Source organism: Vallitalea sediminicola (genome assembly GCF_054408565.1).
In genome coordinates, this window is the sequence record NZ_BTPT01000005.1 from 1 (window position 1) to 50,159 (window position 50,159).

Annotated in this window: 36 protein-coding genes and 1 other annotated feature; of the genes, 12 read left to right on the forward strand and 24 right to left on the reverse strand. The window is 31.1% G+C overall.

Annotation, left to right across the window (positions count from 1 at the left end; all coding sequences use genetic code 11):
• Positions 1–44 precede the first annotated feature (44 nt).
• Positions 45–301: a binding site (T-box leader), on the reverse strand.
• 114 nt (positions 302–415) lie between these two features.
• From ACX6CF_RS02250 to cysK, 3 genes are read right to left on the reverse strand one after another with little or no spacing between them, the layout of a single operon-like run.
• On the reverse strand, positions 416–874 hold the full coding sequence (locus ACX6CF_RS02250; protein ID WP_458783672.1) for an NUDIX hydrolase: 459 nt from the start codon (positions 872–874) through the stop codon (positions 416–418).
• A gap of 41 nt (positions 875–915) precedes the next feature.
• The gene (locus ACX6CF_RS02255) at positions 916–1,347 is read right to left on the reverse strand and encodes an RrF2 family transcriptional regulator (RefSeq protein ID WP_458783673.1); all 432 of its coding nucleotides are present in this window, start codon (positions 1,345–1,347) and stop codon (positions 916–918) included.
• A 53-nt stretch (positions 1,348–1,400) separates the two neighbouring features.
• Positions 1,401–2,318 (reverse strand): cysteine synthase A, encoded by a 918-nt coding sequence (gene cysK, locus ACX6CF_RS02260; protein ID WP_458783674.1) that lies wholly within the window; start codon positions 2,316–2,318, stop codon positions 1,401–1,403.
• A gap of 387 nt (positions 2,319–2,705) precedes the next feature.
• Here cysK and ACX6CF_RS02265 point away from each other — a divergent pair, with 387 nt between their 5' ends.
• Complete coding sequence (locus tag ACX6CF_RS02265; protein WP_458783675.1) at positions 2,706–3,659, forward strand: hypothetical protein; 954 nt, start codon at positions 2,706–2,708, stop codon at positions 3,657–3,659.
• Positions 3,660–3,665: 6 nt separating this feature from the next.
• The gene (locus ACX6CF_RS02270) at positions 3,666–4,172 is read left to right on the forward strand and encodes a hypothetical protein (protein WP_458783676.1); all 507 of its coding nucleotides are present in this window, start codon (positions 3,666–3,668) and stop codon (positions 4,170–4,172) included.
• Positions 4,173–4,268: 96 nt separating this feature from the next.
• On the opposite strand, the gene ACX6CF_RS02275 is transcribed toward ACX6CF_RS02270, so the two are convergent.
• The 6 genes from ACX6CF_RS02275 to ACX6CF_RS02300 all read right to left on the reverse strand — a co-directional run bounded on the left by ACX6CF_RS02275 (position 4,269) and on the right by ACX6CF_RS02300 (position 13,314).
• Positions 4,269–6,059 carry a glycoside hydrolase family 30 protein gene (locus ACX6CF_RS02275; RefSeq protein ID WP_458783677.1) on the reverse strand — a complete coding sequence of 597 codons (1,791 nt, stop codon included), beginning with the start codon at positions 6,057–6,059 and terminating at the stop codon, positions 4,269–4,271.
• 113 nt (positions 6,060–6,172) lie between these two features.
• A complete protein-coding gene (locus tag ACX6CF_RS02280; protein ID WP_458783678.1) occupies positions 6,173–8,344 on the reverse strand; it encodes a glycoside hydrolase family 3 C-terminal domain-containing protein in 2,172 nt (723 codons plus the stop codon).
• A gap of 142 nt (positions 8,345–8,486) precedes the next feature.
• On the reverse strand, positions 8,487–10,013 hold the full coding sequence (locus ACX6CF_RS02285) for an ABC transporter substrate-binding protein (protein ID WP_458783679.1): 1,527 nt from the start codon (positions 10,011–10,013) through the stop codon (positions 8,487–8,489).
• 70 nt (positions 10,014–10,083) lie between these two features.
• Positions 10,084–10,989, reverse strand: coding sequence for a carbohydrate ABC transporter permease (locus ACX6CF_RS02290; protein ID WP_458783680.1), 906 nt, complete (start codon positions 10,987–10,989; stop codon positions 10,084–10,086).
• Between the two features lie 12 nt (positions 10,990–11,001).
• Positions 11,002–11,916, reverse strand: a complete 915-nt coding sequence (locus ACX6CF_RS02295) for an ABC transporter permease (protein ID WP_458783681.1) — start codon at positions 11,914–11,916, stop codon at positions 11,002–11,004.
• Positions 11,917–12,066: 150 nt separating this feature from the next.
• A complete protein-coding gene (locus tag ACX6CF_RS02300) occupies positions 12,067–13,314 on the reverse strand; it encodes an ABC transporter substrate-binding protein (RefSeq protein ID WP_458783682.1) in 1,248 nt (415 codons plus the stop codon).
• Positions 13,315–13,548: 234 nt separating this feature from the next.
• On the opposite strand from ACX6CF_RS02300, the gene ACX6CF_RS02305 reads away from it, so the two are divergent.
• The 4 genes from ACX6CF_RS02305 to ACX6CF_RS02320 all read left to right on the forward strand — a co-directional run bounded on the left by ACX6CF_RS02305 (position 13,549) and on the right by ACX6CF_RS02320 (position 19,271).
• Positions 13,549–15,408, forward strand: a complete 1,860-nt coding sequence (locus ACX6CF_RS02305; RefSeq protein WP_458783683.1) for a sensor histidine kinase — start codon at positions 13,549–13,551, stop codon at positions 15,406–15,408.
• Positions 15,386–16,981, forward strand: coding sequence for a response regulator (locus ACX6CF_RS02310; protein ID WP_458783684.1), 1,596 nt, complete (start codon positions 15,386–15,388; stop codon positions 16,979–16,981). Before ACX6CF_RS02305 ends, ACX6CF_RS02310 begins: the two co-directional genes overlap by 23 nt.
• A 252-nt stretch (positions 16,982–17,233) precedes the next feature.
• A complete protein-coding gene (locus ACX6CF_RS02315) occupies positions 17,234–18,052 on the forward strand; it encodes a YihY/virulence factor BrkB family protein (RefSeq protein ID WP_458783685.1) in 819 nt (272 codons plus the stop codon).
• Between the two features lie 211 nt (positions 18,053–18,263).
• Complete coding sequence (locus ACX6CF_RS02320; protein ID WP_458783686.1) at positions 18,264–19,271, forward strand: ketoacyl-ACP synthase III; 1,008 nt, start codon at positions 18,264–18,266, stop codon at positions 19,269–19,271.
• A 187-nt stretch (positions 19,272–19,458) separates the two neighbouring features.
• On the opposite strand, the gene ACX6CF_RS02325 is transcribed toward ACX6CF_RS02320, so the two are convergent.
• The 10 genes from ACX6CF_RS02325 to ACX6CF_RS02370 all read right to left on the reverse strand — a co-directional run bounded on the left by ACX6CF_RS02325 (position 19,459) and on the right by ACX6CF_RS02370 (position 34,321).
• Positions 19,459–19,854, reverse strand: coding sequence for a hypothetical protein (locus ACX6CF_RS02325; RefSeq protein WP_458783687.1), 396 nt, complete (start codon positions 19,852–19,854; stop codon positions 19,459–19,461).
• Positions 19,855–20,307: 453 nt separating this feature from the next.
• Complete coding sequence (gene xylB, locus ACX6CF_RS02330; protein WP_458783688.1) at positions 20,308–21,783, reverse strand: xylulokinase; 1,476 nt, start codon at positions 21,781–21,783, stop codon at positions 20,308–20,310.
• Positions 21,784–21,808: 25 nt separating this feature from the next.
• Positions 21,809–22,849: an NAD(P)-dependent alcohol dehydrogenase gene (locus ACX6CF_RS02335; protein WP_458783689.1), complete on the reverse strand. Its 1,041-nt coding sequence runs from the start codon at positions 22,847–22,849 to the stop codon at positions 21,809–21,811.
• 73 nt (positions 22,850–22,922) lie between these two features.
• The gene (locus ACX6CF_RS02340; protein ID WP_458783690.1) at positions 22,923–23,933 is read right to left on the reverse strand and encodes a sugar ABC transporter substrate-binding protein; all 1,011 of its coding nucleotides are present in this window, start codon (positions 23,931–23,933) and stop codon (positions 22,923–22,925) included.
• Between the two features lie 106 nt (positions 23,934–24,039).
• Positions 24,040–25,017 carry an ABC transporter permease gene (locus ACX6CF_RS02345; RefSeq protein WP_458783691.1) on the reverse strand — a complete coding sequence of 326 codons (978 nt, stop codon included), beginning with the start codon at positions 25,015–25,017 and terminating at the stop codon, positions 24,040–24,042.
• Between the two features lie 18 nt (positions 25,018–25,035).
• On the reverse strand, positions 25,036–26,529 hold the full coding sequence (locus ACX6CF_RS02350) for a sugar ABC transporter ATP-binding protein (RefSeq protein WP_458783692.1): 1,494 nt from the start codon (positions 26,527–26,529) through the stop codon (positions 25,036–25,038).
• A 338-nt stretch (positions 26,530–26,867) separates the two neighbouring features.
• Positions 26,868–28,466: a response regulator transcription factor gene (locus ACX6CF_RS02355; protein ID WP_458783693.1), complete on the reverse strand. Its 1,599-nt coding sequence runs from the start codon at positions 28,464–28,466 to the stop codon at positions 26,868–26,870.
• Positions 28,467–28,501: 35 nt separating this feature from the next.
• Positions 28,502–30,250 (reverse strand): sensor histidine kinase, encoded by a 1,749-nt coding sequence (locus ACX6CF_RS02360; RefSeq protein WP_458783694.1) that lies wholly within the window; start codon positions 30,248–30,250, stop codon positions 28,502–28,504.
• 20 nt (positions 30,251–30,270) lie between these two features.
• Positions 30,271–31,764, reverse strand: coding sequence for an extracellular solute-binding protein (locus ACX6CF_RS02365; RefSeq protein ID WP_458783695.1), 1,494 nt, complete (start codon positions 31,762–31,764; stop codon positions 30,271–30,273).
• Between the two features lie 82 nt (positions 31,765–31,846).
• A complete protein-coding gene (locus ACX6CF_RS02370; protein WP_458783696.1) occupies positions 31,847–34,321 on the reverse strand; it encodes a SpoIID/LytB domain-containing protein in 2,475 nt (824 codons plus the stop codon).
• A gap of 465 nt (positions 34,322–34,786) precedes the next feature.
• Between ACX6CF_RS02370 and gltB the strand changes: the two genes are divergently transcribed.
• The 3 genes from gltB to ACX6CF_RS02385 all read left to right on the forward strand — a co-directional run bounded on the left by gltB (position 34,787) and on the right by ACX6CF_RS02385 (position 41,307).
• Complete coding sequence (gene gltB, locus ACX6CF_RS02375; protein ID WP_458783697.1) at positions 34,787–39,319, forward strand: glutamate synthase large subunit; 4,533 nt, start codon at positions 34,787–34,789, stop codon at positions 39,317–39,319.
• On the forward strand, positions 39,319–40,782 hold the full coding sequence (locus tag ACX6CF_RS02380; protein ID WP_458783698.1) for a glutamate synthase subunit beta: 1,464 nt from the start codon (positions 39,319–39,321) through the stop codon (positions 40,780–40,782). The genes gltB and ACX6CF_RS02380 overlap by 1 nt, the downstream gene beginning before the upstream one ends.
• A 324-nt stretch (positions 40,783–41,106) precedes the next feature.
• Positions 41,107–41,307 (forward strand): cold-shock protein, encoded by a 201-nt coding sequence (locus ACX6CF_RS02385; RefSeq protein ID WP_458783699.1) that lies wholly within the window; start codon positions 41,107–41,109, stop codon positions 41,305–41,307.
• Positions 41,308–41,368: 61 nt separating this feature from the next.
• Here ACX6CF_RS02385 and ACX6CF_RS02390 read toward each other — a convergent pair whose 3' ends face one another.
• From ACX6CF_RS02390 to hcp, 5 genes are all read right to left on the reverse strand, one after another.
• Complete coding sequence (locus ACX6CF_RS02390) at positions 41,369–42,802, reverse strand: arylsulfatase (protein WP_458783700.1); 1,434 nt, start codon at positions 42,800–42,802, stop codon at positions 41,369–41,371.
• Between the two features lie 234 nt (positions 42,803–43,036).
• Positions 43,037–43,399 (reverse strand): DUF1667 domain-containing protein, encoded by a 363-nt coding sequence (locus tag ACX6CF_RS02395; protein WP_458783701.1) that lies wholly within the window; start codon positions 43,397–43,399, stop codon positions 43,037–43,039.
• A 3-nt stretch (positions 43,400–43,402) separates the two neighbouring features.
• On the reverse strand, positions 43,403–44,665 hold the full coding sequence (locus ACX6CF_RS02400) for an NAD(P)/FAD-dependent oxidoreductase (protein WP_458783702.1): 1,263 nt from the start codon (positions 44,663–44,665) through the stop codon (positions 43,403–43,405).
• Between the two features lie 18 nt (positions 44,666–44,683).
• Entirely contained in the window at positions 44,684–46,432 is a 1,749-nt protein-coding gene (locus ACX6CF_RS02405; RefSeq protein ID WP_458783703.1) for an FAD-dependent oxidoreductase, read from the reverse strand.
• A 302-nt stretch (positions 46,433–46,734) separates the two neighbouring features.
• Entirely contained in the window at positions 46,735–48,375 is a 1,641-nt protein-coding gene (gene hcp / locus ACX6CF_RS02410) for a hydroxylamine reductase (RefSeq protein WP_458783704.1), read from the reverse strand.
• Positions 48,376–48,901: 526 nt separating this feature from the next.
• On the opposite strand from hcp, the gene ACX6CF_RS02415 reads away from it, so the two are divergent.
• From ACX6CF_RS02415 to ACX6CF_RS02425, 3 genes are read left to right on the forward strand one after another with little or no spacing between them, the layout of a single operon-like run.
• Entirely contained in the window at positions 48,902–49,165 is a 264-nt protein-coding gene (locus ACX6CF_RS02415; protein ID WP_458783705.1) for a hypothetical protein, read from the forward strand.
• 13 nt (positions 49,166–49,178) lie between these two features.
• Positions 49,179–49,658, forward strand: a complete 480-nt coding sequence (locus tag ACX6CF_RS02420; RefSeq protein WP_458783706.1) for a toxin-antitoxin system HicB family antitoxin — start codon at positions 49,179–49,181, stop codon at positions 49,656–49,658.
• Positions 49,659–49,680: 22 nt separating this feature from the next.
• A complete protein-coding gene (locus ACX6CF_RS02425; RefSeq protein WP_458783707.1) occupies positions 49,681–50,094 on the forward strand; it encodes a hypothetical protein in 414 nt (137 codons plus the stop codon).
• Positions 50,095–50,159: the final 65 nt, after the last annotated feature.

Genomic DNA, 50,159 nt, shown 5'->3' on the forward strand with positions numbered 1-50,159 from the left:
TGTGGTATTCATTAATACAAATTAAAAAACCTTCGTCCTTATATTAAAAGGACGAAGGTATTATCTCCGTGGTACCACCTATTTTGCATATTATGCCACTTAGTCTAATACGAGACAAATTATTTTTATTTATCTGATATCAGCTCCCTGATAACGGTGGGATTCCGTTGAAGTCTACTCTCTTACGATTTCGGTTCACAGCTCCAAGGCTACCTTCCATTATCTCTTCATGGAGAATTTTCACCAGCATCTCCTCTCTATATTTCTAAAATAATGTACTCTTCCTTTTCTCTGCTTTTATACTTTATCACTTTTCTACGTTAAATTATTTTTATTATTATATCAATATAATATTGTTTTGTCAATGGCATTTTTTTATTTTCTATTCTTTTCCATTCATTTAAAAATTTCATATCTAGTAATTAACTACCAAATCATAATCTATTAATTTTTTACCTTCATAAGTAAATTTAGCTGAAAACATTTTGTATTTTGTTAGCCATTTCAAAAAGAGATTATCCCCTTCTGACATTTTCAGTTTTAGTACATCTTCATTATCAATCCACTGTAAGTCACCTTCGTTACATTCAATCAATTCACCGTTGAATTCAGTAGCTGTATAGAGAAAAACATACCAATTATCTTTACCAAATTCAGGGAAAGTCAATATCCCTCTTAGATCAGGATTTTTTATGGTAAGACCACTTTCTTCTTTAACTTCCCTAATAATACATTCTTCTGGTGATTCACCTTTTTCTATTTTTCCACCTAGACCAATCCAGTTACCTTCATGGATATCATTTTCTTTTTTTACCCTATGGAGCATAAGAGTCCTACCGTCTTTTTCTATATAACACAATGTACCTAATTTCATTTTTATTCTCCTATTTTATCATTTGTAACATAAAAATTTATTTATATATAAAACATGTTTCTGCTAAGTGAATTATAGTCATTTATTATATCTTCTATAGTAATACAATCAACTACATCAATTAATGCCTGAGACATTTTGTTCCATACTTTATTGACTATAGTATATTCTAAGTCTTCTATATTATAAGTGTCTATTTCTTGAATAACATTCAAGTTACCTTCAAGTAGTTTAATAATACTGCTTACTGTAATTTCAGAAGGCTTCGTTGTTAAAAAATAGCCTCCTTTTGTTCCTTTGGTACTATTAATAATTCCACCTTTTTTAAGTTCAGCAAATATTTGTTCCAAGTATCTTTTTGATATACCTTCCTTATCAGATATTTCCTTGATGGAGATATTTTCTTTTTCGTAATTTATTCCTAGATATACTACTGATCTTAATCCATATCTGGTTTTATTGGATATATTCATTTTCACACCTCAAAATATAACAGATTATTTGTATATTAATATTTTATCTTTATTTAGAATATGTTCATTGATAAGTATCTTTCACCATTGTCTGGTAATATTACAACAATGTTTTTATCTTTATTTTCTTCTCTTTCTGCTATCTGTATTGCTGCAAAAACTGCTGCCGATGATGATATACCTACAAGCATTCCTTCTTCTCTGGCTAATCTTCTCATTGTAGCAAAAGCATCTTCATCTTTAACTTTTATTATCTCATCTATCACATCTTTATTCAATACATTAGGGACAAATCCCGCTCCTATCCCTTGTAATTTATGTGGACCTGGATTTCCACCTGATAAAATTGCTGAATTCTCTGGTTCTACTGCAACAATTTTAACCCCTTCAATCTTATCCTTCAGAATTTCACCTATACCTGTAATTGTTCCTCCTGTTCCAACACCGGCTATAAAAATATCTACCTTGCCATCTATATCATTTATTATCTCAAGAGCTGTAGTTTTTTTATGAATTTCTGGATTAGATATGTTATTGAATTGTTGTGGAACAAAGTGATTAGGGTATTTTTCTTTCAATTCTTCTATTTTATCAATAGTACCTTTCATTCCTTTAATACCTGGTGTTAAAACCAATTCAGCTCCATAGGCTTTCAATAGATTTTGTCTTTCTTGGCTCATAGTATCAGGCATTGTTAATATAACACGATACCCTTTTACAGCACCAGTCATAGCTATGCCGATTCCAGTATTTCCACTTGTTGGTTCTAAAATAACTGTATCCTTATTTATTAGACCTTTTTTCTCACCATCTTCAATCATGGCTAAACCGATTCTGTCTTTTATACTACCACCCGGATTAAAATATTCTACTTTCCCAAATATATTTGCATGTGTATCATTTAATTTATTGATTTTCACTAGTGGTGTTTTACCTACTAATTTTAGTATATTTTCGTATACTTTACTCATAATTAAACTCTCCTTTCAAATACCGAATAATCCTATCGGTTATTGTGTATATATTGTTAGTTTACCTAATTATAATATATATGTCAATACCAATCGTATATATTTATTAAATTTAGTAAGACGATTAATATTCCCTCGTTTGTACTATCACCTTTAAACCAGCATGTCGTCACTATATACAACCAAATAACTGAATTATTATAATTATATTGTTCCAATATAAAATTTTTACTGATGTAACACAATAAATATATTACAATGAAAAATTGTTTTTTTTGCGACAATTAGTTTATTGTTTTTGATATTACTCAATAGATTATTTAATTTGACACATAAATGTTTTTATTGTATTATGTATCTAAAACAAACGAAAGAAGATGGATTTAAATGAAAAAAATATTATGTATTGGGCTAATTATTTGTATAACACTTAGTAATTCAGTGGTATATGCTAATGAAAATATTACTAATTACGCTAATGTTAGTTCTATAATAATTAAAGCAACAAAAGAAGATGCACTCGTAGAAATAATAAAAGTTGGAAATTCATATGTATATAGTCATGTTAGTAATGATGAGATTCTAAGCATTACTATTAAAAATGATTGTGTAGTTGAATTTGCTTATAATAACTATAAAGATGATTTGATTTATTCAACTGATGAAGTACCACTAAATCAAATAGGAATTGAGAGCATAAAAAATACAACCAAAAAAGATTTAACTAATGTATTTTATAAAATATCGAATTGTATAAAAAATTATAATATGCCTGCTAAAAGAACACTAATTCCAAGAAGTAATGTTGAAGCAATTACAAGTAATAATTTACTGCGTTCAGTAAGTTCACCATTTACTGCAGCTACCTTTACTAAAGTCATGCAAGATAAAGGTTTTTCAACTTTCGATGCAAAAGTTGTATCAATAAATCATCCTTATGGAATACAAGCTACAGTAAAAGAACGAGGAACTTTAGATGTAGCTAAAGAATCGTCACATTTGGTTGAAGCATCGACAGCAATTGGATTAATAACAGCAATTACTGGATTATCAGCAGGAACTCTCACTGCTATAGGAATATTTGCCATAACTGTTGCAGGTGTACTTCAAACAGCTTGTAAACAACAGTTTATTATGTATAAATGTCAATGGATAGGTGCAAAATGGGTAGAATTATACGGTAGTGGAAATTACTATCAAGCTGAAAAATGCGTTAGATATCAAGGCATTGCCGGTTCTAAAGATTATAGTTTGCTTTATATATCAGATATGGCAGATAATTATTACAATAGCAATATAAAACTATGCGAACTTGCTGCTGAACCTTACAGGCCACAATAGATGAACATGAAGAAGATATATATAATACATAGACTAATTATTATTCTTGTTATATCAATTGTTTTTTGTTCATTAATCAATTACGCAGATAATAATGATGCATCAAACATTACTGCAAATATATATTTTAAACTAAGTGAAAGTACTAAAATAGAAATAATGAAAAATAATACACTAATTAAAACTATTCAAAAAGATGAGATTAAAGATTTTAAAAATCTAATAGATAATACTTTGACGTCAGTTAGATCAATTAAAAATTTCACAAGTGATACAGAACCAGAATTTAATATTATTTTTCTAAATGAAGATAAAGTAATAAATAATGCAAATATATATTTTGTGAGTCGAAAAATTGCAAATAAAAAAAATAAGGCACCAGAAAATTGGATTTCAAAAATAAATGATGAAAAATATATAATTACCGTCATAGAATATAACCGTTTTTTTCATAAGGAATTTTTGATAATTAAACTATCAGATAAAGTAGTGGAAATATTAAATAATCAATAAGGCAGATATATAAAAAGTCTGTATAAATTTCTCCCTGAGAAATTATACAGACTTTTATTTGTACTTTCCAATAATTGGATATCAGCAAATTTATCTTTATTCACTCACAATAAATTTAATCTTAGATATCTGTTTTTCCCAAGTACTATTATCAGTTAATTTTACCTTTACATATTTAGTCCCTTCTGGTATATATCTTGGAATGTGCACCATCTTATACCACCTACTACCTTGCCATTCCTTAGGATATGAACTATGTGGAATTTCATTCCAATTGATATTATCCTTTGATGCGTAGAATGAAAGAGCATCAAAATACCAATACTGGAACAATTTCACTTCAAAGAAATTAATATCTTTTCCATCAAAATAATAAACTAATTCTTCATTCTTACCCGAATTCCTAGAAGCTCTTGACAAATCTCCTTCAAAATACTCTGAATTGGACGAATCCAAGAACCAACCGTCAGATTTTGAATTAACCTTAGTCCAATCATCTAGACTATCTTCAACAACCTCTACATTTGATATTGTATTACTATTTTCCTTACCTACATAAGTTACTATGCTGTTTGGAGGTAATGCAATATAATATGTGCCATTATTATAAGGTACCTGACTACCCTTTTGCATATCTAGAGTATCGTCTGTAATATATGGTGTTAGCTTATCAGCACTGAATCCATCAGCTAATAGGTCAAATTGCTGTATTTTATCTGTATCATTTATTGCAACTATTGCAAAATCTCCTGTTTCCTTATTCTTATACGCTGATAAATAAGTATCAGAGATTCCTGTATCCGATGTGTTAATACGTACATACCCCGGTCTAATAAACTTGCTGTAATGTCCAAAAGTATAATATCTCTTAGTCATAACATAATCTGTAAAATCCGAATTAGTACAAATTAATCCTTCACTACCTTCTCTCATTACTCCCTGCCAATAAAGATATGCACTTGCTTCTGCATCTACCATGAATTCATGAATATTTTTAGCCCATCTAAGCCCTTCACCGATATAAGCATCAAAATGTCCTGGATCGCATACTTCTGTTTGCCATACTTTTTTACCTTTTGAAAAAGCTGTAGTGAACTTAGAAGGTGATAGTTGATATTGATGTGATCCAACTATATCAATCATATCACAAGTTACAGGATCATTTAACGCAGGTTCCATCAATGATTCTGACCACCAAGATGGTTCTGCTATAATGAACTTGGTATCATCTATTCCTTTTGCAACGAATGCTGGTTTCATATAATCTTTAATGAAAGTTTTGATTTGTTCACCTTTCCATGAACATGAATTCCAATCTAGAAAAATACTAGCATTAGGTTCATTACACATTGATACTGCATAAAAATCAATACCATGAAGCTGTTTAAATTGTACTACGAATTCGCTTAATAGGTCCGCAAAATCATCATAATATTCTTCTAGCAAATATCCTCCATGTGTTTGACTATTATTAGTTTTCATGAATGCTGGTGGTGTCCAAGCAGTTGCTATTTGTTTATCCACTCCTCTAGCCTCAGCTTCTTTTATGTACCATAATTGTTCAGGTTTAATATTCACAAAATCGTATTCTCCTAATGTAGGTGAATACTCAGGATGTATTTCACTTCTGCATATTGAAGCCCCGATACCACCGTCAATATTAAATAATAAATCCATTACCTCTGTTCTTTTAGGTTCTTGTAATTGATATGGTATATGTGACCAATCAGCTCCAGAAAAACCGAACCCGTCAATTTCCTGTTTTTCATCTTCCCAACATATTGTAATAAAATTTGCTGCAAGTGAATTAGTGCAGGGTTTTGTAATAGTAAGCATCAAGCCAAAAACAAGGAATAAAACCAGAAACCTTCTCTTTTTAAGTCCCATTTTATTTTCCTCCTTCAATAATAACTATTATTTATATTATATTAAGCTTGATAACCCACTCTTATACGTTTACCTGCACCCTCACTCTCATCATATATTAGTTAATCAAAGCTTTAATATTTTAAGGTCGTTACATTACCTACAACCTCAAATGTTGCATCTAATACTTTTTGTTTTGTTAATTCTATGCTTCTACCATCTGGTTGACATCCACCTACAAATACTTGAAAACTGCCTGGTTCTATCTTACATTCTCCACCATTATCTATTAAAGCTAATTGTCTAGGTTTCAATGTAAATTCAAGTGTCTCTGTTTCTTCCGGCTTCAATAATACCTTTTTAAATCCTTTTAACTCATACCTAGGGATATCTACTGATGCATCCAAGTCTTTAACATATAACTGAACAGTTTCATATCCTGATAATTCCCCTATGTTAGTCACGTCAACATTGATTAATAATTCTTCTCCCATTTCTAATATATCTTTTGAAAGTACTAAATCAGAGAATTCAAAGGATGTGTAACTAAGACCATATCCAAAAGGATACAATGGCTCTTTTTCAAAATATCTATATGTCCTATTCTTCATACTATAGTCATCAAATGATGGTATATCTTCAAGTGATCTATAAAAAGTTATTGGCAACTTACCTGAAGGACTATCATCACCAAAAATAATGTCGGCTATAGCATTACCACCTTCTCCACCTGGATACCATCCCTCTAGTATTGCATCCACATTATCATCAGCCCAGTTAATAGCAACCGCACTTCCATTTAATAGAATCAGAATGATTGGCTTTCCTGTCTTATATACTTCTTCCATAAGTTTTTGTTGTTGTCCAGGTAGATCCAGATGAATTTTATCTCCTGATGCATCTGAATTACCTGCATCTCCTTGTTCACCTTCAATTATAGGCGATAATCCAAGACACATAATAATTACATCTGACATCTTCGCTATGGATATAGCTTCAGAAAATCCACTATCTCTCTCCTGACACATACTTACTTCTGGTTCAATTAATTTACAGCCTTCTGCATAATAAACACGTGTATCATCGTTGACTGCATTTTGTATCCCTTCAAGTACAGTTACATATCTAATGGGTGTTCCATTATAGTTACCAACCAATACTCTTCTATCATTGGCATTAGGACCTATTACAGCTATGGATTTAATTTCATTTTTATCTATTGGTAAAATATTATTCTTGTTCTTTAATAAAACTGTTGATTTTTTCGTTACTTCTAGAGCTAACTCTCTATGTTTATCACAAGCAACTATATCATAAGGGATAGATGAATATGGAATATCTTCATTACCTTCAAACATCCCTAGTCTGAATCTAACATCCAGTAATCTTTTTACAGCAGCATCAATAGTCTCTTCTGATATTAAACCTTTATCATGAGCAAGCATTAAATATTCAAATGTATCTCCACAATTTAATTCGCATCCATTATTTAGAGCTAAAGCTGCTGATTGGATAGGATTCTTAGTAATATGATGATATGCATGAAAATCCATCAATGCACCACAATCTGATACTACATGTCCTTTGAATCCCCATTCTTCACGTAAAATATCTTGAAGCAGAAATTTACTTCCACAACATGGTTCACCATTAACTCTATTATATGCTCCCATAATTGCTTCTGCTTTACCTTCAGTAACACATGCTTTGAAAGCAGGTAAATACGTTTCTCTAATATCCTTTATTGAAACCTCAGCATCAAAACTATGGCGGTCTTTCTCTGGTCCACTATGAACAGCATAGTGCTTTGGTGTCGCAACACTTTTTAGATATTTATCATCACTACCCTGTAGCCCTTCAACGAAGTTAACACCTAACCTACTTGTTAGATATGGATCTTCTCCAAATGTCTCATGACCTCGACCCCAACGTGGATCTCTAAATATATTAATATTGGGACTCCAAAAAGTTAAACCTTTGTATAAACCACAGTCACCTTGACGTTGGAATTCATGATATTTCGCTCTTCCTTCATCTGATATAACAGTAGCCACATTATTGATTAATTCTTCATCAAAAGTTGCACCTAGAGCTATTGCTTGTGGAAAAACCGTTGCCACTCCTGCTCTCGCTACTCCATGAAGTGCCTCATTCCACCAATTATAGGCAGGTATACCTAGTCTTTCTACAGGTGAAGCATTATGCACCAGCTGAGAGACCTTTTCAATTAATGACATACGTGAAACTAAATCGTTGACTCTTTCATCAAAAGATAATGATGTATCCATATAAGGAAACTCTTTCATAATATTAATATCTTCCTTTCGTATGTTAGTGTTTACATGGAATAAGCTTACATGATAATGTTATAATCTCGTAAGGATTCATTGTAACAAAACTAATGTTACCATTACAAGCCAACTTTTTCAATTTACTTTCACGTAGATATTATTTATTCTTAGCTTTGAATTCATCTATCTGATCTTGTTTTTCAGCTACAATCTTTTCTGAACCATTAGCTTTTAATTTTTCTAGATATTCTGGAACAGCAACAGCTGGATCTAAAACACCGCTTACCAACGCCTTTTCAAATTCTTCACGAATATTCTTACAAGCAGCAATTTCAGATTTTACAGGTGTAGCGTCAAATGCAAAACCTAATAGTGGACTTACTACTGCACTCTTATTGAATGTATCATATTGTTCCCATTTGTCCTCTGCTTCCCCCACTCTTAGATAGTTCAAAAATTGATTTTGGAACATCCATTGTGATGAAGGATAGTACGTACTTGAAGAAGCTGTTATACCCTCTGGGAAATTAATCACATTATCTTTGACTTTTTCATAATGTATATCTTCAATACCATAATTTAATAAATTATTTAATTTCTTATCAGTATTTAATAGTTCTAAAAACATCATACATCTTTCTGGGTTTTTACTATTTCTTGAAATAGCAATCATGGAACCCGTTACTTCACATGTAGTTGTATATGGCGCTCCTATAACTTCTCCTACAAGTTCTACACCTAATTGAGCTGACATCTCTGCATCTTTACCAGGTTTATATGGCATCCAAGTACAGAACATATTAGGAATCCATTCCTCTGCAGTAACTGCATCTTCATTGATATATCCCATGTTAGCCCATTTATAAGCTAAATCATATAATATTAGTTTTGGTTTACTTTCTTGTGTATATTCAATTTTACCTGAATCAGGATTATAATACCCTGGAGTATCTCCTCCACCTATGGATAATGGTTGATAAAAACTTACCAAACTATTGTATCCATTAGAATAATAAGGATAAATTCCTGGTTCATTCTTCTTAATAGTTTCTAACATAGGTTCTAGAACAGCTTCAAAATCATCAATAGATTTTATCTTAGAAATATCAAACTTATATTTTTCCACCAAGTCTTTCCTAAAAAATAGTCCTGTAGCTCCTGCTGTTTCTTTGTTGGTTGATAACCCATAGATAACCCCATCTACTTTTGGACCTTCAAACAATGCAGGATTCAATAATTCCTTTGTTTTAGGTGCGTATTTATCAATCAAATCATTTAATGGCACATATGCCTTTTTAGCAACATCCGTATAATAAGTCATCCAAGATGCAGTAAAAATCATATCAAGATCATCACCTGTTGCCATCATTAAGCTAGTTTTTTCTTCAAATGCTGACCACTCAATAGGTTCAATATCAATAGATACATTGATTTTTTCTTTTAAATACTCGTTAATGGCTTTTTCAACTTTTTCTTCATCTTTTTGATGAGAACCAGGATATGTGAATTTCAAAGTAACATGTTCCAGTTCATCTTTTTCTTCTGTTTTTTCATCAATAGTCCCAGAATTTTCTTTTACATCAGCCTTATCCCCTTTTGTTTCCTCAACTTCCTTTTTAACACCACATGCAGCCAATGATAGTGTTAAAACTATTATTAGCATTACTGAAATAAGTTTTTTCATAAATAAACTACCTCCTAGAATATTTTTAATATTAACTTTTATTTATAAAAATAATTACAAAGTAATTATTCTAACCTTTTAAAGCACCTATAGTTAATCCTTTTACAAAGTGTTTCTGGAAATAAGGATAAGCAAGTATTATAGGTCCTATAGCTATCAATACCATTGCAAATCGCACTGTTTGGGTTGGTACTGTACCCAGACTGTTCAATGCATCAGATGATGTTTCACCAAATTTAAGTAAATACTTAATATTCATAAGTGCTGTGTACATGGTATATTGCAATGAATATAATTTAACATCTGAGATGTATAATAAACTGGAAAACCAATCATTCCAATAGCATAAAGTATCAAATAATGCTATTGTAGCTATAGCTGGTTTTGATAAAGGTAATACCATTTGAACAAAAATGCGAAACTCACTTGCACCATCAATCTTCGATGATTCTATTATTGATTTTGGTACACTCTGCTTATAGAATGTCCTTACAATCAATACATTAAATGGATTCATCATTAAGGGTAATAGTAGAGCGAATAGTCTATTTTTGAAATGGAATAATTGAGTATTAATATAAAAGCTGGCAACTAAACCACCATTAAATAGCATTGTGAAAAATATAAAAAACGTGAAAAATTTAGCTGCGGGAAAATCTTTTCTTGATATTGGATAAGCATATAATGCAGTTAACAATACACTAAGCAACGTACCTATGATTGTCACAAATATTGATACACCATAAGCCCTGAGAACATGTGATCCATCTTGAAATAAAAACCTATAAGCTTCTATACTAAATTTTCTAGGAATAAAATTGAATCCATGTAAAATAACTTCCTTTTCATCAGTCAAAGATACACCTAATGAAAGTAATAAGGGCGCAATACACAAAATCGCATATATTAGAAAAAATATATTTATTATAGAATTTGCTTTATTAGAAATTTGATTTATTCCTGCTTTCTTTTTCATTCTGATCCCCCCCTAGAACAATGCATTATCTGAATCAATTTTTCTTATTATCCAATTAGCTGTTATAACTAATACAAACCCAACAAAAGATTGATATAACGCAGCTGCAGCAGCCATTCCCAAGTCTCCTAATTTTGTCATCGCACGATAGACATATGTATCAATTACTTGAGTAGTGGAGAATAGAGCTCCTGAGTTCATTGGAACATTATAAAACAAACCAAAGTCAGCATAGAATATTCTACCAATAGCCATTATGGCTAATATTATTATTATAGGTTTGATTGATGGTAGAGTTATATATATTATCTGTTGCCATTTGCTTGCACCGTCAATAATTGCAGCTTCATATAATTCTGGAGCTATTCCTAATATAGCCGCCAAATATATTACTGTAGAATAGCCAACATTTTTCCATAGATTCACGAATACCAAGATAAATGGCCAATGCTTAGGCTCTGCATAAAATCTTATTTTTTCAATATTTAATAATGAAAATATATTTTTATTTAACAGTCCATTCTCCATTCCTAAAAAAGCAAATACCATGTATGCTACAACAACCATTGATAAGAAATAAGGAAAGAAAAAGATGCTTTGATATACTTTAGCTGCAAATCTGTTACGGATTTCACATAATGCTATAGCAAAAGCAATTGAAACGATCATACCTAAAACTATAAAAGCAAGATTGTATAATAGAGTATTCCTAGTTGCTATTAGAACATCTTTGGTCTTAAATAGAAACTCGAAATTATCAAAACCGCACCAAGGACTTCTCAAAATACCATCAGCATAATTTATATTTTTAAAGGCAATCATAATACCACCCATAGGTAAATATCTCATGCAAAGTATTAATAAAAATCCTGGTAGAAGCATTAAATAAAGTGGATAATATTTAAAGTGCTTTTTTAGTGTTTTCATTATTGTCACCTCTGTTTTATTTGGTATATTCATTATATAATCTACTGAAAATATGTAAATTCAAAAAACTATGATTCTATAAAAATAACTACAAAAAAGCATCAAAATGAATTGATGCTTTTTATAATATTAAATATACCCTTTTAAAAATCAATTACTATCATTAATTTCATTCATTATATCAGTTAAGGTATCTAATCCATCTTTTATCGGTCTTTCACCCGATATTATGTCAAAATAAATATCAAATCTTTGACGTTCATATTCTTTGTTATCTTTGTTACTCTCATAAATATACATTTCTCTATCAGGTAAAAATTCTATGGATGTGTTCATATCTATCATTTCATTCAACTCTTCTAAATCTATATTGTAGGAAGGTATAATATAACCTTTTTCATACATATAGATTCCCCACTCTCTTGATGTTAACTGCTTGCAAAATTCAACTATCTCATCAACTGAATCCGTCTTACTGTTAACTCCAATTAATATACCGGGTATACTTATATCATTATCTTTTATATCTGCTTCATTCCAAATAGGCACATTACTTATTCCTATATTATTATTTTCTTGACTATCAAGCCAATAGTAGTCTTCATTTGATATAATCATCATACCTATATTACTCTCATCGAATTGTTTTAGAACATTATCTTTTTTCAGTTCAGTAGCATATTGCAATATACCACTTTGTTGGTTGATTTTCGTCATTACTTGAAACCATTCTTTATATATACTAAAATCATATTTATCATTTTCTTTATCATAATAATAAAGCCCATTCATCTTATTGGCATTTTCTAAAAGACTTAGAAATCCACTTTCCCTATCTTTTAAATAAAGTGCAAATCCATAACTTTCACCAATTTTCATCTCACTAATTTTAATTGCATCTTTATATAAATCTTCTAATGTTCTAGGTGGTTTATCGCTATCTAAACCAACTTCATCAAAAATATCTTTATTATATATTAATCGATAAGTACGCATACTCAAAAGAATAACATTATCATATAATTCATTTACTTTTTCACCTAGATATTTATTTATAGCTAGAAGCCAATTCTTGCTATTATAAGTTTCCAACCAATCTTCATCAAGCATAAATATATCTGGTTTATCCTTGGACATCATTCTCATATTTAATATGTATTGATATTTATCATATGAAACTTTTTCAAGAATTATTTTAGTACTTCTTGTCCGATTATATTCTTTTATCAGTTTTTCAAGTGGTGTAACAGTCTTATCATCTATTACCTTAATCATAAATGTTATGGTATTTTCATGGTAATCATTAGTTTCTGCCATCTTGCTATTAGTACTTTGGTTATCACATGCAACGATTAAAATACATATTAGTATAATAATCAGCACAACTTTTATCTTCATTATGTTCTCCTTTGCATACATATTGTTTTCAAACACATTCTATAATATTAATCTTTTATTTTCAAGTAATATTTATTCAAATCATTATATATCATAAAATATAATAGAAATGTTTAGTAAAATATTGATATTTATATGGACGTAGAATGTATTCTGTTGTATTATTATTATCTACATAATTATTTTACTCAATATATGTTATTAAATATAAATTTATTAATATGGTGATAATTAATGATTAAAATACTAGTATCTTGTAAAAGATTTTTATCAAAAAGAATATCCACAATAAAAAACCAACTAATTATAACTTTCTTAATAATTATCATAATTCCAACTGCAATAATTTCTTCCATCATATACACTAAATCTACCGAAAGCCTTACTAACAAAACGGAAAATGTATTGGAAATGAATTTCAATCTATTAGAAAATAATATCTTAAAAGAGATAACTTTAATAGATAAAGTAGTTACTCAGATATACCTAGATGATAAAATGTTAGATTTATTATCTTATTCACCATCCAAACATTATTATTATCTATACTCTAGACATAAAGTCATCAAGGATCCTATAACTCAATCTTCTGCTTTTGAAAATGTTCTTAATACATATACCTCAACATTAAACTTTTTTAATAATTCCAAGACCAAACTGTATGTATATCAATTTGGAGACTATAAATTTCATACTAATATATTCAATTTGGAAGAAGTCCAAATGACATCATGGTATCCAAGCATTGCCCCTGATTCAAGCCCTAGAATAATGTTTTTTCCAAGAAGTAAAAACAAAAATTTACCTCAAGGAGTTAATTATGTCCGTAAATTATTTGGTCTAAAAAATTATAATCTATCTTTTTCAAGCTTAATAACAATTCAATTACCGATGGATGAAATAAGTAGAATGTTAATTAATCTTAAACCTACTGATGGAAGTACCATATTTGTACTTAATGAAAATAATAGAATTATTGCGAGTACAGAAAATAAATTGGTCAATGCTAATTTCAAGTCTTTCTTTTCATCATATATGCCAATAAATGAAAGTATATCTTTCAACACCCAAATTATTGATTATGAAAATACCAAAACTCTTTTATCAACTAAAACCATCAATAATATTCATTGGAAGATTATCGGGATAACACCTCTTAATGAGTTGAATATAGATCTATATAAAACACAGCATTTCATAAAAATAGTTATCCTTATAATACTGATCATCAGTCTTATCTTTGCATTATTATTAGCCAATAGAATATCTAGTCCTATAAAAAAACTTGTAGAATCCATGACTTCTCTTGATACGGACAATTTATATTTAGAAATTGATGATTACCATTTTAATGATGAATTCAGTTATCTGATTGACCACTATAATGCAGCAAACAAAAAGATAAGTAATTCCATCACTAAAATAAAAGAAATTGAAAATGAAAAAAAAGAAGCTGAATTCAAAGCTCTTCAAGCTCAGATTAATCCTCATTTTCTATATAATACTCTCGATGCAGTTAACTGGCTATCATTAAAATATGAAGCCGAGGATATAAGTATAATGGTGACTTCATTGTCCGATTTCTTTAGATACAGCTTAAGTAAAGGCAAAACGGTAATACCATTAAAAAATGAATTAATACAAACCGAAAGCTATCTAACCATACAGAAGATTAGATATCCAGATATAATTGATTATTCTATATACTGCGATGAAGAAATAAAAGAGTGTTCTATTGTAAAACTAACTCTTCAACCTTTAGTTGAAAACTGCATTATACACGGTATAGAACCAACGGATGAACCAGGTTTTATTGAAATTGTCTGTCTAAAAGAAAAGAATGAAATAATTATAAAAGTTAGTGATAATGGTATAGGTGCTGATATTGATACGTTAAACAATATAATCAATGACACATCTAACAGTTGCAGTTCTTATGGTCTAAGAAATGTCAATCAGAGAATTAAAAATTATTTTGGTGAAACATATGGCATAGTCTTTTCAGAAAATGATACTGTAGGAATAACAGCAACTATTACCTTACCTTTTGTGATTTATGAGGAGGAAAATTATGTTAAAGATGATAATTGCTGATGATGAAATACTTGTAAGGGAAGGTCTAAAAAGCATTCTTTCCTGGGAGTCTTATAATATTGAAGTAGTAGGAGTAGCAAAGAACGGATTTGAAACTCTTACTTTATGCGAAGAACTAAAACCTGATATCCTATTTACTGATATCAGAATGCCTCATCTGACCGGAATAGAAGTAGCTCAGAAGCTGAAAATACAGAATTATAAAACTCGAATTATCATAGTAAGCGGAATTGAAGATTTTTCTTATGCTCAGCAAGCAATAGCATTAAATACAGAAGGTTACATATTGAAACCCATAAAGAAAAAAAAATTAATTGAAATTGTTGAAAAAGTAGTTGCTTCTATTAATGATGAAAAAGAACATGCTGTTAAATTCAAACAACTAAAAAAACAATTATATGACAATATACCAGCCATTAAAGACAGGTTTCTATGTAATATAATTTTCAGAAAATATTCTAATGAGAAAACCATATATGACAAATGTAAATTTCTAGATATTCCATTTGCAAATTCTAAGCCATTCGTTGCCTGTAAAATGGTTATTGATGAAATTAATGGCAGTTTTTCCAAGAATTTTGAAGAGAATTATGAGCTAATTTTAATGTCTATATTAAATATATGTAATGAATTATTAACAACATACAACTATAGTATCTGTTTCAACATTAACGAAAATGAGTTTATCATCATCTTCAATTATGATCAAATGATTACCATCAGTGATATATGCGAAGAGATATTAACAGCTCTAAATAAATATATTGAAATCAAAGTCTCTATTGGTATTGGTGAAAAAGTAAATTCAATATTATTACTATCCAATTCATATAAATCTGCTGAAACTTGCCTTGAATACAAGTTTTATTCTGGAATCAATACTGTGATCAACTCAAGAGACTTAACTTATAGAACTGATTCACTAAAATATGTCAAATTACATATCATAGAAGAAAAACTATTAAGCGGTATTAAGATTGGAAATCTGACAACGGTTAATGATGTACTCTGTGAGATTTTTGGTCATATTGAAAGTTCTTCATATACTCCTGAAGAATATACTAAGAACATCTTTACAGAGCTTATTTTTATAACTACCCGCTCATTATATGAAATACAAGAAAATCTTAGTGATATTGTTGAAGAACCTATCAAACTATGCAATACCATCTATAAATTGAATACTTATGAAGAATTAAAAAATTATATATTAGGTTTGTTTGCCACAATAACTACATACTTCAACAATAAACTGAATCAAAAAAATAGATATGTAGTTAATGAGGTAAATGATATAATTAACCATCAATATACTAAGAACATAACTGTAAAATTAATATCAGATCAAGTAGGTTTAACACCAAATTATATAAGTCAGATATTTAAAAAGGAAACTGGAATTACTATAACTAAAAAAATTACAGAAGTAAGGATTGAAGCTGCCAAAGAACTTCTAAAAGACAGTAACTTCAAAGTTTTTGAAGTAGCTGAAATGGTAGGATTTGATAATCCTTATTACTTTAGTACGGTTTTTAAGAAAAATACAGGAATACATCCTTCAAAATTCAGATAGGCAACTTATTCATCATATTAAAGATATGTCTCCTAGTAAATTTAAACAGGCTAATTTACCGTTGAAATGTTAAGAATAAATATGATTACATTTTACTTTATGATATTGTAACGAACTACTACAATATTAACCAAAACATTGCAATTATTAACCAATTAACTTAATTGTCACTTGCTATACGTAAAATTTTTGATTATAATAAAATTACTATAATTATCCACACCCATAGTATTTGATTAGGAGGAAGCTTACATGAATTTCAAAAAAGCCATTGTATTCGTTAATTTATTTAAGAGAGTACAATCAGACGATATTACAGCTTGGGCTTCAAAACTAACTTTCTATATATTGTTGTCCATTTTTCCTTTTATACTATTCCTTATGCAGATACTTAGTTATACATCTCTATCAGATGTTGATGTCCTTTATCAGTTTAAAGATATTTTTCCTGATGAAATTTTTGGTGTTATAGGATTTATTACTACAGATATAGAAAAAAACCAAAGTGATACACTATTGTCCATTGCACTTATTGCAACTATATGGGCTGCATCAAAAGGTATAATGGCAATTATAACAAGCCTTAATAAAGCATATAGAGAAAAAGAGACTCGTTCATATATCTTTTTAAGATTGATGTCATTTATATATACTATAGCTTTTGCAATCGTATTAATTATAACTTTCTTATTAATAATCTTTTGGAATAAGCTACTTAACCTAGCATTTTCATATATATACCTTCCCACAGGGTTAGAAGGAATAATTGACTTCATTAGAATACTTTTTGCCATGGTACTACTGTTCTTCTTTTTTATACTGCTATATAATGCATCACCAAATAAAAAAATAACGTTCAAAGAAGTAGTTCCGGGTGCTATACTTTCAACCATTGGTTGGTTAGCTATGTCATTCATATTTTCATTCTATATTGATAAAATAGGTAACTTTTCTTATATGTATGGAAGTCTAGCAAGTATAATCATACTATTAATATGGCTATACCTATGTAGTATAATTATATTAGTGGGTGGCGAACTCAACGCCATTTACTTTGAGAAAAACAAATAATAGAAAGAGGCAAGTCTATAGGGCACTTCACTTAGGCCAAGCCTCTTTTTTAGTTCTATCCTTGACAAAGGGTCCATTTTCATTAGCTATTTTTTTAATTAGAATAATTAGAATATTAAAGCAATAACAATATAAAGACGAAGAAATATATACAGCAAAATCTTAAACACTACTATATTGCATTGGAATTTACACAAAAGGAGTAATGTATATGAAAAATACAAATATCAATATTATTGGAATCGGGACATATCATCCAACAAATAAAGTCAGTAATAATGAACTTATAGCTCATTTTAATAAATTAGGTGTTGAAATAGAAGGTCTACTGACTCATCTGGAAAGAGAATACAGATATCTTTCAGATGATAAAGACGAAACAGTCATTTCTATGGCATACGAAGCTAGCATTAATGCATTGGCAAAAGCAGAAATCAAACCTGAAGATGTTGACATAATAGTATTCGCAACAGATACACCAGAATACACTTCCCCATCAAATGCTATCAAGCTTACGGATTTCCTAAAAGCAGATAACGCTAAAATGGTATATGATACCAACAGCAACTGTATAGGTATGTTGACTGCGCTTGACCAAGTAAGTAGGATATTACAAACTAATAAAAGATTTAAAAGAGCATTAGTCGTGGGTGGTTTATTGATTAGCTCTGTAGTTAATACTAATGACCCAGTAACTTATGGGAATTTTGGGGATTCAGCAGCAGCAGTAATACTTGAGAAAGTAGAAGAAGACATTAAAAGAGGATTCATTGATTCCACTCATTATACCAAAACCAGTGAAGTGGATAATATTCTTATGCCTAAAATTGGATATTCAAAAATAACAAAAGGTGAAAAGGTAACAGAAGAAGATAAAAAATGGACATTCGTTCCATTTGAAAGTGATTTCATAAGTGATTATTGGGTAGAACTCATAAAAGATCTTGCAAGAGAAAATGGTATGCAACCTACAGACGTAGACCATTTTCTTTTTTCACAATTCACAAATCCAGCAGCAAAAGCTACTTTGGAAAAATTGGGAATATCAAATGATAAATTAACCTATGTTGGCAATGAATATGGATATACCGGGGTAACAAGTCCTATCATGGCATTGGAAAGAGCACTAGAAAAAGGTAGAATTACAAAAGGTTCAAAAGTAATCCTTATCTCCGTAGGCTCAGGGTCAACTGCGACCGCAATCTTATTTGAATTTTAGCTAATACATAACTATAGTAATACATTATTTATTTTCTTATTATACAAATGGACCCTTTGTCAAGGATATTTAGCTGTGCACGCTAAGAAGAAAAAGTGTTTTGTAACGGGCAATTGAATAAGCTGTCTAATACTCTTTTAATAATATCAGACAGCCCAAGTTTTAATAATATATATTTTGTTTTATACTATGCTAATTTACTCTTAACTTCTTGCATATTATCTGCATATTCAATTCCTTCATCCCATCCAGGAATTAGTTTTCCTAACCTCTTGAATTGTGATAATGTAATAATATTACCTTCAGTAAGTAAAAATCTTCTTTTAAATGGAACTTCTATGTATCTTTTCATTAAATCTGTTAATTTGTCTGCAACAGGTGGGCTTGAAGGCTTTAGATCATTGCTTAAATTAATAATCAGAACATAATTTTTAGCATCTAAAGAACCAACTACTTTGTTGTAAGCGTTAATAAAAGAATTTCCATCCTCTTCTTTGTAGAAACCAGATGCGCTTAAATGAACAAATTTATCCATTTCATTTACTTCCATAGTATATTTTGCACTTCCATTTTCATATGTCATTTAATGTCCTCCTTAAGTATATTATCTTCAACATTAATAATTATACTAAATAAAAGTCATATTATCAAGTAAATTTTTTGACAATTATGTGTCAAACCCGCACATTTAAACAAAATATAGTGTTAAGTTAAGTATAATAAGTAAGTCAGCATGTTTTAATGATTAGAGTATCTGTGGTTTATGTAAGTTATGTTATGCTATGCTATGTGTTTCCGCTACTATGGTATAGGGTAATATTACGTCAGCAGATTAAACGTCCATGTTTAAAACTGCTGAGCTCGCCGTCCGTGGCTCGCTGCTCCATATTACCCTATACCATATCCGCTGGGCTAGTATTAGTTATTATAGTATAGAAAAATACCTACATATAAGACATTATCTGAATATCTTATCTGTAGGTATAATTTTAAGTACAATCTTAAAAGTAATAATTTACTTGAATAAGCTATGAACCTATTCTATCAATTCTTTAAATAGTTCTTTTGTTGCAGGATATATCTTTTTGAATTTATTATATTTCTTATTATATAGATCTACACTATCCTTATTAGGTTCTATGCTACTAGTTATTTTAATGAACTCTTTACAGGCTTGTTCAACGGATTCAAATAGTCCATAACCCACTGATGCTAATATGGAGGCTCCATATGCTGGACCTTCATTAGTATTAAGTTTATTTACCTTGACATCTAATACATCAGCTATTATCTGACACCAGAGTTTGCTCTTGGCTCCACCACCATTGATACTTATATTATTAATTTTGATACCCATATTCTTCATTATTTCAAATGTATCGCGTAATGAAAAAGCGACTCCCTCTAATACTGCTCTTGTCATATGCTTTCTTTCATGGGTCATATTCATTCCTATAAATAAGCCTCTGCAATTAGGATCATTATGAGGTGTTCTTTCTCCCATTAGATACGGTAGGTAGAATAAACTGTCATCAATCTGTGCTTCTTGTGCTTCATCTAGTAATTTATCAAAGTCATTAGTCTTGTTTATCTCTTCGACCCACCATTTCAAGGATGATGCTGCTGCTAATGTTACGCCCATGAGATGATATTTACCATTTGCATGACAGAATGAATGAAGACTATTATTATTATCAACAAAGAATTTTTCGTTTGATGTAAATACTACTCCAGATGTTCCAAGTGATAATGAACATGAACCTGATTCAACGACACCGCCACCAACCGCAGCGACGGCTTGGTCTCCACCGCCAACTACGATTTTCACATCTTTGTTTAATCCTAGTTCAATGGCTAGTTCACCACTTATATTACCCATCGACTCATAGGATTCATATAGCTTGGGTAATTGACTTTCAGTTATCTCTAATAGTTCCAACATATCTTTTGACCATTTTCTGTTTTTAACATCCATGTATAGAGTTCCTGAACCATCTGACATATCTGTTGCAAAAACACCTGACATTTTATAAGCTAAATAATCCTTTGGCAACATTATCTTTTTGATTCTATTAAAGTTCTCTGGTTCATTTTTTCTTAGCCATAGGAGTTTAGGTGCTGTAAATCCAGTAAGTGCTAGATTACCGGTCCACTTGGATATTATTTTTTGACCTATTTCCTTATTAAGATACTGGCACTGTTCATCAGTTCTTTGATCATTCCATAGTATTGCAGGTCTTATTACATTATCATTCTCATCAAGCGTAACCAATCCGTGCATCTGTCCACTGAAGCTAATGGCCTTTACTTCATTTTTATCTAATCCATCTAATAAGTCTATTAATCCAAGTTTAGATTGTTTCCACCAGTCTTCTGGATTCTGCTCTGACCATAATGGCTTAGGAAAATAGATAGGATATTCTCTGCTTATAGTTTTTATTACATTTCCATTTTCATCTGTTGCAATTATTTTTACAGATGTAGTTCCTATATCAATACCTATAAAATACATTTCTACCCTTCTTTCTCCTGTTGGATTAATCTATCTTAATTACAGCTTTAACAACCTCACTTGCATTATTTACAACAAAGTCAAAAGCTTCTTTTGTATGTTCAAAATCAAATTCATGACTTACTATTTGTTTAACATTGATAGAACCACTAGCTATTGCATTGATTGCTACAGGATATAGATTCCTATATCTGAAAATAGTTCTAACTTCCCCTTCTTTGCCCATTAATTTCATGAAATTAAAACTTACCTCATCATTAGGAGTCATACCTACTAGAACAATAATTCCACCACTTTTTACTACATCTACAGTTTGTTTAACTGTGATCTCAGCTCCTGCTGTATCTATTACAACGTCAGCTCCTTTACCATCAGTTAATGATTCTATTTCCTTAATTACATCAGTTTCTTTTGCATTAATAACTGAAGTTGCACCAAGTTTTTCAGCCATTTTCAATCTGTTTTCTAATACATCTACTACGATAACATTGGAAGCTCCTCTTGCTTTACAGGATAACAGGGTAACAAGACCGATACAACCTGTTCCAAAAATGACAACAGTATCACCAAGCTTTACATTACCAACACTTGACGCATGTAATCCGACAGCTAGAGGTTCAACTAATGCACCTTCCATATTGCTGACATTATCAGGTAGTTTAAAACACATATCTTCTGGATGTTTGACATAATTTTGAAGAACACCATGATATGGTGGTGTAGCAAAAAACTCTACATCCGGACACAAGTTATATTTTCCTTCTTTACAGAATTCGCATTTACCACAAGTCTTACCAGGCTCTAAACAAACTCTGTCACCTACAACTAGATTCTCAACATCACTTCCTACCTGAACTACTTCTCCAGCACATTCATGTCCTAATATAAAATCTCCATCTACAATAAAATCGCCAATTTTTCCATGTTGATAATAATGAACATCTGAACCACAAACACCTACAGAGTCTACTTTAATCAAAACATCTTTTGATGATATCTCTGGCACTTCCACATCTTTGAATACCATATTATTAGTTCCTTGCATATATACCGCTCTATTTTTCATTACAATTAACCTCCTTATTTTGAAATTGGTACGTGCACTAAGTCACGTACCAATAAATTAGTTATGAATACTTTTATAATGCTCCTGCTTTTTTGTGCATTTCAATTGTATCATCAACATTTTCACTATTGATTAATGGACAATCAATATCAATATCAATTTGCTTTTCTTCACCAGTCAATAATTTATTTGCAGTATCTAATAAAGATTCTGCTAAATCATAAGCACTTTGTAGACATGTTGAAGTCATTAATCCATCTTTTATTAATAATGCTGCTTCTGCTGTTCCATCAACACCATATGCTAAGATATCTTCGAATTTTGGATCATCTTTAATTACTTCTATAGCTCCAGCAGCCATGTTGTCATTCATTGCGATTATTGCATCGATTTTATCATTAGCTTGAACCCAAGTTTCCATATAGTTCATTGCTTCATCTTTATTCCAGTTAGCTATTTCTTCTCCAACTACTTTTACATCTGGACGTTTTTCAAAAAACTCTTTTTGCCAGCTTTCATATCTTTTATCAGCGTGGAAGTTTCCTGGAGGTCCTTTTAATACTACTACATTAGCGTTCTCTGGAATCTGATCTATTGCAGCTTGTGCATTTACTGCGGCTTGTAGATATGGGTCAGCATCTACTGATGATGCTCCATCAATTCCATCAATACGTGCATTAGTAGTGATTGTTATTATACCTGCTTTTACTGCCTTTTCAGCATAAGGTCTTTGAGCTTCCCCATTATTTGGCTGAATTATTACTGCATCGTATTTATTAGTTATTGCATTTTCAATTAATGAGTTTTCAGTATCATCAGATGCTTGTCCATCAAATACATCTACTTTAATGTTATCATATTTATCAGCTTCTTCCATAACTGCATTTGCAAGCCAAGCCGCAAAAGAATCCGCTTGTGCTCTGGCTATGTATGCAACTCTGTATGGCTTTTCTTCATCGTCTGTTTTTTCATTTGATACCCCTGTATTATCCCCTGATTTTGTATCTTTGTCAGAAGACTGGCAACCTGCAAACGTGAAAGTAATCATTGCCAAAATTAATGTAACCAACAAAATCTTTTTCATTTAAATTCCTCCTTAAATTTTTTGAATAGATTAATATTCTACTCTTTATCTAAATACAAGTTTGCCACAATCGTTTTGTAGAACAATACTCGTATAAGATTCATATTTATTTTTTTTCTTCAATACTACCAAGTTTACTTTTAGTTCTTTTTGTTTTAGCCCATATATCATAGATAACTGCAAGAGCTATAATAGCACCACGTACTATCTGTTGCAGATAAGAGTTAACTCCTGTCAATACCATAATATTATCTAAGAATCCAACTATGAATGCACCAGCTAGAGTACCAGCCGCTGTTCCTATACCACCTGTGAAGCTAGTTCCACCAATAACTGCCGCTGTAAGCGCTTTGAATTCATAACCTACCGCACCATTAGGCATACCACCATTTACACGAGACATGAATAACACACCAGCGATACCTACAAAAATACCATTTATAATAAAAGCTTTCATTTTGATTTTATTAACGTTGATACCTGAAGCATTAGCCGCTTCTTCATTACCACCAATTGCATAGGTAGATCGTCCAAACACCGTATGACTTAACAGATACCAAGTTAATATAAGGATAATCACTAAGAAGATTAACGGTGTAGGTATTCCCATGATAGACCCTTGACCAAATTTTACATAATCTCCTATCTGATATATATTCTGACCATTAGTATATAGAAGCGCTGCTCCACGAGCCATAGTCATCATTGCAAGAGTAGCAATAAAAGGTGGTGCTTTGAACTTAGTAATCATCATTCCATTGATAACGTTACAAAATACACCTGCTGCTATACCTACTATGAAAGCTATTGTTAAACTGCCTGTTGCAGTATATGCTGAAACTGAGAATACTCCCGCCAAAGCAAGTACTGAAGCAGATGATAAGTCCAACATACCAGATATAATAAGTATTGTTTGTCCAAAACCTAATATTGTTGCAACAGAAATTTGTCTTGATATATTAGTTAGGTTATCTATTGTAGCAAAATTCTTATTTGCAATACTGCATATTACGAATAAAACTATAAGTACCAAAAATATACTGTATTTACTTTTAATAGATGACCATGCGTTATTTGTTTTCATTTTATTCTCCTCCATTTACTATTTGGTTTTTGTAGCTAACTTCATTATATTTTCTTGTGTGAATTGTTCTCTAGTTAGCTCACCAGTTATCTCTCCTTTTGCCATAACATAGATCCTGTCGCACATACCTATCAGTTCAGGAAGCTCTGAAGAAACCATAATAAGAGCCTTTTTTTCTTTTGCCAATTTTGTCATTAATTTATAAATCTCATATTTTGCCCCAACATCTATACCCCTTGTTGGTTCATCTAAAATTAAGATATCCGGATCTGTTACCATCCATTTTGCCAATACGACTTTTTGTTGATTACCACCGCTTAATGATTCTATACTTGTATCAAAAGTAGGTGTTTTTACATTCATACTCTTACAATAATCTTTTACAGTTTTATTCTCTTCTTTCTTATGTAATCTACCTTTATTTATAAATTTCTTCAAACTTGCAAGAGAAGTGTTTTCTTTCACGCTTCTAACTGGAATAATTCCAAATCTTCTTCTATCTTCTGACAGCATAACCATTTTCTTGTCAATACTATGCTTAACACTTTTAATCTTAACCTCTTGATTTTTTATAAGAATTTTACCTGACTCATAACTATCTAGACCAAATAGCGCTCTCATCACTTCTGACCTACCAGCACCCATGAGTCCAGCAAAGCCAATAATCTCTCCTTCACGTACATTGAAACTGATATTATTAAAATTACTAACAGATGTTAGCCCTTTGACTTCAAGAACATTTTCTCCTGCTTGAATCTTCTCTTTAGGATAATCATTAGTAATCTTTCTACCAACCATTTGAGAAATAACTGTTTCCATATCATAATCATCTTTTGAACGAGAATCTACTACTGCTCCATCTCTAAATACCGTTATCTCATCAGCAATCCTGAATATTTCATCCATCTTATGAGATATATATATAATGCAGGCTCCACGACTTTTCAATTCATTTATCTTATTGAATAATACTGCTACTTCTTTTTGGGTTATTGCTGAAGTAGGTTCATCCATAATAATGATATCTGAATTGTAGGAGATAGCTTTTAATATCTCTAACATTTGAATATCTGATACTGTCAAATCTTTTAATTTGGTTTGTGGAGAATAGGCAAGATTTTCTTTTCTTAATAATTCTTTAGTACGTGTTCTAATTTCTCCCCAATGAACCTTCCCTAATTTATCCTTAGGCCAATTACCAACAAATAAGCTTTCCTCTATTGTCATTTCAGGTATATAATTAAGTTCTTGAAATATCATTGATATACCAAGACTCCTAGCTTGAATTGGATTTTTTATATCTACAGCTTTTTCATCAATCAATACTTGTCCCGAATCTGGTTTATAAATACCATTTATGACTTTCATAAGAGTAGATTTACCTGCACCATTTTCACCACATATAACATGGACAGTACCTTTTTTAACGGTAAAATTAATTTTATCCAATGCTTTTACACCTGGAAATGATTTCTCAATGTTAGAAACTCTTAATTTGATATCTTGATTCATAGCCTTTTCATCTCCTTCCGATGATTTTGTGCATTTTAGCTTCTTCGCTTTTGTATATATAATGATATATTAAAATTACCCACAAACAAATGGTCTATTTTATTATTGTTTTATACAATTTTACTCAAATAAATATGGTTTAACTAGAAAATTAATCTTTTATACTTAGTTAATATTTTTTTGTCCTATATTAACCATTAATCAAATCGAAACGTCTGCACACCCATTTCTATAAGTTCAATATGTCTTCTATCTATTTCATACACTTAAAAAGTATTACTTATCTATATATAAAAAAAGCCCTCTCTAATGAGAAGACTTAAAATCAATTGTTAATATTATATATTTTTACTATCCCTATATTCCATTACAGTCATACCTGTTATTTTCTTAAAGACTTTACTAAAATATTGTTGATTTGAGAAACCTACTTTCTCGAATATCTCTTTAATCTTATAATCTGGTTTCAGTAACATCTTCTTAGCTTGTTCAATTCTAAGTTCATTAATATATAGAGACATAGTTTTGTATACTTCTTTTTTGAATATATTACACAAATAATGTTTAGATAAGTTCAGATTGATAGCTACATCTTCAAGAGAAATCTTTTGTTGATAATTTTTCTCAATATAATTTATTGCTCTATTAACCAGCAATTTAGAATGGTCATGAGTTAAATTTTTTAATACGCTTATTACTTTAGCTGTAAAATCATTAAGCAAATATTTAACTTCATTTTGAATCTCGGAATTAATAATTTGATAATGATAATATTCAAGATTTTGGATATCTACTTCATTTTCAAATAATTGCCCATAAGAATTAAATATATCTCCTATCAGATTAGAATAAAATATTTTAGCTACTTTAGGGTTAATGTTGTTATCCTTAAAATAATTACTGATATCATCAATCAATTTATTGGTTTCATCTATATTTTCTTGACCTATCAATTCGATAACCAGTTTATTATGAGTTTTTTTCAAGTCAAATATATTAGCTTCATTAAAATTAATATTATTAGTACTAACAATGGAAATAAATTGTTCATCTTGATAAAATAATATTTGTGATTTTTTGATAAAGTTTTTATACGCATTTCCTAATTTATCGCTTTCATTGATTGGATTAGTATAAACAATATTGATTGAAATATCAAAATACTGTTTAGCAGCATTGCTAACAGATAAAAATATACGTTTCAATTCTGATATGCTTAACTTTGGTGATGCCAATAGATAATTATATTTTTTATTAGCACTAACAAAAAGGAACTCAACATTTCTTTCCCTTAATTGTTCATAGAAGATATTGATTACAGCTTGTTTGATTTGTCTAGAACGATCTATATTTCCTATGTCTTCATCCTTATCCTCACTAATGACAATACTAACGAATGCAAATCTAGTGTCAATATAGGGAAATCCAATATTATTACATCGCTGTATAATTTTATCATCAATCATGAAATCCAATTTTATCATATCATTAAGCAATGCTCTTTTCATATCATTTGTATTTTTTTTGACTTGATCATGTTTATCTTTTTTCTTATTTTGTGCTTCGATTTTATTTTTAATTTTATTCATTATACTTATAAGTTCTTCATCTTCAACTTCTGATTTAAGTATATAATCATCTGCACCAACTTTTAGTGCTTTTCTTGCATATGAAAATTCATCATAGCATGTTAATACTAGAATTTTGACATCCGCATTTTCTTTTCTCACTTCTTCTACAAGCCAAAGTCCATCTTTTTTCGGCATTCTAATATCAGTAATAATAACATCAGGCATATGCTTTTTATACTGTTCATACCCTTGCTCTCCGTTAGAAGCTTCAGCCACTACTGTAAAACCAATACTTTCCCAATCAATTGTTGTTTTTAGTCCAACTCTCACAAGTACTTCATCATCAATAATTAGGACTTTATACATTTACGAACACCCCACTTTATCTACAGTTTGGTTATTTATTGAATCACCGCATTTTTTACATTAAGTTTAACTCTTACTAATGTTCCCACACCCACTTTTGTCTCAATTTGCAAACCATAATCACTACCACAATATAATTTAATTCTTTGATTAACATTATTTAACCCAACTTTACTAAATTTATTTCTATCTGTAGTTGATTTAAATATATTTTCTAGGATTTTATCTTCAATACCAGGTCCGTCATCTGTTATTTCAATAATTAAGTCTTCTCCCATAATAAAAGCTTTTATTTCAATATTCAAATCGTTGTTATCATCACCTATTCCATATATGATTGAGTTTTCAACAATTGGCTGCAAGAATAATTTTGGAACTGTTAGCCCCAAACATTCACTATCAATATTGTATATCAGATTAATAGCTTCATTAAATCTTAACTTCTGAATAACGATATAGTTCTTGACATAATCTATTTCTTCTCCCAATGTTATCATATCTCTACCTAGATTAGTGCTTATCCTCAATAATTTTATAAGGGCAGTAATAGCTCTGCTTACACTTTTGTTTCCTTGAATTTTTGCCATCCACTTTATAGTATTAAGCGTATTATACAAAAAGTGGGGATTAATCTGAGCATGAAGAGCTTCCAGTTCCACTTCTTTTTTTGCTTGCTCTTCTTTGACCAATTTATCTATAAGTACCTCCATTTCAGAAATCATGTTATTAAGACTATCCCCCAGCTGTCCTATTTCATCATTGGAATGAACTTCTGTCCTGACAGTTAAATCACCTTGTTCAACTTTATTAATAACTTTTTTCATTTTCATCATAGGCTCTGTATATCTAATTGAAAAGAAAATCATAAAAAGTATTATAACTATACCATACAAGAATCCTCCTAAGAGAAAATACTTCTGGATATTATTGATTTCTTCATATAAATACCCTGTAGATATGGTTTTAATTATTTTCCAGCCATTGCTGTCAATCGTGGAATATATGGCAACCTTGTCTATTTTATCTTTATATTGAACATAACTATTATTATCATTACTAGTTAGAACTTCATTAGCAAAACGTTTATATCTAATTGTAGTCCCAATCTTACTTTTATCAGGGTGACTAATAATTACTCCATTCTTATCACAAATAAATATATCTGCGCTTTCGTCATCTAATAAGCTTTTATATGATTGTTCTAATATAACTTCTTCCAGATTAATCATGAGATATCCATAATCATCCAGTGTATTGAAATCAATAATTCTACGAGCTAATGTAAAATAGTATTTATCAAAAATACCTGATAGGATTTCGATATTTTCTTTCTTTGTTGGAAGCCATATTGGTTGTCCTGAAGAATCTGCCAAGGCTTTTTGTATAGTGTAGGAACTCGTTATTTTAGTAGCTCCAATAGAATATTTTCTACCTTGCATTACTAGGTCAATCACTTCAATATCATCCCTTGAAGTAATAAAACCCCTTAATGTATTCTTGAATTCGTCATACCCATATTCTGATTCGTTTTTTAGCATCTTAAGTAAGTTATTGTTGGATATTATGACAGTAGAGAATTCCTCTATGTCTTGTAAGATAAAGTCAATCTTTTCTCCTGTTTCAAAAACAGACTGTATAGCTGTATCGGTATATTTATTTTTAATAATTTCTTTAACAGTTTTTGAATAGGTGATAGATATAGCTATCACAGGAAGTGCAATTAAAACTATAGCAATTATACCAAGTTTGACACGCAAGGCATGATAAATCTTTATTCTTTTCATTTATATCTCTCCTGTGTCACTTATTCTTGTATTCTAATCTGCCTAAATTCCGAATATATTTTATCACTAACTTCTTTTGAATCCAAATCATATTTTATCATCTCATGTAAATAATTGATTATTACTTGTTCCACATCATAAAAATTGGAAATCTTAGGTCTCAGATATAGGTTTTCTTGTTTCCATGCATCTAATACTGCACTTTTGTGTTTGATGAATGTATCTTCAAATAATACATCTTGATCTTCTTCATCACTCTCATATGCTGATTTTCTTGTTGGCAAACTTCCACCTTCTGGATGTTTAAGAACTCTTAACTGCATATCTTTGGAAGTTGCCCAAGTAATGAATAACCATGCTGCTTGTTTTTCTATATCCGAAGCGTATTTATTAATTCCTATGCCTGAACCGCCAAAAATGTTAGCACTTCTTTCGTCTCCATATGGTAATATGGAATAGCCAACTTTTCCAGCAACTTTTGAATGCAGTTCATCTTCCATATAAGTATAATTCTCATCCCAATTAGGCATCATTGCAATTTCACCATTTCTAAAAGCATTAGCTGAATCTGTCCAATTCCATTCAACGCTTTCTGGCGCAGAAGCGCTTACAATTTCTTTGTAGACATCAAGAGCTTTTAGAAATTCCTTATCCTTGACATTAATATTCTTAAATGATTCTAAACCAAGAGTATTAATGTTTTCATCCAAAAAATAATCTCCACCATAAGAGGCTAATACATTGGAAAAATCGCAAAAAAGAGAGTTATGTTTTTGTGCCATATGACCACTACCATACTTTATTTCTTCATCTGGCACATTTTCATCAATCCACTTGGAAACCTCAATATACTTCTCCCAAGTAAAATCTTTAGTTCCAGGAGTAGGATCATATCCCTTTTCTTCAATAAATCTTTCTCTATATGCCTCAAAAATATCTTTTCTATAATATAGAATCATAGTGGTACTATCAAAAGGTACCGTATATAAATTAGTATCTTCCTCAAAATAAGAAACAACTCTTGTTTGATATTCAAAAAAATCATCTGTATAACCAATTATATGGGGATAATCAGGATTGGTATTATAAGAATTAAGAACCTCTAAATAATTATAAAATCTATTAAGAGTCTGATATGGATCAACATATATGAGTTGATATTTACCATCTTTTGCAATAAAATCTAGATTCACCTTCTGAACTAAAGTATCAAAATCTACAGCTTTCACCTTAATATTGATTCCTGTTATTTTTTGAAACTCTTCACTTTCATGTAAAATAACATTCGCATATAGATTATTTTCAACAATAAAATTAAGCGTAATACCCTCAAACTGTCGAACATCATAATTCTCAGGTAAATCCAGATTTTCAAAATTGGTTCCTATCAAATTATTATTATTATTCTCTACTTGTGTATTTTGTTTCGTATCTTCATTATTATATCTAGCAAGAAAGGTCGTAAGTAAAAGGCCTATTACTATTAGAATTATAGCTAACGTCTTTTTGTTCATTTATGTCACCCGCTTGTAAGTTAGATATTTTTATATATTACGTTATTATATCACATTATTAACGCCCTATAAAAGGAAATATTTAATATATCTCTTTCACTTCAGTACCCTCATAAAAATGATTTAGGATCTTTGTGAAATCATATCCTTTATCAACCATTCCTTTCACACCATTTTGACTCATTCCTACACCGTGACCGTAGCCACCTCCTCTAAACAATATCTTGACCAAGTTACCATCATCATCATATTCTTTATCCATAATATAGAATGCACTTGGCATTAATTCACCAACTATCTTTTCGCTTTTGTTTTGCAATATTACTGGAACCGTTTCTTTACCTTCTATATAAGTGGCTGGAGAAACCAATAATCTGATATTATATTCTGTTGATACCTTCACAATCCTCTCAGAACCTTCAATAATCATTTCAGTGATATTTCCACCTTTACCTCTCTTATATATACCTACATCTTTCAGGGTTCCTATACTTTCTATAGGTCTGCTTCTAAATATTTTATTTTCATCTAGTGTCTTAATCAATTTGGGTTGTATCTTATAGCGTTTGCCTATAGTACTGTTTATAGAAGCTTCAATATGCTCTTTTGTCAATTCAACAGACCATCTATAATAAGCAAACTTTTTATCATAACCTTCAATCTTATCATCTAATATGAATTCCCTGAACAGCTTCTCATCTTCTAAACTTTTGTACTTAGTTTCGCCTTCAAACTGAGGTTTAGCTTGAAGATACTTTGGAGAGGTACTTGGAAATTGTTTAGTGCTATAATTAGGCCATACTTCTCCAGAACTTGCAGTAAATCCACATGACGTAGAGAAGAAATTAGCTGAAACAACATTACCATTGAATGTTAATCCTTTTTTACTTGTTTCATTTACAGCTTTTATTGATGTTTCATTTTCTGGTGTATTGTTATATACTTGTGAACTGACGCTATCGATAACGTGAGCACCATATTTGCAATAACTGTTAGAGTAAAATTGAGTATACGCATAACTTCTAGCACATACAGCTTGAGTTTTAGAAGCTTCCAAACCATATGAAGTAGGCATTTCGCTAGGAACTACAGCATATAGATATTCTTCAATGGGGACTTCATTAACTATTAGATAACCTTCCTCATCTTTAACAATTTCTATTATTCCCCTATAGGAAGGTTGGAAGGCTGATTCACCATTTCCTCTCTTAATACTATTAATTGTTATTTTACCATTATTCAGTGCCTTAATGTATATTCTATCACTAGTATCAAAATAGCTGTCATTGATACTTAGAATTTCTCCTGCTTTACTTTGCTTTTTATTACTTCCATACTCAATTGTGTAATCTGTTGTCCCAGTTAATGTAACACTTCTATGGTGCTTGTTCTTAAATCTATCCGTACTTATTAATACTCTAATATTATTGATATCAACTTTTTCTCTGATAATTGCGGCACAAACCAACCCATTATCATCAACAATAAAATCTGTAGAATCATACCCTACAATAACGTTATTGACGCTCTTCCAATGCATACCATTCACTGTTGAATATATCTTGGCATCATTTGTTAGCGAGTATGTTCCTAATTCATTCAGACTTACTTTGGCACTACTCATCAATAGAACCTTATTAGATATTTTTATCTCCTTTAATAATATACCAGTAATATGTCCATTATCTATTATAATATCTCCTACAACATCTTTTTTCTGCTTATATTTATCATGGTTAATAGTAAGTTCTCTACTTATTCCTCCCATAAAAACAGTTGCCATATTTCCATCAATTTTTTCAATGTAAGCATTTGTAAGTTTTGGTGTTTCATTTATAACACCTTTGACAGCAACGATTTCTCTATCTCTAATTATTACTTTAATTTGTTTATCTAGATAACGATCAAGGGTTAAGCCCTCAAAAGTATACATACCAGAATTAGTAGCCATCTGCCAAGAATTCAGACTTGCACTATTAGCTGGAGTTGCAAACACCGTCAGACTCTTGGTTCTTATTCCACCTTCGTCTTTATTCTTCTCACATAACACTTCATAAAATGACATGAAATCTTTATAGCTTACTGCTTCCTCATTACTCTGTAGAGTTATCTTCAGATCATCCAAATTGATACTGAATCTCTCACTTATTGTATTCAATTCTTTTATAGTCAGTGGTCTTAGTGGATTGAATGTTTTGCTGCCACCTAACATCCATTTGTTCACAACTACTATATTAATGTATTTATCAAACCAATTCTCTGGTGTTGTATCTTCAAATTCAATCTCTCTATCGCTTATTTCAATAGTTCTTTTATCAAAATTTGCAAGTGATATCATTTTTGCCGCCACAGCTCTAGTAACAATCATATCACCATTAATAGCAATTGGTTCAATGTTTTTTTCTTCTTCATCTGATTGATCTTCAGCAGTATTATGATTATCCACTTCATCTCCAATCAAATCATTTTCATTTTCTAGTGTATCCTTAGTGATTGTACATGCACTCAACGTAATTATTATTAACATAATAGCACCTAAAAATTTAATATATCTCATTTAATAACCCCCATATATTGTTTCATTTGTAAAATATATACTCCTCACAATATTTTATCATATTTCCTAATTATATACTAATAAATTAAGCTACCCATTAAAATATTTGTTAATAGTTTCTATTCAATAACTTAATCTTGTATAATATATATATTATTTTAGGCTTGTTTATACCTATTTTTTATTGTTATTACAAATTTATATTTACAAATGATTGACATTTAGTAATATGATTCACTTTTTTCATTAAATCTGGTAATCTTTTTATATATAAAATCCAAAAATACTGTGTTATCATTAATAAAAGCGGCTTTAAATCATACTCATTTTTACATCTTAGCAATATTGAACAAAACCCATTTATGAATGACGCTATATTTTATCCTTCATTGTATTGAATTATCTAATAATTTATGTTATACTATTTTCAATACTCTCTAAATACACAATCAAGGAGGCAATGATATGAATAAATCTTATGGTTTACCTAAGAAACAAGGTCTATATGACCCACAATTCGAAAAAGATAATTGTGGTGTTGGCTTTGTTGCTCATATGAAAGGTAAAAAATCCCATACAATTATAGAACAAGGACTAGATGTTCTAGTCAATCTAACTCATCGTGGTGCAGTAGGTTCTGATCCTGATTCTGGTGACGGTGCAGGTATCTTAATCCAAATCCCTCATGAATTCCTAAAAAAAGAGATGGATACATTAAACTTTACTTTACCTGAAGAAGGTATGTATGGTGTTGGAATGATCTTTTTCCCACAAGAGCCAAATGCTAGATATTTTTGTGAAGGTGTTTTTGAAAAGTACCTTACAAGTGAAGGACTTGAATTAATCGGCTGGAGACATGTTCCGGTTAACGAAAGAGCCTGTGGTTTGACTGCAAGAGGAACAATCCCTGTAGTTCACCAAATATTTATTAAAAGAGGCAATCTTTCTATTGCAGAATTCGAAACCAAATTATATATTGTAAGAAAGCTAGTTGAGGAAGCCATTAGAAAAGCATCTCATACTTATACTGAAGCCTTCTACATCTGTAGTCTTTCAAGTAAGACAATGATATATAAAGGGCAGTTACTTGCTAGACAGATACCAGAATTCTACCCTGATCTACAAGATCCTTTAATGGTTAGTGCCATAGCTTTAGTTCATCAAAGATATAGTACTAATACTTTTCCATCATGGGATAGAGCACAACCATTTCGTTTCTTAGCCCATAATGGTGAAATCAATACTCTTAGAGGTAATGTTAATTGGATGAATGCACGAGAAGGTATTTTTAAATCAGATATTCTAGGAGAAGACATAAAAAAATTATTCCCTATAATTACACCTGATGGTTCAGATTCTATGAATTTAGATAATGCTTTAGAATTATTAGTTGCCAGTGGCAAATCTCTATCTCATGCCATTTCTATGCTAGTTCCAGAAGCATGGCAAGAACATTCTACAATGGATGAAGATAAAAAAGCTTACTATGAATATCATGCAAAACTTATGGAACCTTGGGATGGTCCTGCTGGTATTGCATTTACAGACGGTGTTAAGATAGGTGCTACACTTGACCGTAACGGACTTCGTCCAGCAAGATATCTAGTTACTGATGATGATTTAGTTGTAATGGCTTCCGAAACAGGAGTTTTACCATTTGAATCAGAAACAATTGTTGAAAAAGGAAGACTTGAACCTGGAAAGATGTTCCTAATAGATACTAACGAAGGACGAATTATATCAGATGAAGAAATCAAGAATGAATTATCTAACGAAAAACCATATAAAAAATGGGTAGCTAAAAATAAATTAACTATACAAGATTTACCATACCCTCATGATCCAGCGGTACTGAGTCAAGATAGAATCATTAGAATACAGAAAGTTTTCGGTTATACTGAAGAAGAACTCAAAAGAATTATTGCTCCTATGGCCGAATTAGGAAAAGAAGCTATAAGTTCAATGGGTAATGATGCACCTTTGGCTGTTTTATCAGAAAAGCCTCAGCTTCTTAGTAATTACTTCAAGCAATTATTCGCTCAAGTAACTAATCCACCTATTGACCCAATTCGTGAAAAACTGGTTATGTCCTTAAAACAGTTTATAGGTTATAAAGGAAATATTCTTGGCGAATTGAATGAAAAGAAAAATATTAATTTCATTGAACTTGATTCACCTATACTTGATAACGCTAGCTTTGAAAAAATACGTCATATTCATCATAAAGATTTTAGAGCAGTTAAAATTCCAATTATCTTCCCTGTCTCCAAAGAAGGAGAAGGTCTTGAAGAAGCTCTTAACTCTCTTAACGAAAGAGTCATAAGCAATATTAACGAAGGATACAACATCATAATTTTAAGTGACCGTAATATTGATAAATACAATGCTCCTATACCTAGTTTATTAGCTACATCAAGTGTTCACCATCATTTGATAAAACAAAAGTTAAGAACTAAAGTAGATATCATTGTAGAAACTGGTGATGCTAGAGATGTTATGCATATGGCATTATTAATAGGTTATGGTGCTACTGCTGTCAATCCTTATGTTGCCCTTGATACTATCATGCATCTAGTTGAAAACAAACTATATGTTACAGAAGATATTTCCTACGAAGAAGCTTACTCAAGATATCAAAAAGCTATAGGAAATGGTCTATTGAAGATATTATCAAAAATGGGGATTGGTACACTTCAAAGTTATCATGGAGCACAGATTTTTGAAGCTGTAGGTATTAACAGTGATGTTATAAGTAAATATTTCCCTGGTACACCTTCAAGAATTCAAGGGGTTGGACTTGACATTATTGCAAAAGAAGTTATTATGCGCCATAACGTGGCATTCAATTCTCTTAGAAACCCATATCAGAACCTATTGGAAGGTGGCAATTTACATTGGAGAAAAGAATCTGAAGCACACTTATTCAATCCAGATACAATTAGTAAATTGCAGCAATCTTGTAGAACCGGTAATTACGATTTATACAAAGAATATGCAAACCTTATTAATGATCAAAGCGAAAAACTATGTACAATACGTAGTATGTTAGATTTTTCTACTATGGGAGCTATACCTCTATGTGAAGTTGAACCTATTGAAGATATAGTCAAACGTTTTGCAACAGGTGCAATGTCATTTGGTTCTCTTAGTAAAGAAGTTCATGAGACATTAGCATTAGCTATGAATAAATTAGGTGGAAAATCCAACTCTGGAGAAGGTGGCGAAGACCCCTCTAGATTCGCGAAAGACAAAGACGGTAATTCAAGGAACAGTGCTATCAAACAAGTAGCTTCTGGACGTTTTGGTGTAACTGCTGAATATCTAGTTAACGCAGAAGAAATTCAGATAAAAATGGCTCAAGGAGCAAAACCTGGGGAAGGCGGACATCTTCCAGGACATAAAGTAACTGAAGCTATTGCGAAAGTTCGTCATTCTACACCAGGAATTGACTTGATTTCCCCGCCACCTCACCACGACATTTATTCTATAGAAGACCTTGCTCAGCTTATCTACGATTTAAAGAACATAAATGAGAAAGCTAGAATCAATGTTAAACTTGTTTCAGAAGTTGGTATTGGAACAGTTGCAGCCGGTGTAGCCAAAGCTCATGCCGATGTAGTTCTTGTATCAGGTCATGACGGTGGTACAGGTGCATCACCAGCTAGTTCAATAAAATACGCTGGTCTGCCTTGGGAACTTGGTTTAGCCGAGACTCAACAAACATTACTTATGAATGATCTTCGTAGTCGTATTGTCGTTCAGACAGATGGTCAGTTAAAAACAGGTAGAGATGTTGCAATTGCAGCATTGCTTGGAGCTGAAGAATTCGGTTTTGCAACAGCTGCGTTAGTAGTTAGTGGATGTATAATGATGAGAAAATGTCAAAAAAATACATGTCCTGTAGGAGTTGCAACCCAAGATCCTGAGTTACGTAAACATTTTAAAGGTAAACCAGAGCATCTTATTAATTTCTTTACCTTCTTAGCCACTGAACTTAGAGAATATATGGCTATAATGGGCTTTAGATCCATAGATGAAATGGTTGGTCGTGTGGATATGTTAAAACCGAACAAATCAAAAATGCATTGGAAAGCAAAAGCTATTGATTTTGCTTCTATTCTATATAGACCTGAACTTCCATCAAGAATACAACCAAAATGTGTTAAAGAACAAGAACATGGTTTGGAAGATATTTTTGACAGAACTTTGATAGCTGACGCAAAAGAATCAATTATTTCAAAAGAAAGAGTATATAAAGAGTATCCAATTAGAAATATCCATCGAACTGTAGGAACAATGTTAGCAGGAGAAATCGCTAAAAAATATGGTGATAATGGATTGACTGATGATACTATACATTATAAATTCAATGGCTCTGCTGGACAGAGTTTCGCAAGCTTTGCCACTTCGGGTATGACATTAGAACTTGAAGGTGATGCTAATGATTACTTAGGCAAAGGCTTATCAGGTGGAAAAATCATTGTATATCCAAACAAGAAATCTACCTTTGATGCTGATAAAAATGTTATTGTAGGTAATACATTATTATATGGAGCTACAGATGGAGAAGTATATATAAACGGTATGGCAGGAGAACGTTTTGGAGTTAGAAACTCTGGTGCTACAGCAGTTGTTGAAGGAGTTGGAGATCACGGTTGTGAATACATGACAGGTGGTATCACTATTATTCTCGGTCCTACAGGTCGAAATTTTGGTGCTGGAATGAGCGGTGGTATTGCTTACGTTCTTGATGAATCAGGAGATTTTGAAAAGAATAGATGTAACTACCAATTAGTTATTACTGAAAATATTCAAGATGAAGATGTAACAAGAATCAAAAAATTATTGGAAAATCATATCAACTACACAGGTAGTGAAAAAGCTAAAACGATTATTAATAATTTCCAACAATATAAAGATAAGTTTATCAGAGTTATTTCTCCAGCGTATAAAGAAATATTATTAGAGAAAAACCTTGAATTCAGGGGGTGCAAATAATGGGTAAAGCAACAGGTTTTAAAGAATTCGATAGAAAATTAGGAAATTATAAACCAGAGTTAGACAGAATCAGTAATTTTGATGATATTTATGTTCCATTGAAAGATGAAGATATCAAAGAGCAAGCTTCTAGATGTATGGATTGTGGAGTACCATTTTGCAGTTATAACTGTCCTCTTGGTAATATTATTCCTGACTATAATGACTTAGTATATAACGATCAATGGGATAAAGCTCTAGAAGTTCTCCATACTACTAATAATTTCCCAGAGTTTACTGGAAAAATATGTCCTGCACTTTGTGAATCAGCATGTGTACTTGGTATTAACAGGAAGCCTATCACATGTAAACAGATTGAACTTGCAATAATTGAAAAAGGTTGGGAAAAAGGTATAGTAAAACCTCAACCTCCTGCTGTTTATACTGGCAAAAAAATTGCTGTTGTAGGCTCTGGTCCATCTGGACTCGCTACTGCTCAACAATTAGCTAGAGTAGGTCATACCGTTACTGTTTTTGAACGTGCTGATGCCATTGGTGGTTGCCTTAGATATGGTATACCTGATTACAAACTTCCTCAACTCTATATTGACCGCCGAGTTGATCAAATGGAAGAAGAAGGTGTAACTTTTAAAACTAACACTAATGTAGGAAAAGATATCAGTGTAGAAAAACTAAAAAACAAATTTGATGTAATATGTTTAACGGGTGGATCAACTACACCAAGAGATCTTGATGTATCTGGTAGAAATTTGGATGGTATACATTTTGCTATGGAATTTTTACCACAAGCCAATAAAAGAAATGCTGGAAAAGATATCTCAGACAACGAATCTATTACTGCGAAAGATAAGAAAGTAATTGTTATCGGTGGTGGAGATACAGGATCTGATTGTGTGGGTACTTCTATAAGACAAGGGGCAACTGATGTAATTCAGCTTGAATTACTAAGCGCACCTCCTACTTCAAGAAGCGAAGGACAACCTTGGCCAGTTTATCCTATGGTTCTTAGGACATCTACTTCTCACAAGGAAGCTATGGCTAAATTCGGAAAAGATATAAGAAATTATAGCATAGCAACTAAATCATTTGAAGGCAAAGACGGAAAAGTTACAAAAATCAATTGTATCGAACTTGATTGGATTACTGATGAAAATGGTAGGAAAACCATGAAAGAAGTAGAAGGAAGTGAATTTACTCTTGATGCTGACTTAGTGCTTTTTGCAATGGGATTCTTACATCCTGAACATAAAGGTATGCTAGATAATCTTGGTGTTGAATATGATGGACGTGGTAACGTATTAGCTAATACTAATTGTATGACTAATATAGAAGGTGTTTTCACAGCAGGTGACATGAGACGTGGTCAATCGTTGGTTGTTCATGCCATTGCCGAAGGAAGGAAATTGGCTAAATCTGTTGATGAATATCTTATGGGAACTACTTACCTGAGAAGTTCCTTATAACAAATATATTAAAAATAATTTAGTAAAAAATACGAAAATAACTAAATAAAAAAGTAATTTTTACTAAATATAATTAATCTATACATCAGTATGGTAATATTTATGTATATTTAAGGCAAATATTACTATGCTAAGTCACATATTTTAAAAAATTGATATTTTCATGGTAAAATTACACTGAAAACCAATATAAAATCTATTAAATTTATATTTATTGAATAAAAATATTAATTCTATTTAAAATAAAATTTGACATTTCTCGCTGTATATGATAGTCTATATTAGTAAAGAATTACAAATAATTTTATTTCGGAGGATTTTTTAATGAAAACAGGTATCGTAAAATGGTTTAACAGTGAAAAAGGATTTGGATTCATTTGTGTTGAAGGCGAAGATGATGTTTTTGTACATTTTTCTGCAATTCAAGGTGATGGATTTAAAACTCTAGAAGAAGGCCAAAAAGTTGAATTTGAAGTTGCCGAAGGTGCTAGAGGACCTCAAGCAGAGAATGTAAATAAGCTATAATAAATGGACTAAATGAAAAGAAGGTATTAATACCTTCTTTTTTTCATTTCGTTTATTTTTTTTATTCACATAGACATTTTCTTACTTCTGGCGCATATTTACCTGACACCAATTTACCCTCTTCTACTAATCCATCATCCTTACGTTCTTTCAATACATCTATCAAACGATTCTTCCATAACTGTATCTTATCATGTTGTTTTTCTTCATGAATAATATTTTTCATTTCATTAGGATCATCTTCTAAATTGAAAAAATACTCTCTTCCTGAATAACTATCCCATATATATTTTTCTTTTCCATCTGTGACAAATTGCCATCCTTCAATCATATCAATAGCTTCATTAACAAAACTATGCTCTCCATGTATAAACGTTCTAGTTATTTCACTATCTTCTTCTAATGCTGATAAAAGACTTATACCTTCTACTTCTTCTGGTATTTTTAATTTAGCAGCTTCCAATATTGTAGGCATAATGTCCATATGTGTAACAGGCAGTGTTCTTTTTCCTGTGAGTTTACTTTCAGGTGTTCTTATTATAAAAGGAATCCTTGCAGACCCTTCCATCGGAGTTACTTTTCTATATGATAGATGGTCACCCATCAAATCTCCATGATCAGAGCAAAAGATTATGTATGTATTATCATATAACCTATTTTTCTTTAGCCAGAAAATCAAACGTCCTATTTGGGCATCAATATGAGTAATTGACCCGTAATATGCTCTTCGCATTCTATCTAATAGCTGAGCAGGTAATTCACCTCTAAAAGAATCAACTTCCTCTATTTCTCTATTATTTTCTTCTTTTGCCCAATCGCCCACTGGAATAGGTGGTAATTCCTTGTCTTTATACAAATCATAATAATATTTGGGTGGATCATATGGTGAATGAGGTCTATGATATCCTATTTGTATAAAAAATGGTCTATGGGGATCTCTGTTTTCAATCATTTCTATTGCATTATCCGTAGTCCAGTTAGTAGGATGGAGATATTCATCTGCTTCCCAACTATACCTCATCCATGTATTATTATTCCACTCTATTGCAGGGTCTTTCACTTTCCCATTGGTTTCTTTTTCAAGCCAGCGATGATAATCGCTTTTAACATTACCTAACTTCTCCTGTGGGTCATATAATCTGAGTTCCTCAAATCCTAACCTTACCCTTTGTGGATAAAAATGTGTCTTTCCTACACACATTGTATGGTAACCTCCATCACGAAGTTCCTTCATTAATGTATGTTCATATCTCCAAGGAATACCATCCCTATATCCTGGTCTACCGCAAGTTGATGGAGTCTGCCCCGTTGCGAGACATGCTCTAGCTGGAATACAGCTAGGTGCAGCTGCGTAAGCATGATTGAACATTACTCCTTCAGATGCCAATGCATCTAAATAAGGAGTTTCTATAATATGATTATCATCTTTTCCTAGACAATCCCCTCTCCATTGATCTGGAAAAATAAAAACAAAATTAGGTCTATTAGCTTCCATTACATCATCTCCTGTCCCTTTAATCCATCAGAAGCCATACTTAGAAATATAATTGCAACTTATTATTTTTAAATTGTTCATTTATATATTACTCTAAATTATAACAAATTAACATGATGAATTTTACCCTTTTATGATATATCTTTTTATATTTTCCAAACATAGAAAAAATCATGATTCATTTTATTTAAAATCATGATTCTATAATTTACACATTCTATTGATTCTATCTAGTCAAGATATTTCTGCTATACTTCTAGATGCTATAATATCTACTTTTGTATTACATATATCCTTTATTATAATATCCCCTCTATTTATTGGTGCTTCAACCGTAATCTGGTATAGTTGACTGACACATTCAAACATTTTATTCTTTGGTATTTCATCACTGCTTATGACAGGTAATCTTTTTAGATGACTTCCATCAATCTTTACTGTAGTTGTCAACATTCGTTTAGGATTGATATATTCGTTTTCTCCAAATATTTTTCCTCTTTTACAGGTATTTCCCTCAACTATTATATTATCTCCCTCTTGATAAACAGTTAGATGGCAACTCATAGGACAAACAATACATGTAAATTCTTTTTTCATAATCTACCCCACCTTTACACTAATAGTCAATTCTTTATTACTTGATTTCAATTTTTCACTACTTATATTTTCTACAATCATTTCAGGTGGTAATACTACAACATGTTTTTTATCTAGACATATTTCTCCATCAATTTCTCCAATTACTTTAACTTTTTTCTCTTTTTGTTTTACTCTAAAATATATGGGAAGTTGTTCTTCCAAGTTGTTTATTCTAATTATTTGTGGTACTACAAAATTAACATTATTACCAGGTACAATTGTTTGATATTCATCTTTCAAGTTCAGTTTACCATCTAAATATCTAGCTGCTCCACGGCCTGCAATCTCTCCTGTTATAGATACATAATCTACTAGATCAAATACAGTTACTACATTACCCGCAGCAAAAACCCCTTCAACTGAGGTCATAAAACTTTCATCAACAACTGGTCCCTTGGTCCTTGGGTCTATCTTAACTTCTAACTTGCTTGATAATTCATTTTCAGGGATTAAACCAACTGCTAGAACTAATAAATCACATTCAATATATTTTGCTGTACCTTCTATAGGATTTTTATTATTGTCTACCTGAGCTACTGTAACACCTTTTAATTTCTTATTTCCATGTATTCTAACAACCGTAGTTGATAGATGCATAGGTATATCATAATCATCTAAACATTGGCAAATATTTCTTGTTAATCCTCCTGGGGAACTCATTAATTCATAAACACCTTCTACTTTAATACCTTCTAGTGTCATTCTTCTTGCCATAATGAGTCCAATATCTCCTGAGCCTAAAATAACTGCTTTTTTACCTGGGAGATATCCTTCCATATTTATATATCTTTGTACAGTACCGGCTGTAAGTACACCGCTTGGTCTTGTACCCCATATAAATACTTGTGAACGGGTTCTTTCTCTACAACCCATCGCAAGAATGATAGCTCCACATTTTATCCTCATCATTCCTTCTTTTTCATTCATTGCATATATGATTTTTTGTTTCGTTATTTCTAGAACGATGGTTTTAATCTTGACTTCTATATCTTCATTATTAACTTCTTCTATAAAATTTTCTGCATATTCACAACCTGATAATCTTTTTCCGAATCTATGCAATCCAAATCCATCATGTATACATTGTTGTAGGATTCCACCTAACTCTACATCTCTTTCTATTATGAGCACTTTTTCTACACCTTGTCTCTTCGCTTCTGTAGCCGCTGCTAATCCAGCTGGTCCACCACCTATAACAGCCACATCTGTTTCAATACATTTCACTTATATCCCTCCTTTCGACTACTCCCTACTATTTTTCCTTAATACATAAGAATCAGAACCTTTTAAAGTTATTTCTGTAGGTTCTTTATGCAATTCTCTAGCAAGTATTTCTAATACTCTAGGTCCACAGAAACCACCTTGGCATCTACCCATTCCTGCTCTCGTTCTACGCTTTATGGCATCTATAGTGGTTGCTGGTATTTCTGAATGTATTGCATCTAATATTTCACCTTCAGTTATCAACTCACATCGGCATATTATATTACCGTATTTTGGATTCTGTTTAATCAATTCATCTTGTTCTTCATGAGATAGGTCTCTGAATTGTACCTTTGGTTTTCTAATAGGATTGAAGTTCTTATCTAGAGGAATATTTCCCATATGATCTTTTATTATACCTTCTACCATTTCTGCTATTGCTGGAGCTGATGCTAATCCAGGTGATTGTATACCAGCTACATTAATGAACCCTTTTATTTTTTTCGACATACCTATAATGAAATCTTCTTTATAATCTGCTGCTCTAATACCTGCAAAAAAAGTTATTATTTCTGATTTTTTTACTTCATCAGTAATCCTTTCACCTAATTTTATGATATAATCCACATCCCAGGCTTCCACCGATTTGTTTTCTTTCGAAGGAATTTCTGTAGCAGTTGGTCCCCATAATAGATTCCCTTCTGGTGTTACACAAGCTCCTCCACCTTTTGAATTAGTACTTTTACTCCGTCTACTTCTAGTTCCAGCTGGTCTGTTAAAGAATCCTTTTCTATTTTTATCGATTATCGCTATAGCACCTTTTCTCGGATGAATTGTAAAAAATCTATCCCCTGCCATTTCAGCAATATTATCAGTATATACTCCCGCACAATTAATTACATATTTACTATCAATAATACATTTATTGGTTATTACCCCTTTAGTTTTTCCACGCTCTGTTATTACATCTAATACTTCTGTATCTAACATGAATGATACTCCATTCTGTACTGCATTCTCAGCAAAAGCTATGCATACTTCATAGGGTTCTACCAATCCCATTGTAGACATCAAGAATCCTCCAATAGGCTTACCTTTCACATTTGGTTCTAACTTAAGAACCTCTTCTCCACTTAACCACTTCAATCCAGGAACTTTCATGAATTGCTTTGCCGGTTTAATTAAATATCCTAATTTTGATTTCTTAAGGAATTTCAGTCCCAACATTTTTCTCCACTCACTCTTATCATATACAACATTTAAGGAACCTGATCTTACCAGTTTAAAATTAAGTTCCTTAGAAAGTTTTGTGTACAATTCATTTCCCCTTAGATTAAGTTTAGCTTTTAGTGTTCCTGGTTTAGCAAGAACTCCCGGATGAATATTACCATTATTAGCTTTGGTAGCTTCTTCTGCTATATCACTATTTTTTTCAACAACTACTATATTTAGATTATATTTCGATAATTCTCTAGCAATTGCACAACCACATATCCCTCCACCTATTATTAGGATATCGCATTTCTTATGTACTCCCTCTTTTAGTGTCTTTTTAATTTTTTCCGTATTATCTTTTTTGGGAATAGTTATCCCTTGTACTCTTATATCATTGACTACATTACTAACACCCTTTACTTTTGCTGCAATATGACCGATGTCTACAACATGTTGCCATTTATCTACTTCCCCTGTAAGAGTAACAATTTTGTCAGATGAGATTTCTATGCCTATATCATAACAAGACAATTCTTTTTCATTTTTTATGGCTTTTACAATCTTATCTTTCATGACCTCTCTCCATTCATTTGGCACTTATAATTTTATTGCTTAGCATTCTTATAATATTTTACAACCGGACGTCTATACGTCTATACTAACTTTAATTTTGTCATTTGTCAAGAATCCATAAAGAAAATTCTTGAATTTCTTTTCAGTTATTAGGAATTGAAAAATAATTATAGAAGATACTTTAATTTATTCATATTACGGTAATTTTGTTTTTGTACTACACTAATTTATTTTTAATTTTTATAACAAAAAAGAAGATGCATTGGAGAGCATCTCCTTTTTTATGTTGCTAGAACATTATTTTATTGTAAGAACATTTTTATATCATCTTCCACATTAGTAATTCCACCTATACCGAATGTTTCTACTAATACTTTAGCTACATTTGGTGACAAGAATGCAGGTAGTGTTGGTCCTAAGTGAATATTCTTCACACCTAGATGTAGTAGAGCCAATAACACTATTACCGCTTTTTGCTCATACCAAGCAATATTATAGGCAATAGGTAATTCATTGATATCATTAAGTTCAAATACCTCTTTTAATTTGAGAGCAATGACAGCAAGTGAATATGAATCGTTACATTGTCCAGCATCTAATACTCTAGGAATTCCACCTATATCACCTAAAGGTAATTTATTATACTTATATTTTGCACAACCAGCTGTAAGTATAACAGTATCCTTAGGCAGTTGTTCAGCAAAATCTGTGTAATAATCTCTTGATTTCATTCTTCCATCACAACCAGCCATTACAAAGAATTTCTTTATAGCTCCAGTCTTAACAGCTTCAACAACTTTATCGGCAAGTGCAAAAACTTGAGCATGTGCAAATCCACCAACTATTGACCCTGTTTCAATTTCAGTAGGAGAATCTAATTTCTTAGCTTGCTCTATAATTTCAGTAAAATCTTTTTTACCATTTTCATCTGCTTCAATATGTTTACATCCTGGGAATCCTGATGCTCCAGTTGTATATATTCTATCCATATGATTAGCCTTTGGAGGTACAATACAATTAGTAGTAAATAATACAGGTCCATTAAATGATTCAAACTCTTCTTTTTGTTTCCACCAAGCATTTCCATAGTTTCCTACGAAATTATCATATTTCTTGAATGCTGGGTAGTAATGAGCTGGTAACATCTCACTATGTGTATAAACATCAACACCTGTTCCCTTAGTCTGCTCTAATAATTGTTCCAAATCACTAAGGTCATGACCTGATATTAATATAGCAGGATTATTTCTTACTCCGATATTTACCTCTGTAATTTCTGGATTACCATAAGTAGATGTATTAGCTTCATCAAGCAATGCCATAGTATCCACACCATATTTTCCAGTTTCAAGAGTTAGTGCAACTAAATCATCAGCACTTAATGTATCATCTAATGTAGCAGCTAATGCTTTAGTAACAAATGCGTATATCTCTTTGTTTTCTTTGCCTAAGTTATAAGCATGATGTGCATAAGCAGCCATACCTTTTATTCCATATGTTATTAATTCTCTTAATGAACGGACATCTTCATTTTCTGTTGCCAGTACACCTACAACAACGCTGTCAGCTTTTGCATCCATTTTACTATTAGAATCAGCTGTCCATGTAGCACTATCATGTAGATTTTCTAGAACAATACCTTTTTCCTCTAATTTATTCTTTAATCCTTCTCTTAATTCTAGTCCTTCTTTAATTGTTTTATAAAATGCATTATCATCAAAATTAGCATTTGTTATTGTCATAAATAATCCATTGATTATGAATTCATCCACTTGGTTAAGATCAATCTCAACTTTTCTAGCTTCATTAGCTAAAATAGAAATCCCCTTCATAGTGTAGATAAGTAAATCTTGTAAATTAGCAACTTCTGATTTTTTACCACAAACTCCTGCTAATGTACAACCTGTTCCCTTTGCAGCCTCTTGACATTGATAACAAAACATAGTTCACACAACCTCTCATATTTTTATTATAATTATGTTTTAAATTTTAGTTTTTTGTTAACCACTGACCAAAGTATAGCATGAGGTAAATTAGAATTCTGTAACTTATGTTACGAATGAGAAATTTTTAACAAAAATATGTGACACTAAAAAAGCATGATTATGATCTATGGAACTGTCATTGAAGAAGCCAACGCAGATGCTTCACAGTAATGGGGACTGACTCATTATATTTTCCTTGCAACATTGGACAAAAGGACTTCACAGCCATGTCAAGACTTAGACAGTACTAGACATGCATTTAAGGATATACAGGAAGGGTGGAAATACAGTTCATGATGTTCCACATGATATGACGTTTAGTGACCTGATTGAAAATTCAAAAGGCTAAAGATTAATCTTGCAAAATCTATTTTATGAACCATTTTCAAAAAGGTATTCACATCTATTTAATTATGTGATATTATATATAGTATCATAATGTATAGATTTGTATATAAAAGATAATAATATAAGGGTGAATTTAATGAGCACAAATGCAAAATTATATTATAAAATAAAAAACAATCCAAGAACTGTTAGATTTGAAGATATCGATAAATTACTTACAAATATCGGTGGCTTTGAAAGACGTGATACAAAGGGAAGTCATAAAATTTATCACCATAAAGACCTAAACGGTATCCAAGATTATATAAATATACCCTATAAAAAGCCTACAATTAAACCTATTTACATTATTGAAGCATTAAAGAAATTCGAGTTAATTGTTGATATCAATAACATATAAGCGAGGGATGATTATGAGAAAAGTTAATGATTTTAAAGTTGAAATCACAAAATTATCACAAGAGGATGGAGGGGGATATATTGCTAAGATACCACAATTAGGTTGTATTGGTGATGGTGATACTCAGGCAACTGCTATACAGGATGTTCTTTCAGTTGCAGAGGAATTTATTATTTTAGCAAATGAAAATGGTGATAAAATTCCTTCTCCCGATTTATACTCTGATAAAGAAAATTTTAGTGGTAAACTCTCTTTAAGGCTACCTAAATATTTACATCAAAAAATTGCTGAATTATCAAAAGAAGAAAATTGTAGTATTAATCAACTTATTACCAGTTATATTGCAATAGGTGTAGGACGTGAATATGAAAAACATATTAATATAAAAGTGGAATATAACAATCAGCTAATGTCTAATAATGAATTTAGTGCTTTCAATCAAGAAATATGGGATAAATCAAAAGGTAATTTCAATAATATTATGTATGCTTAAATAATAAATTGAGGTGAAATTAATGAATGAAAAACTTAATAATATTACAAACATTGAACAGCGTTTAACTAGTTTAAGCATTGAACCATGTGCAAGCAATACTTTGTCTGGTGATTCCAAATATAAAATTACTGCAAATTATGAAATAGTAGAAAATACCAATGAATTTTTCTCTGTATTTGTAAAAATAAAATCCACCTTCGAACCCGAAGCTAAATTTAGTAATACCGCTTTTTTTACTATTAAATGTACAATAAGTCAACCTATCAGTGATGAAGAAATCAGAAATAGTATAGATTATTTGTTATTTGGATTAGGTAATCAAAATAGTCAAATAATAAGTTTTTTAACTGATAAGATGTTTAGAATTCCTTTTATATCTCCACCTTCAATAGATGAAATAAGTGAAAAAAAACTATTAGAAGACTACGAGTAATTTACATTAGAATAATGTTAACTCTTCTTTTCGTTTTGATATATCGAAGCAACAAAAAGGGACTG

What these genes read in the sequence shown, in the direction of transcription:
- ACX6CF_RS02360 (WP_458783694.1), bottom strand. Translation starts at nt 30,250, where the DNA reads ATGAAAAGAATAAAGATTTATCATGCCTTGCGTGTCAAACTTGGTATA.
- ACX6CF_RS02280 (WP_458783678.1), bottom strand. Translation starts at nt 8,344, where the DNA reads ATGAAAGAGTTTCCTTATATGGATACATCATTATCTTTTGATGAAAGA.
- ACX6CF_RS02380 (WP_458783698.1), top strand. Translation starts at nt 39,319, where the DNA reads ATGGGTAAAGCAACAGGTTTTAAAGAATTCGATAGAAAATTAGGAAAT.
- ACX6CF_RS02310 (WP_458783684.1), top strand. Translation starts at nt 15,386, where the DNA reads ATGTTAAAGATGATAATTGCTGATGATGAAATACTTGTAAGGGAAGGT.
- ACX6CF_RS02315 (WP_458783685.1), top strand. Translation starts at nt 17,234, where the DNA reads ATGAATTTCAAAAAAGCCATTGTATTCGTTAATTTATTTAAGAGAGTA.
- xylB (WP_458783688.1), bottom strand. Translation starts at nt 21,783, where the DNA reads ATGTATTTTATAGGTATTGATATAGGAACTACATCTGTAAAAATAATT.
- ACX6CF_RS02295 (WP_458783681.1), bottom strand. Translation starts at nt 11,916, where the DNA reads ATGAAAACACTAAAAAAGCACTTTAAATATTATCCACTTTATTTAATG.
- ACX6CF_RS02270 (WP_458783676.1), top strand. Translation starts at nt 3,666, where the DNA reads ATGAAGAAGATATATATAATACATAGACTAATTATTATTCTTGTTATA.
- ACX6CF_RS02340 (WP_458783690.1), bottom strand. Translation starts at nt 23,933, where the DNA reads ATGAAAAAGATTTTGTTGGTTACATTAATTTTGGCAATGATTACTTTC.
- ACX6CF_RS02420 (WP_458783706.1), top strand. Translation starts at nt 49,179, where the DNA reads ATGAGAAAAGTTAATGATTTTAAAGTTGAAATCACAAAATTATCACAA.
- ACX6CF_RS02345 (WP_458783691.1), bottom strand. Translation starts at nt 25,017, where the DNA reads ATGAAAACAAATAACGCATGGTCATCTATTAAAAGTAAATACAGTATA.
- hcp (WP_458783704.1), bottom strand. Translation starts at nt 48,375, where the DNA reads ATGTTTTGTTATCAATGTCAAGAGGCTGCAAAGGGAACAGGTTGTACA.
- ACX6CF_RS02285 (WP_458783679.1), bottom strand. Translation starts at nt 10,013, where the DNA reads ATGAAAAAACTTATTTCAGTAATGCTAATAATAGTTTTAACACTATCA.
- ACX6CF_RS02370 (WP_458783696.1), bottom strand. Translation starts at nt 34,321, where the DNA reads ATGAGATATATTAAATTTTTAGGTGCTATTATGTTAATAATAATTACG.
- ACX6CF_RS02365 (WP_458783695.1), bottom strand. Translation starts at nt 31,764, where the DNA reads ATGAACAAAAAGACGTTAGCTATAATTCTAATAGTAATAGGCCTTTTA.
- ACX6CF_RS02255 (WP_458783673.1), bottom strand. Translation starts at nt 1,347, where the DNA reads ATGAATATATCCAATAAAACCAGATATGGATTAAGATCAGTAGTATAT.
- ACX6CF_RS02290 (WP_458783680.1), bottom strand. Translation starts at nt 10,989, where the DNA reads ATGAAAAAGAAAGCAGGAATAAATCAAATTTCTAATAAAGCAAATTCT.
- ACX6CF_RS02300 (WP_458783682.1), bottom strand. Translation starts at nt 13,314, where the DNA reads ATGAAGATAAAAGTTGTGCTGATTATTATACTAATATGTATTTTAATC.
- ACX6CF_RS02320 (WP_458783686.1), top strand. Translation starts at nt 18,264, where the DNA reads ATGAAAAATACAAATATCAATATTATTGGAATCGGGACATATCATCCA.
- ACX6CF_RS02250 (WP_458783672.1), bottom strand. Translation starts at nt 874, where the DNA reads ATGAAATTAGGTACATTGTGTTATATAGAAAAAGACGGTAGGACTCTT.
- ACX6CF_RS02390 (WP_458783700.1), bottom strand. Translation starts at nt 42,802, where the DNA reads ATGGAAGCTAATAGACCTAATTTTGTTTTTATTTTTCCAGATCAATGG.
- ACX6CF_RS02335 (WP_458783689.1), bottom strand. Translation starts at nt 22,849, where the DNA reads ATGAAAAATAGAGCGGTATATATGCAAGGAACTAATAATATGGTATTC.
- ACX6CF_RS02405 (WP_458783703.1), bottom strand. Translation starts at nt 46,432, where the DNA reads ATGAAAGATAAGATTGTAAAAGCCATAAAAAATGAAAAAGAATTGTCT.
- ACX6CF_RS02275 (WP_458783677.1), bottom strand. Translation starts at nt 6,059, where the DNA reads ATGGGACTTAAAAAGAGAAGGTTTCTGGTTTTATTCCTTGTTTTTGGC.
- ACX6CF_RS02305 (WP_458783683.1), top strand. Translation starts at nt 13,549, where the DNA reads ATGATTAAAATACTAGTATCTTGTAAAAGATTTTTATCAAAAAGAATA.
- ACX6CF_RS02415 (WP_458783705.1), top strand. Translation starts at nt 48,902, where the DNA reads ATGAGCACAAATGCAAAATTATATTATAAAATAAAAAACAATCCAAGA.
- ACX6CF_RS02325 (WP_458783687.1), bottom strand. Translation starts at nt 19,854, where the DNA reads ATGACATATGAAAATGGAAGTGCAAAATATACTATGGAAGTAAATGAA.
- cysK (WP_458783674.1), bottom strand. Translation starts at nt 2,318, where the DNA reads ATGAGTAAAGTATACGAAAATATACTAAAATTAGTAGGTAAAACACCA.
- ACX6CF_RS02395 (WP_458783701.1), bottom strand. Translation starts at nt 43,399, where the DNA reads ATGAAAAAAGAATTTACATGTATTGTTTGTCCTATGAGTTGCCATCTA.
- ACX6CF_RS02355 (WP_458783693.1), bottom strand. Translation starts at nt 28,466, where the DNA reads ATGTATAAAGTCCTAATTATTGATGATGAAGTACTTGTGAGAGTTGGA.
- ACX6CF_RS02425 (WP_458783707.1), top strand. Translation starts at nt 49,681, where the DNA reads ATGAATGAAAAACTTAATAATATTACAAACATTGAACAGCGTTTAACT.
- ACX6CF_RS02385 (WP_458783699.1), top strand. Translation starts at nt 41,107, where the DNA reads ATGAAAACAGGTATCGTAAAATGGTTTAACAGTGAAAAAGGATTTGGA.
- gltB (WP_458783697.1), top strand. Translation starts at nt 34,787, where the DNA reads ATGAATAAATCTTATGGTTTACCTAAGAAACAAGGTCTATATGACCCA.
- ACX6CF_RS02350 (WP_458783692.1), bottom strand. Translation starts at nt 26,529, where the DNA reads ATGAATCAAGATATCAAATTAAGAGTTTCTAACATTGAGAAATCATTT.
- ACX6CF_RS02265 (WP_458783675.1), top strand. Translation starts at nt 2,706, where the DNA reads ATGAAAAAAATATTATGTATTGGGCTAATTATTTGTATAACACTTAGT.